Below are 57,020 nucleotides of genomic sequence, written 5' to 3'. Positions count from 1 at the left end.
CCAGCCCGGCCGCGATGACGGCCGCGACGATTCGTGCGGCCCTGGGTCTTGCTATGCGCATTGATCCACCTCAGAGGTCGGCGGTGGTGAAGGTCTGTCATGAACCAGACGTTCGGTGGACGGCACATTACTGCGCGGGTACATAGCTGTGAACCGCATACCGGACGGCGATATCGACCTGAGACGTGCCCCATGAACACGGAGATAATGCCGTATAACCGGCGCACCGAGCGGCTTTCACGGGCGAAAGGGGAGTGCGGCAACATGCCGCACAACCCGCGGCAACACGCGCGTGACACACCCCCGCGCGGGCCCGTGCGGACCGCCCGGCGGCCCGGGGCCGCGCGGGGCGCGGCGGCGGGCGTTCCCGGCTGCGGCGCGCGTCGCCGGCGGCGCCTCGCGCGGTGCCGCCCCGCCCCGGGAACCACCACGCGCCACCCGCGTCACGGCCGCCTCCGCGCACCGGCCAGGCGGGCCGAGATGGCCGGTGTGGTCGGGAAACCTCAGGAAAGCCTTCAGACATGTACCCGTGACAGTGGGCGCATAGCGTTGGCGCACCCCCCACACGAGTGAACGCGCACCGGAGCGGCCATGCTCGAATCCAGCCACTCAGCAGCGAAGAAGATACAAAGGACAAAGCCCTCCTCCGGGAGGGAAACCCCTCATTTCGAGGAACCAGGTCCGTCCTCAACGCTCTCAGGTGATCCCCAGATGATCGGTCGTATCCCTGTTCTTGACGTCCAGCCGCGCGTTGACTGCGGGCGGCGCCCCGTCAAGGCGGTGCCGGGCGAGACCTTCCAGGTCAGCGCCACCGTCTTCCGGGAGGGCGCGGAGGCGGTCGGGGCCAACGTCGTCCTGCGCGACCCGAACGGGCGCGGCGGCCCCTGGACCCCCATGCGCGAACTCGCCCCCGGCACCGACCGCTGGGGAGCCGAGGTGACCCCCGACAGCGAGGGGCGCTGGACCTTCGCGGTGGAGGCGTGGGGCGACCCCGTCGCCTCCTGGCGCGATGTCGCCCGCGTCAAGATCCCCGCGGGCGTCGACACCGAACTGACCCTGTCGGAAGGCGCGCAGCTGCTCCAGCAGGCGGCCGCGGCCGTGCCCAAGAGCGAGGGCAAGGACGTCGTCCTGGCCGCCGTCGTCGCGCTGGCGGACGCCTCGCTCCCCCCTACCGTGCGGCTCGCGTCCGCCCTGACCCCCGAGGTGACGGCCGTGCTCGCCCGCCACCCGCTGCGCGAACTCCTCACCGCCTCGCGGCCGATGCCGCTGCTCGTGGAGCGCGAACGCGCGCTGTTCGGCTCGTGGTACGAGTTCTTCCCGCGCTCCGAGGGTGCCGTGGCGGGCCGGGGCCGCCGGCCTGCGCACGGCACCTTCAGGACCGCGGCCGAGCGGCTGCCCGCCATCGCGGAGATGGGCTTCGACGTCGTCTACCTGCCGCCGGTCCACCCCATCGGCACCTCGTTCCGCAAGGGCAGGAACGGCGCGCTGACCGCGGGCCGCGACGACGTCGGCTCGCCCTGGGCGATCGGCTCGCCCGACGGCGGCCACGACGCGGTCCACCCCGACCTCGGCACGATGGAGGACTTCGACGCGTTCGTCTCCGCGGCCCGCTCCCTCGGCCTCGAAGTCGCCCTCGATTTCGCACTCCAGTGCAGCCCTGACCACCCGTGGGTGAAATCGCACCCCGAATGGTTCCGCAGGCGCGGCGACGGGAGCATCGCGTTCGCCGAGAACCCGCCGAAGAAGTACCAGGACATCTACCCGATCTCGTTCGAGAACGACTTCCGCGGCCTGGTCACGGAGACGCTGCGCGTCCTGCGGCTGTGGATGGCGCACGGCGTGCGCGTCTTCCGCGTGGACAATCCGCACACCAAGCCCGTGGTCTTCTGGGAGAAGGTCATCGCGGAGATCAACCGCACCGATCCCGATGTCATCTTCCTGGCCGAGGCGTTCACGCGGCCCGCCATGATGCGGACGCTCGCGCAGATCGGCTTCCAGCAGTCGTACACCTACTTCACCTGGCGCAACACCAAGCAGGAGCTGACGGAGTACCTGACGGAGCTGACGCGCGAGACGGCGCCATACATGCGCCCCAACTTCTTCGTCAACACGCCCGACATCCTCCACGCCTACCTCCAGCACGGCGGGCGGGCCGCGTTCGAGACCCGGGCCGTGCTGGCCGCGACGCTGTCGCCGAGCTGGGGCATGTACTCCGGCTACGAGCTGTGCGAGAACACCCCGGCCGCGCCGGGCAGCGAGGAGTACCAGGACTCGGAGAAGTTCCAGCTGCGACCCCGCGACTGGGCCGGGGCGCGGGCGGCGGGCACGTCCATCGCACCGCTGATCACCGTGCTGAACACCTTGCGCCGCAGCCACCCCGCCCTGCGCCAGCTGCGCGATCTGCACTTCCACCGCACGGACAACGACCACATCCTGGCCTACTCGAAGCGCTCGCGGACACCTCACGCCGACTGCGTACTGATCGTGGTCAACCTCGATCCCCACCACACCCACGAAGCAACGGTCTCGTTGGACATGGAGCAACTCAAGGGCTACGGCCTCACACCCGCTCAGGAGACGGGTGCCGAGTCCTTCCCGGTGTGCGACGAGCTCACCGGAGAGACCTACCACTGGGGCAGGGACAACTATGTACGGCTTGAGCCGGGCCGTGCGGATGCGTACGCCTCCTCGGCCCACATCTTGGCCCTGCGACCGTCCTCACAGACCGGAGGGTCACCCACACCATGAGCGTCAATGAGCCGGTCCCCGACACATTCGAGGACACGCCCGACCGCGACCGCGACCCCGAATGGTTCAAGCGCGCGGTGTTCTACGAGGTCCTGGTCCGCTCCTTCCAGGACAGCAACGGCGACGGAATCGGCGACCTGAAGGGCCTCACGGCCCGGCTGGACTACTTGCAGTGGCTCGGCGTCGACTGCCTCTGGCTGCCGCCCTTCTTCAAGTCGCCCATGCGCGACGGCGGGTACGACGTCTCGGACTACACCGACGTGCACCCGCACTTCGGCGACCTCGCGGACTTCGTCGAGTTCGTCGACGCGGCGCACCAGCGGGGCATGCGGGTCATCATCGACTTCGTCATGAACCACACGAGCGACCAGCACCGGTGGTTCCACGAGTCGCGCACGGACCCGGACGGCCCGTACGGCGACTACTACATGTGGGCCGACGACGACAAGCAGTACGCGGACGCGCGCATCATCTTCGTCGACACCGAATCGTCCAACTGGACGTTCGACCCGGTCCGCAAGCAGTACTACTTCCACCGCTTCTTCTCCCACCAGCCGGACCTCAACTACCGCAGCGCCGCCGTGCAGGAGGAGATCCTGTCGGCGCTGCGGTTCTGGCTGGACCTGGGCATCGACGGCTTCCGGCTCGACGCGGTGCCGTACCTGTACGCCGAGGAGGGGACCAACTGCGAAAACCTTCCTGCGTCGCACGCGTTCCTCAAGCGGGTGCGCGCCGAGATCGACGCGCACTACCCCGACACGGTGCTGCTGGCCGAGGCCAACCAGTGGCCCGAGGACGTCGTGGACTACTTCGGGGACTTCGACAAGGGCGGCGACGAGTGCCACATGGCGTTCCACTTCCCGGTGATGCCGCGCATCTTCATGGCGGTGCGCCGGGAGTCCCGCTACCCCGTGTCGGAAATCCTGGCCAAGACCCCGCAGATCCCCTCGGGCTGCCAGTGGGGGATCTTCCTGCGCAACCACGACGAGCTGACCCTGGAGATGGTCACCGACGAGGAGCGCGACTACATGTACGCGGAGTACGCCAAGGACCCGCGCATGCGCGCCAACATCGGCATTCGGCGGCGGCTCGCCCCGCTGCTCGACAACGACCGCAACCAGATCGAGCTGTTCACGGCGCTGCTGCTGTCGCTGCCGGGCTCGCCGATCCTGTACTACGGCGACGAGATCGGCATGGGCGACAACATCTGGCTCGGCGACCGCGACGCGGTCCGCACCCCCATGCAGTGGACACCCGACCGCAACGCCGGCTTCTCCTCGTGCGACCCCGGCCGGCTGTACCTGCCGAACATCATGGACCCGGTGTACGGCTACCAGGTCACCAACGTGGAGGCGGCTATGAGTTCCCCCGCCTCGCTGCTGCACTGGACCCGGCGGATGGTGGAGATCCGCAAGCAGAACCGGGCGTTCGGGCTCGGCACGTACAGCGAGCTGCCCTCGTCCAACCCGGCCGTGCTCGCCTACCTGCGCGAGTACGAGGACGACCTGGTGATGTGCGTCAACAACTTCTCGCGGTTCTCCCAGCCCACGGAGCTGGACCTCCAGCCCTTCGCGGGCCGGGTCCCGGTGGAGCTGATCGGCGGGGTGCGCTTCCCGCCCGTGGGGGAGCTGCCCTACCTGCTGACCCTCGCGGGCCACGGCTTCTACTGGTTCCGGCTGCGTGAAGTCCCGGAGTCGTAGGCCGAAGACCGTACGGGACAGGCTTACCCCCAGCCCTCTGGGGGAAGCCTCCCCGTACGCCAAGCGTTGCCCATAACCCTCCATCTGCGTTACGGGCCTCACCCGCACGGTCGGGTTCCTTCACGACACGTCCCGCACCGCTGGGCAACCCACGTCTCAATCCGGGACACTTCGTCACATAATCCGTGCCCCGGGGAAAGGACGCCATGTCGGAAAGCTCCCCGCCCCGGACGGCTCCGGCCCGGACCCCGCTCGCCGACGCGCCGCAGGGCGGCGCCCTGCTCCGCTCCCTGACCGGTCTGCTCGCGCGCTGGCTCCCCGGGCAGCGCTGGTTCGCCGGCAAGGGCCGCCCGATGGGCGGGCTCACCCTGGTCGCCGCGACCGAACTGCTGCCCTGCACCGCCCAGGGCACCGCGCCCGGGCTGCTGCACCTGCTGATCCGCACCCGCGCGGAGGAGGGCGACCCGGCGCAGGCCCCGCCCTCGGGCGACTGCTACCAGGTGCTGCTCGGCGTCAGACCCGCGCTGCCGCCCGCGCTCGGCCCCGCCCTCGTGGGGCGCCCGACCGAGGGGCCGCTGCGCGGCCGGGCCGTGTACGAGGCCCTGCACGACCCCCGGCTCGCCGGCCTGCTGCTGGAACGGCTGCGCACGCCGGGCCGCATCGGCGCCCTCCGCTTCACGCCGGCCCCCGGCGCCTCGGTGCCCGCCGGGCTGCCGCCCCGCGTCCTCACCGGCGAGCAGTCCAACTCCTCGGTGGTGTACGGCGACGCGCACATCCTGAAGCTGTTCCGCCGCGTCAGCCCCGGCGTCAACCCCGACCTCGAACTGCCGCTCGCGCTGGCCGAGGCGGGCTCCGACCGGGTGCCGGCCCCCGCCGCCTGGTTCGAGGCGCACGTCCAGGAACCGCCGCCCGACGGCGACCGCTCCCCGGCGGAGCGGGCGCCCGAGCCGCTGACGCTCGGGGTGCTCACGCCGTTCCTCGGCGGCTCGGTCGACGGCTGGCAGCTGGCGCTCCAGTCCCTGGGCCACCGCACCGACTTCACCTCCGCGTCCCACTCACTCGGCCGCGCGACGGCCGAGGTGCACACCGCGCTCGCCGGCGCGCTGCCCACGGACGTCCTGCGCCGCCCGCAGCTCGAACAGACCGCGACCGGCATGGTCGAACGGCTCACCGAGGCCACCGCGGCCGTGCCCGCGCTGCGCCCCTACGGCTCGGGGCTGCGGCGCGCCTACGAGGCGCTCGGCGCCTTCGCGCGGCGCGGCGGCACCTGCCCCGTCCAACGCCTGCACGGCGACCTGCACCTCGGCCAGGTGCTCCTCACACCCGACCCCAGGGGCCGCGGCTCCCACTGGTCGGTGATCGACTTCGAGGGCGAGCCCGCCAGGCCGCTGACCGACCGGCGCCGCCCCGGGCCGCCCGTGCGGGACGTCGCGGGGATGCTGCGGTCGTTCGACTACGCGGCCTGCCAGCACCGCACCGGCGGCCCGTGGGTCGAGGAGTGGTCCCGGGCCAACCGGGCCGCCTACTGCCGCGGCTACGCCGAGGCGTCGGGCAACGACCCGCTGGCGCAGCGCGAACTGCTGCTCGCCTACGAGACGGACAAGGCCGTCTACGAGGTGCTGTACGAGGCCAGGCACCGCCCGGCGTGGCTGCACGTCCCGATGGCGGCGATCCGCCGCCTGGCCCAGGGCGCCGACTGACATCCGCGGCGGCGTCCGCGAGGACGCGGCCTCCGGCGGCAAGGAGCCGCCCGCCGGGCCCGCCCGGGTCCCGCGGGCGAGGAAAGGAACGCATTCGCTGTGCACGCGACGCTGTCCCAGGCGGACCGGACCCGGCTGCTCGCCGGCGAGCACCACGACCCGCACGCGCTGCTCGGCGCCCACCCCGCGCCCGGCGGCACCCTGGTGCGCGTGCTGCGCCCGCTGGCCCGCAGGGTCACGGTCCGGGGCGCCGAGCTGGCCCCCGAGGGCGACGGGCTCTTCTCCGCCGTCCTCCCCCCAGGACCCGCGGCCGACCCGCGCCCGCAGGTGACGTGGCCGGACGGCACCCGCAGCCGCGCCCACGACCCGTACCGCTTCCTGCCCGCCCTGGGCGAGGTCGACCTGCACCTGATCTCCGAGGGCCGGCACGAACGCCTGTGGGAGGCGCTCGGCGCCCGGCCGATGACGCACCAGGGCGTGACGGGCACCCGGTTCACCGTGTGGGCGCCGAACGCGCGCGGCGTGCGCGTCGCCGCCGACTTCAACGGCTGGGACGGCACCGGCTTCCCGATGCGCTCGCTGGGCGCGTCGGGCGTGTGGGAGCTGTTCGTGCCGGGCGTCGGCCCCGGCACCCGCTACAAGTACGACGTCTGCCGGGCCGACGGCACCCACGCGCTGCGCGCCGACCCGCTCGCCCTGGCCACCGAGTGCCCGCCCGCGACCGCGTCCGTGGTCCACCGCAGCGACTACGCGTGGGGCGACGCCGAGTGGCTGGACCGCCGCGCCGAGCGGCCCGCGCACGCCGCGCCGATGTCCGTGTACGAACTGCACCTGCCCTCCTGGCGGCCCGGGCTGGACTACCGGGGGCTCGCGGAGCAGCTGCCCGCCTACGTCCGCGACCTCGGCTTCACCCACGTCGAGCTGATGCCGCCGGCCGAGCACCCGTTCGGCGGCTCCTGGGGCTACCAGGTGACCGGCTACTACGCGCCGACGGCGCGCCTCGGCACGCCCGACGACTTCAAGTTCCTCGTCGACTCCCTGCACCGAGCCGGCATCGGCGTGCTGATGGACTGGGTCCCCGCGCACTTCCCGAAGGACGAGTGGGCGCTGGCCGCGTTCGACGGCACGCCCTGCTACGAGCACCCCGACCCGCGCCGCGCCGAGCACCCCGACTGGGGCACGCTCGAATTCGACTTCGGACGCCGCGAGGTGCGCAACTTCCTCGTCGCCAACGCCGTGTTCTGGTGCGAGGAGTACCACATCGACGGCCTGCGCGTGGACGCGGTCGCCTCGATGCTCTACCTCGACTACTCGCGCGCGGAGGGCGAGTGGCTGCCCAACGCCGAGGGCGGCCGGGAGAACTGGGACGCGGTGGCGTTCCTCCAGGAGATGAACGCCACCGTGTACCGCCGCTGCCCCGGCGTGCTGACCGTGGCCGAGGAGTCCACCGCGTGGGACGGCGTCACCCGCGCCACGGAGCACGGGGGCCTCGGCTTCGGCTTCAAGTGGAACATGGGCTGGATGCACGACTCGCTGCGGTACATGTCCAAGGACCCCGTGCACCGCGGGTGGCACCACGGCGACATGACGTTCTCCATGGTGTACGCCTACTCGGAGAACTACGTCCTGCCGATCTCGCACGACGAGGTGGTGCACGGCAAGCGGGCCCTGGTGTCGAAGATGCCGGGCGACTGGTGGCGGCAACGCGCCGACCTGCGCGCCTACCTGGCGTTCATGTGGGCGCACCCGGGCAAGCAGCTCCTCTTCATGGGGCAGGAGTTCGCCCAGGGGGCCGAGTGGTCGGAGGAGACGGGCCCGCAGTGGTGGGTGCTCGACCCCGGCTACGTGGCGGCCGGCGACCACGCCGGGGTGCAGCGCCTGGTCCGCGACCTGAACACCGGCTACCGCGCCACCCCGGCGCTGTGGGAACGCGACACCGACCCCGGCGGCTTCTCGTGGGTCGAGGCGGACGCGGCGCGGGACAACCTGTTCGCCTTCCTCCGCTTCGCCTCCGACGGCTCCCCGCTCCTGGTCGTCTGCCACTTCTCCCCCGTGGCGCGGCACGGCTACCGCGTCGGCGTGCCGCCGGTGGCCGGTGCCTGGCGGGAGGCGCTGAACACCGACGCCGCCGCGTACGGCGGCAGCGGCGTCACCACGGCCGCGCCCGTGCCGGCGTCCCCCACGCCGAGCCACGGCCACGGGGCCAGCCTCGTGCTCACGCTCCCGCCCCTGGCCACCGTCTGGCTGCGCCCGGTGTGACCCGGCGGGGCGCGCGGGCGCGTCAGGCGACCGGCTCCCGGTACCAGGGGTCGGCCACGGTCCCGGTGCGGGTGCCCTCGTCCCACGTGTAGACCTCGCGCCCCCGGATGAAGACGCGCAGCGCGCGGCTCATCACGTTCAGCGGGTCGCCCGACCAGATGACGACGTCGCCGTCCAGGCCGGTGCGCAGGCTGCCGACGCGGTCGTCGAGGCCCATGATCTCGGCCGGGTGGGTGGTGATGGTGCGCAGCGCGGTGGCGGGGTCGAGTCCCTCCTTCACGCACAGCGTGACCTGGTGCACCAGGAAGTTGATGGGCACCACGGGGTGGTCGGTGGTGATGGCGACCTTGACCCCGGCGCGCTCCAGGATGCCGGGGTTGGCCAGGGTGCGCCCGCGCGTCTCCACCTTGGTCCGCGTGGTGAACAGCGGCCCCGAGACCACCGGGATGCCGCGGCGGGCGATCTCGTCGGCGAGCAGGTGCGCCTCGGTGCCGTGGTTGAGGATGACGCGGTAGCCGAACTCGTCGGCGAGCCGCAGCGCGGTGGCGATGTCGTCGGCGCGGTGGGTGTGCTGGCTCCACGGCAGCTCGCGGTCGAGGACGCGGACCAGGGTCTCCAGGGTGGGGTCGTGGTCGAACGGCTTGCCCTCGGCCGCGGCGTGCTCGCGCCTGGCCCGGTAGTCGCGAGCGCGGCCGAACGCGTCGCGGATGACGGCCGCCACGCCCTGCCGCGTCGAGGGCAGCCGCTGCTTGTCGCCGTAGACCCGCTTGGGGTTCTCGCCCAGGGCGCTCTTGACGCTGACCGGCTCCCGGATCAGCATCTCGTCGACGCTGCGGCCCCAGCACTTGACGGCGACGGTCCTGCCGCCGATGGGGTTGCCCGAGCCCGGCTTGATGACCGCGCTCGTCACGCCGCCGGCGAGGGCGTCGGCGAACCCGGTGTCCGCGGGGTTGAGGGCGTCGAGCGCGCGCATCCTGGCCCCGTTGGGGTCGGTCATCTCGTTCGTGTCCTGCCCGGCCCAGCCCTCGGCCTCCTCGTGCACGCCGAGGTGGCCGTGCGCCTCGACGAAGCCGGGCAGCACCCAGGCCCCCGCCGCGTCGACGACGGGCGTCCCGGCCGGGACCTCCACCTCGCGGCCGGGTCCGACGGCGGCGATCCGGCCGCCGCGGATCAGCACGGTGCCGCCCTCGACCGGCGGGCCCGAGACGGGGACGACGTAACCCGAGGTGATGGCGACGTCGAGGCCGGGAACGGTGTGCGGTGTCTGGTGCGTACCGGTGCTCATGGACGCCGAACCTATCCCACGCCTCCGACAGCGGAACGCGGTCGGCCCGGGCCCGCCCGGCTACGGTGGGAGACGTGATCACTGACGAGGATGTGCGGGCGGCGGCGGAGCGGATCGCGGGGCAGGTGCGGCCGGTGGCGCTGGCGCCCGCGGGGGAACGGGTGTGGTTCGCGCTTGAGTTCCTCCAGCACACGGGCACGTTCAAGGCACGCGGCGCGCTGAACTTCACGGCGGCGCGCGCCGAGGCCGCGGACGTGCCTGCGGCCGGTGTCGCGATCGCCTCGGGCGGGAACGCGGGCCTCGCCTGCGCCTGGGCGGCGCGCCGGCTCGGCGTGGCGGCGACGGTGTTCGTGCCCCGCACGGCCCCGGCCGTGAAGGTGGCGCGGCTGCGGGACCTGGGGGCCGACGTGCGCCAGGTCGGCGCCGAGTATGCGGAGGCCGCCGACGCCTGCGCCGAGTTCGTCTCGGTCAGCGGCGCGCTGGCCTCGCACGCCTACGACCACCCGTTGATCGCCGCGGGCGCGGGCACGCTGCTGCACGAGATCCTGGCCGCGAGGCCGGGCGTGTCCACGGTGGTCGTGGCGGTGGGGGGCGGCGGCCTGTTCGCGGGCATGGCCGCGGCGGCGGAACGGCGCGGGGTGCGGGTGGTGGCCGTGGAGCCGGAGGGCAGCCGCGCGTTGCACGCGGCGCTCGCGGCGGGCGCGCCGGTGGACGTGGTGGTGGACTCGCTCGCGGCCGACTCGCTCGGGGCCCGCCGGGTCTCGGCCGACGCGCTGCACTGGGCGCTCAGGCCGCACGCGCGTTCTGTCCTGGTGGCGGACCCCGACATCGCCGCCGCCCGGCGGCGGTTGTGGGGCGAGCACAGGATCGCGGTGGAGGCGGGGGCGGCCGCGGCACCGGCCGCGCTGTGGTCGGGGGCGTACGCGCCGGGCGCGGACGAGGAGGTGTGCGTGGTGCTGTGCGGCGCGAACACCGACCCGTCCGACCTCGCCTCGCTCCCCGAGGCCGGATAAGGCCGGTCGGCGGGCGGATCTCCGGGGCAGGGGCCGCGCCGGCCCGAAGGCAGCAGGTACCCCGCCCAGCGGCGTACGGCATCCCGCGACGCGCCATCGGCAGTGTTGCGGAGCCGGTCGTACCGTTGGGGCTCCGGGGGCGGGGCCGTGCCCGCCGCTCGCCGCGATGCGTGCCGCGGCGCCCGTACCCGCCGGGGCCCCTGCCGAACGCCGCGTGGCGCGCGGTCCGTTCGCCCGCGCGCCACCCGTACGGCGGTGGGCTCGAACCCACCGCCACCCCCGCTACGGCACGAGTGCCGGCTGGTCCGCGACCCACAGCCACGATCCGTCCGGCTGCCGACGGGCGATCTCGACGGTCACGTCACCGTTGGTCTGCGTCACGGCCGTCAGCGCCAGGTCGCCGACCACCAGTGCGGGGTGCTCCTTGCCGGGCTCGAGGACCGGCGCCGCCGCGACGAACTGCTCGTAGACCGCGCGGATCTCCGCGTGCCCGGTCGCGACGCTGCCCGGCGGGAAGGCCAGCACGGCGTCCGGCTCGTACAAAGCCACCAGCCCCTCGACATCGCCCGCGTTCGCGCGCTCGATGAAGTACTTGCCCAGGTCGTTCGGCTGAGTGGCCGCTTTCTTGTGTGTCATGGCGGTAAGCCTCCCAACCAATACACGACACCCTGTGTCACGTATTCCTGTTAGGTTTTCCGGGTGCGCGCCGACCGGTTGGTGTCGTTGGTTCTGCTGCTGCGGCAGCACGGTCGGCTGTCCGCGACCGCGCTGGCCCGCGAGCTCGAGGTGTCGACCCGCACCGTGCTGCGCGACATCGAGGCGCTGTCCGCCGCCGGCGTCCCTGTCTACGCCGAACGCGGTCGGAACGGCGGTTTCGCGTTGCTGCCCGGCTTCCGGACCGAGCTGACCGGCCTGAACCACGACGAGGCTCTCGCCCTCCTGATCGCCGGATCGCGGCGCGGCGCGCAAACGTTCGGTCTCGGTCCAGCCCTCGCCTCGGCGATGCGCAAGGTGATCGACGCGCTGCCGGAAAGCTATCGGGCCACCGCTGCCGGAGCGGCTCAGCGCTTGCTCATCGACCCGGAGACGGACCTCCTCTCGCGGCGGCTGACCGCCGAGGACGTGCCCGACAGCATCGTGGGGGAGGTCCGGCGCGCGGTGTTCGCCGGACACAAGCTGCGCATCCACTACGCGGCTGTGGACCGGCCTCCCGCGTGGCGCACGGTGGACCCGATCGGTCTGGTGACCGTGCGCGACCAGGGCTACCTGCTGGCCACGAGGTCGGGCGAGGAGCGCACCTACCGGCTGTCCCGGCTCATGGCCGCCGAGGAACTCGCCGAACCCGCGCGGCGACCGGAGCGGGTCGATCTGAACCGGGCCTGGCAGGAGCGCAGCACGCGGTTCCGGACCGGCGGCGACCAGGTCACCGTGGTGCTGCGGATGGACCCGGCGCGGCGGGAGGACCTGGTGGGCACCGCGCTGGCCGTGCTCACCGAGAGGAACGACGCCGACGGCTGGCTGCGGCTGAAGGTGACGTTCCAGGACACGAGGCACGCGGAATGGGCGCTGTGGCAGCTCGGCGCGAGCGGGGAGGTCCTGGCTCCGCGGCAGTTGCGCGACACCCTGCGCGAGCGGGCCGCCGCGATGGCCGCCCGCTACGAGCGGCCGTCCTGAGCGGGGCCGCCGCGCGCGGGACACCGCGCCCCGCCGCGTGCCGGGCCGCCGTTCGCGCCGGGCCGCCGGCGGGCCCGTACCGGGCCCGCCGGACGCCGCTCCCCCCACCCCCCGGTGGGCGTGCGCCGCCTCCGCTCGGGGACGATCATGGCCAAGGACTCGCGGCGGTGTCCCGTTTCCCGTGCAAACCCGGTCACCCCGGGTAGGGACAGTTCCGGCCGCGCGTGGCGGCGGTGTGGAGGGACACGTACATGAGGGATGCCGAGGGCGTACGCGGCCCGGCGGGACCGCCGGACCCGGGCAGCGCCCGGAGCATGGACGAACTGGTCGCGTGCCTGCGCGCGTTGCGCGGCTGGGCCGGCGCGTCGGAACGCGAGGTGCACCGGCGCGTGACGCGTGCGCGCAGGGCGCGCGGCGTCCCTGAGGTGCCCAGCTACGACACAGTGCACCGGTGCTTCCAGCCGGGCAGGGCACGGCTGAACGTCGACCTGGTCGAGGACATCGTCCGCGCGCTCGTGGGCGGCGACGCGGCCGGGCGGTGGCGCGGCGCGCACGCCCGGATCGTCGGCGCGGTCACCGGCGCCGGAGTGGTGACGGTGGCCGACGTGCCGCCCACCGACCTGCCGTCGTTCAGCGGGCGGCGCACCGAACTGGACCTGCTGCTCGGCGACGGTCCCCCCGCGGGCGGCGCCGGAGCCCGGCTGCGCGTCGTGGAGGGCATGGCCGGCGTCGGAAAGACGGCGCTGGTGGCGCGCGCGGCACACGTGCTGCGGCGGAGCGGCCGGTTCGACCTGACGCTGTGGGCCGACCTCAACGGCTACGCGCCCGACCTGCCGCCCGCCGACCCGTTCGCCGTGCTCGACGCCGCCCTGCGCCGCCTCGGCATGTCGGCCGACCGGGTCCGGCTACTCAACGGGCCCGAGCGGTCACGGGAGTTCCGCAGGCGACTGGCGGGCCGCCGGGCCCTGGTGGTCCTGGACAACGCGGGCGACGAGGAGCAGGTGCGCCCGCTGCTCCCTGAGGGGCCCGGCTGCCTCACGCTGGTGACGAGCCGGCACAGCCTGGCGGGTCTTCCGGGGGCGCGGCGGCTGCGCCTCGACGTGTTCTCGCCCTCGGACGCGATGGAGTTGCTGCGCCGCACCGCGGGACCGGAACGCGTGTCCGCCGACCCCGGCACGGCGGCCCGGATCGCGGAGGCGGTGGGCCATCTGCCGCTCGCGCTCGGCGTGGTGGCCGGGCGGATCGCGGGGCGCTCCGGCTGGACGCTCGCCGACCACCTGGAGCAGTTGCACGACCGCAGGGACCGGCTGCGCTGCGAGGACGGCGTCGAACTGGCGCTGCGCCTGTCGTACGACAGCCTGGGCCCCGCGTGCCGGCGCGCGTTCCGGCTGCTGGCCCTCGGGCCGAGGCCCGACCTGGACGCGTTCGCCGCCGCCGCACTCATCGGTGAACCACCTTCCGAGGTAGGGCCGTTGCTGCGGACGCTGCTGGCGGCGAACCTGCTGCGGGAGCCGGCCCCCGGCCGGTTCGCGTTCCACGACCTGGTACGGGTCTACGCGGCGGCGCAGGCGCACGAGCACGATCCGGCGCACGCGCGGCGCGCGGCGCTCGCGCGGTTGTACGACTACGACCGGCACGCCGCGTCGTTGGCCATGGACCGCTTCGCGCCCTACGAACGCCACCACCGGCCGCCACCGGGCCCACCGGCGGCAGCCGTTCCCGCGGTGCCCGACCGCGGCGCGGCGACGCGGTGGCTGGACACGGAACGGGCCGGGCTGGTCGCGACGGCGCTGTTCGCGGCCGATCACGGCCGCCCCGACCACACGGGCAAGATGTCGGCGCTCCTGTTCCGCTACCTGGACGTCGGCGGCCACTACCAGGACGCGGAGGCGCTGCACACGCGCGCCGAGGAGACCCCCGACCCGCACGACCGCGCGCAGGCGCTGGCCCGGCTTGGCGCGGTGCGCTGGCGGCTGGGCCGCGACCTGGAGGCGATCGAGGACTTCGGGCGGGCGCTCGCCGCCTTCCGGGAGATCGGTGACCGGGTCGGCGCGGGCTGGGTGCTGGGGAACACCGGCGAGATCCACCAGTACCTGGGCAACACCGCCGAGGCGCGCGAGCACTTCGGACAGGCCCTCGCCATCGCGCTCGAACTGCGCGAGCGGCACGAGGAGGACGACAAGCTCGGCGACCGGGGCGTGATGTACGAGCCGCTGGGCCGGTACCCGAAGCGGTACGCGCACCCGCGCGAGGCACTGGAGATGGGGCGGGAACTCCTGGGCGTCGCGCGGCGGATCGGGGACCGCGTCAGCGAGGGCCAGGTGCTGGGCAGCATGGGCTCGATCCTGCGGCAGGACGGCCGCCCGGCCGAAGCGCTCGATCACCTGCGGCAGGCGCTGACCATCGCGCGCGGCATCGGCCACCACGTCGCGGAGGTCGCGTTGCTGAACGAACTGGGCGCCACCTGGCGGGCGTTGGACGGCGACGAAACGGCCGGCCGCGCGCTGGACAGCTACCGGGACGCGGCGGCGCGCGCGCACGAACTCGGTGACCGCTACGAGCGGGCCCGCGCCCACGACGGGCTCGGGCACTGCCTGCTGGCGGCGGGCGACGAACGGGCGGCGCGCGGGGAGTGGGCGCGGGCGCACGCGCTGTTCACGGAACTCGGCACCCCCGAGGCCGACGCGGTGGCACAGCGGCTCGGACCGCTCGGCGGCACGCAGGCGTGAGACGGCACGCACCGTGGGGCGGCGGGCGCGCGTGGGACGGCACGCACCGTGGCGCGTGGGACGGCACGCACCGTGGGACGGCGGGCGCGCGTCGGACGCCGGGCGCGTTCACCAGCTCGGTCTGCGCACCTCCCCGTACCCCCCGCCGTGCGGCCGGTCCTCCAGGTGCAGGTGCGGCCCGGTGGTGCTGCCGCTCTCCCCCACCTCCCCGATCCGCTGGCCCGCGCTGACGCGGGCCCCTGCGGCGACGGAACGCGCCGAGAGGTGGCAGTACACGTAGTCGCGGCCGTTGTCGGCGCGCAGCCCGATCCACTGCCCGTAGGCGCCGCCCTCGTCGTCGGACCACGCGATCGTCCCCCCGCGCACCGCCACCACCGGGGTCCCGGCGGGAGCGGCGTAGTCGTCCCCGGTGTGGAACCCGGCCGCGTACCGGCCGTTGCGCACCCCGAACGGGTGGCTCACCTCGCGGCCCGGCACGGGCGAGGCCACCCGCCCCGCCGCGCGGCCGGGCCGGGCGCTGCCCGAGAACCCGAGCCGGGCGAACGTCTTCGCGCCCGGCGCGCCGTCGGCCCCGGCACCGCGCCAGCCCTGCGCACGCTGGAACGCGGCGCACGCGTCCCTCGTGTGCTCGCCGAAGTACCCGGTGGCACCGCCGGAAATCTCGAACCCCCGCTCTATCAACGCGCGTTGGAACGCCGCGACACAGTCGTCCCGCCGCCCGAACCTGACGTGCGCGAACGTGATGACCGCCATGGCCGGCCCCGCCTCCCCACCTGCCGGGTGCTCACCCGGGCGTGCCGGGATTCTGGCAGTCGTGACCTCCCCGGCTGAATAGCCCGGCAACCGGCAGTTGCCTGCGTCAGTTGACGCACGTCCGGTCCACCGGAAGCACGATCCGGAGCACACGACGCCCGGCCCGAACGGGCGCGCGTCCCACCCCGCGCGCCTCCCAACGCGCGCCGGTGGCGCGGTCATCCGCGGTCGAGCAGGCCCTCGGTGTACACGGCCAGCCGCCTGGCTGCCGCCGGGTCGAGGGTCGGCAGGTCCGGCGGAACGGGGCGCCCGCGGTCGTTCGCCGTCAGGGCCGCCGTCGGCGGCTCGTCGATCCACGCGAGCACCGGCCGCACCGCCTCCTCGACCGGCCGGGCGAAGAAGCGGCCGAGCACGCGGATCGCCCCGCGCACCGCCGGATTGGACACGCTGTCCAGACCGCTGCGGGTGAACCCCGGGTGGTACAGCACGTACCGCGCGCGCCCCGCGGCGCTCTCGGCGAACGCCACGCCCAGCAGGTCGTTCGCCCGGCCCGCCTGGAGCTGGGCGCGCACCTGCCCGTACCGGCGCGTGAGCTGCGGGTCGTCCCAGTGGACGCGGCCCGCGGTGTTGCCGACCCCTGCCACGTTGACGATCACCGGGCGCGGCGCGGCGTCGAGCAGGGGCCGCAGCCGTCGGCCCAGCAGGTAGCGGCTCAGGTAGTAGAGAGAAAAGGTGTATTCGAGCCCTTCGGGCGTCTCGCGGCGGCGCGGGCTGTGCCGGTTGGCGAACAGCGCCAGCGCGTCGACGGAACGATGGTGCTCCGCGATGCGCGCGGCGACCCGTTCCACCTCGGCGGTGGAGGACAGGTCGGCGCGCAGGAACCGCAGGCCGGGGGCGTGCCCCGCGTCGGCCAGCAACGCCTCGCCCTTCGCCGCGCTGCTCCCCACGACGGTCACCGCGTCGCCGCGCGCCAGGCGGGCCAGGGCCACGGCCCGGCCCATGCCGTCGGTCCCGCCGGCGATCACCACCGTCTTCCGCACGGGGCCCGCTGGCCGCTTCCCCCGCTCGTCGCGTGGCTGCTCGGGCGATTGGTCGGGCGATTGGTCGGGTGACTGCTCGGACATGGCGAACCCCGGTGCGTTCTAGGCTTTCCCTGGCGAGCCCCATCCTGGGTCGGCCGGCGCGGCGGCGAAAGAAGGCACTTTCATGTCCGATACGCACACCGATGTTCGCTCCCCGGACGCGGGCCGGACGGCCCCTGCCGAGCCGTCCGTGCTCGCGCACCGGCTGCCACGACCGGTCCCCGCCGCCGAGTTGGCCGCATGCCCCGTCGGGGACGTCTTCCGCCGGGTCGGGGACAAGTGGAGCCTGCTCCTGGTGGTTCTGCTCGGCAGCCGCCCGCACCGGTACAACGAACTGCACCGGTCGATCGAGGGCATCAGCCAGCGCATGCTGACGCGCACCCTGCGCGCCCTGGAGACGGACGGCCTCGTCCACCGCGAGGTGCACCCGACGGTGCCGCCGACCGTCGAGTACCGGCTGACGCCGCTGGGGCGCAGCCTGCTCGAACCGCTGTCGGCCCTCGCCGACTGGGCGGTTCTGCACGCGGAGGACATGGCCGCCGCGCGGGCCGCCGCGTCCTGAGCCCGTTGCGGTCACGGGTCAGGGCAACTCCATGAGGACGCAGGCGACGGTCTTCGGCCGCACCGGGTGGAGCCGCCCGTCGGCCGGGACGTGCTCGTGCGAGCCCGTGCAGTGCTTCTGCTTCTTGTCCCACCCGGTGTAGAGGTGGACGACGTAGCCGGTGTTGTTGCGTGCCGACTCGGTGTGGAACGGCGGGCTCAGCAGCGTGTAGCCGAGCACCCCGTCGACGGGGTGGTGACTGCCGTGGCCTTTCGCACGGGAATGGAGGTGCAATTGCCGGTCGCCCGCGGGTTCGGTCGCGGGTCCCGGCGTGGTGGCCGGAACGTGCGTTCCCGCGGCGCCCGCCGCGGGAACGGTCAGCAGTCCGGCGAGAAGAATGGCAGGGGCGAGGAACGCGGACAAATGCTTGGGCATGGGTGACTCCCGACATCCGGTGGGCGGTGCTTCACGTGGCGCCGCGTCGTCGCCCTCGATATCGGCTCCGCACGCCCCGGATAAACCCGGCTGTTTCCCGATTTCCCCAAGTGTGCCGACCGGGTCACGTGCTGACCGGAACGCGCTCCCGTAGTTCCGGACCGTACCCGTTACCCATGTCCCGATGATATGAACTTCCCGGGCGCACCCCACACCCCCACATGACCCCGCGCGACGGTTTCCTCAATGGCCCGCTCCACAATGCGCGTCGCCTCGGCCGGGGAACTGCTTTTGACGAGGGCGCTCAACCGCTGGGCCTCTTCCGTGCTCGGCAGAAAACCGATCAGCACGAGCGGCAGCATCAGCCGCCGGGCGAGGGCTTCCCGGTCCGACGTGGCATGCGGTCGGCGGACGACCGAGACGTTGACCCGGACCGCGTGCTCGTTGCCCGGGGGAACGCCGGGCCGGTCCGTCTCGATCGCCGCGTAGCGGAAGCCGTGCGCCAGGTCGCACGCGGAGCAGCCGACGGGACCACGGCCGAGCCGTTCACCGCACGACGAGCAGCCCAGCCGGTCCAGCGCGGCGTCCACCACGCGCCAGTCGTGGCGGTCGGGTTCGCTCACCACCATGGCGGCGAGAGCGGCCTCCTGGTCGCGGTCGGCGTCCCACTCGCGCAGGAACGCCGACCACTCCGACTCCACGATGCCGTCGACCAGCTCCCGGCAGACGGAACAGGCGGCCCCGCCGCTGTACTCGTACCCACCGCACTCCGCACAGCGGCGCAGCGCCGCCCCGACCGCCGGTCTCGTCATGGCGTCAACGAGGCGGGAGGCCGGCCTGCTTGACCGTCGAGACGAACGACTTCCAGCCCGCGAACGGCATCACCAACGCCGGACCGCCCGGAACCTTGCTGTCCCGCACCGGCACACCGGCGGCGAAGCCGTCAACGACCTCGACACAGGCACCTGCGCCGTTCTCGCTATGGCTGGAGCTCCGCCAGCCACCGAGCCGGGAGGCATCAGCAATCGCCTTCATCGTCATACTCTTTCAGGTAGCCACGGATCACTTCTCGGGATTCTTTCTCCGGCAGGGCCATCGCCCGCACTACGTCGAAACGCTGAACATAGGTGGCGAGCCTCCGCGGGGATTGTACTGTCTCGCCTGAATCGAAGCTCTCGACGTTGGCGACCGAGCTGCCGTCGCGAAGCGACATGAGCGTCAGACTGCCGCCCATCATCGGGTACATGGCCTGCTCGAAGGGCAGCACCTGGATGACAGTGTGCTCCGACTTCCCAACGGTCAGTATGTGGCTGATCTGCTCCCGCATGGTTCGGCGGCTGGCCGCAGGACGCCTCAGGGCCGCCTCATCCATGATCGCCCAGTAGAACGGTGGCTGCTGCTTCGCGAGCAACTGCTGCCTCTTCAGCCGGAACTCGACTCGCGCCTCCGCCTCATCGGCGGTCTCCCAGGGCAGTGACGTCCGGAACAGCTCCCGCGCGTAGTCCCGGGTCTGGAGCAGCCCGGGGACCAGGCTGCTGGTGAACACCTCGATGCGCAGCGCCTCCCGCTCACTGCGCAGGAAGTCACGGCCGTAGGCGGGGATGGCCAGTTCCTGCGCCATCAACAACAGCTCGGCGAATAGATTGTCCGTTCGGAAGAACTCGTCCAGCGCCTTCACCAACGCCTCGGTGGCGCGCTGTTCGCCGCGTTCCACGCGGCCGATGAAGCCGTAGGGGAAACGGATCTGTTGGGACAGTCCCCGTAGGGACAGGCCCGCGCCCTCGCGGGCACGCCGCATTCTGCGGCTGAGCATCACGCTCGGAGTGGTCCTGTCATCGTCGAACAACTCCATCGAACACCTGCTTTCGAAACGCCGAGTCCCGGGCACCACTGGGCCCGGTCCGGGTGTGTACGGAATGCCGTGGGACGGCAATAGTGGTACTCACGCGGTCGGTTCACGGCTCACACGGCGAATCGGCTTCGTGCGCCCCGCGGGTGGTGGCCCCCACCCCGGGGCATGGCCATCAACAACGAGGAAGTCGACGACATGACCCAACTTACCCCGCCCGCCCTCTCCTGCGGGAGGGTACGAGCGAAATGACCGAGGAAGAGGCCCAGGAGAAGCCGACGACGGAGGTGCGGAGGAACCCCGTTCTTGAGGAACTGGCGCGCGAACTCGCCCAACTCAACCGCGAGATCGACGAGCACCTCAACCGGGAGTCCGAATGACCGCAGCGGACACCACGGAGTGGGTGCTCCGTGAGGGGCGCGCGGAAGGCATAGGCGGCGTCGTCTGCCTCGGTTGCGCCGAGACCTCCGGCTGGGCCGACTACGACCCCAGGCCCGCCGGCGCCTGGGCGATCGAGCACACCAGGCGGAACGGCCCTGCGCACGGAAGGTTCGTGGTCACCGCGCACAAGGCGTGGCGGGTCGATCGTGCCGCTTCGGCCGGCCGACCGGTCGCCGTGGCGGAGGTGGCGGCCCAGGTCCTCGTCGGCTGCGCCCTGGTGCTCGCGGTCGCGGTAGCGGTGGTGGCCCGGTGACCGGGGTTCTCGTCGCGGTGGAGATCAGCGCCGCGAACGTCCGCCGTGGCGATCAAGTCATGGTCGGGGGGCAGGCGTTCACCGTCCGGGACATGATCGCGGTCACCGGCGGCGGCAAGCGGCTCGAATTCACCAGCGGCGAGTTCCTGACCCTGCGGTCGACCACCGTGTTGTGGGCCGCCCGCCGCGTCTCCCCGCGCCTCGCCCGCCCGCCCCGGCCGACCTTCCGGTGATACGGCCCGCGCCACAGGGCCACGCACGGAACGCCCCGCGCCCCCGGTCACGGACGGAGACCCGTTCCGGTCCGGGGGCGCTCGGGCAGCCGCCGATCACGCGGGGGCGGACATCGGCGCCGTGCGCGTCAGCCAGGCCCGCATGTCGTCCGGCAGGCCGCTGACCGCCGCCTCGAACAGCGCCCGGGCCTCCGGGTCTTCGCAGACGTCGTGCCACTGGCCGTTCCTGCCCCGGTGGAAGAACTCGAAGCGCGCCGCCATGTCCGCCGTGAGCCCGCCGGCCAGGATGCGTTTCCACTCGGCCTTCATCGCGGGGAACCGGCAGGCGGCCACCAGCTCCGGCCAGCGCGACTCGTCGACCGGGATACCGAGGAACGCGCTGACCCGCCGCATCTGCCCGTCGAGGTCGTCGAGCAGGTCCTGGTAGTGCAGGACCAGAACGTTCGGCCGGTCGCGCAGGTGCCACCACGAAGCGAGGTGGCGGGTGGGCGAGTTGAACGGCCAGCCGTTCGGCTCCCACGGGAACGCGCTGCGGGTGAAGTACGCGCGCCAGAACGACGCGAGGTCGCGGGGGATCTCCGGCAGGCGGGGCGTGTGCACGTCGTCGCCCGCCGGGGGCGGCGGCAGTTCGTCTGCGCTCCGATGCATCCCGTAGGCGTGGTTGTGCGCGGACACCGCCGTGTCGCGCGGATCGCGCGCGACGACGAGGTAGGAGGTCTCGGGGTCGAGCGGCAGGCCGTCGGCCGGTAGGTGGCTCTTGATGAACCGCCGGTGCCGTTGGGCTTCGAGCGTGCGCACCATGGTGTCGCGCGGGACGAACGCACCGTCGAGCCATGGGCTGATGTCCATCAACGGCCCGGGGAGTCGCGGGCTCTGGAACACGAGCACGGACACGATGCGCTGCGTCCACGTGGTCCCCACCTTGGGCGGGGTCGAGATGACGATGTCGCCCGGGCGCCGCGTGAACCCGTCCCAGTTGGTGCTGTCCATGGCGAAACTGCGGTACGTGCGCGCGGCAGGAGCATCCATGTGCCGATGTTGTACCGCCCGCCCGGTATTCATGCGGCTCGTCCCGCCAGATCCCCCGTCGCACAGGTGCGCAGGGGTGCCGGACCACTCTCTCACCCGACAACAATGCCCCGCCGAACGGCACGAAGATCGAGGAAAAACCATCGGATTAATCTTCAACTACCTGTTGTCGGAGTGCTGTTGCGCGCGGGACACTCGTGGACGACCTCCCCACCGGAGGAGCTGCTCCACAGCAGCCTCTGGCGCAGTGCATCCCCCTGCATCCCCCCATCAGGAGGTTGTGATGAAGGCAACCCGCCGTGTGGCGGGATTGGTCTCCGGACTGATCGCCGCCTGCATGCTGACCCTGGTCGGCGCGACGCCCGCCTCGGCGGCCACGTGGAAACTGACCTGGTACCCGGGTCACGAGCAACGACTATGCCTGCCCCCGGGTGGTTCGTGGCCCAACGCCTACTTCCTCGCGTCGGTGGAAGGAGTCTGGACCACCGACATCAACCTCGGAATCCGGGACCTGCCTCCCGGCTCCTACAGCGACGGCGGCAAGATTTTCGCCTCGGACTGGCGTGAAGACCGCAACGCCTTCGTCGGATTCGTCCATGTGTCAATCGCGCCGGCACCGGCCGGCGAATACGTCGCAGAACTCTGGGCCGACGACGGATCGGAAGTCCAGACCGAGCCTGTGATCGTTTCTTTCTCCCACGACTGCTGAACAACCCGCGGACGACTGAACGAAACGGTCGCTGACCGACCCGGCCGGGCACCACCCGACCAGCGGAGGGCGCGGCGCCACCCCCCATGCGTCACCCCACAGGAGGTAGTGATGAAGACAACCCGCCGTGCGGCCGGATTACTCTCCGGACTGATCGCCGCCGGCACGCTCACCCTGGCCGGCGCGACGCCCGCCTCGGCAGCCACCTGGACACTGATGCACCACCCGGGTCACGAGCAGCGCGTATGCCTGTGGCCGAACACTTCATGGCACGGCACTTATCTGCATGCGCCGTTCCAGGGAGTCTGGACGACCGACATCGACCTTTCCATGCGGAACCTGCCTCCCGGCTCCTACAGCAACGGCGGCCTCATGCAAGGCCCGGGCTCAAGCGTGGACGGCACCTCCGCCGTCGGGTTCGTCCACGTGGAGATCGTGGGCGCGCCGGCGGGCGAATACATCGCAGAGATCGTGGCCGACGACGGGACAGAGACCCAGTCCATCCCCGTGATCATCACCTTCTCGGAAAACTGCTGAGGAACGAACGTCTGCACACGAAGGTGCCCGCCCACCCCGACCGGGCGCCTTCCGGCGCCCCCCTCTCCGGACAGCCCCCAGGCTCCCCACAGGAGGTTCTGATGAAGACGACGCGCCGTGCGGCCGGATTGCTCTCCGGCCTGATCGCCGCCTGCACGCTCGCTCTGGCCGGTGCGACACCGGCCTCGGCAGCCACGTGGACACTGGTGCACCACCCGGGTCACGAACAGCGGATCTGCCTCCCCCCGGAGAGGTCGATGCCCAACACCTACTTCCTCGCCGCGGTGAAGGGGACCTGGGACACCAAGATCACGACCGGGGTCAGGAACCTGCCCCCCGGCTCGTACAGCAATGGTGGCGCGATACACCCCTCGGAGTGAAACGAGCGCTACAACGGCTTCACCGGATACGTGCACGTGTCGATCGCGGCGGCTCCCGCCGGGGATTACATCGCGGAACTCTGGGCCGACGACGGAACGGACGTCCAGACCGCTCCGGTAGTGATCTCCTTCTCGGACAACTGCTACGGCGACTGAGCATCATCGGGGACGCCGGACCCATTCGCGCCCGGCGTCCCCCGACGCTCCATCTCCCGCGGATCAGCATCGGTCAACCCCGACTCCTCCAGACACCCCAGCCCCTCGGCAACAGAGCGGGACAGGGAGTTGAGCAACGCCATCCGATCATCCGGCTCAGCCCCGGGCTTCATGTGCAGCCGCGCAGTCAGCAGGTGCCCTTCCCTGCCTGCCACGTCGCAGGAAAAATAAAGAAAAGCATCATTCTCGCCCAACGTGAGCGCTTTTTCCCCGCGCTCGTAGAAGACGTTCGCCGGATCATCCCGGAGTTCACTGTCGTCTTCAGCGACGACGAGACCCGATGGCTCCCAGCGGAAATAAAACCGCAGGTTGGGCACGCCCAGGTCCACGGACGCCGCGTGGATGCGACAGAAGCCTTCCTCGTATCCGTCAAGATTCCGGATCGCCTCCAGCAAAGAGGGCAGCTCGTTTACATACCCCGGCGCCTGGGTCGTGAAGAACTCCACCGCCCCGGTCGCCCTCTCCAGCTGTTCCGCAGCAGCTCCGGAAAACGCCCCTTCGCACACGTCCCCCGCCCCAACCCACTGTTCCTCCGCACTTCCGGCGGCGCCTCCCTCTTCGCCCCCTTCCACGCACCCCACGGCAACCAGGAGCGATGCGGCAACGGCAAGGCATCCGAGAGCCTTCCGCACCACGCGATGCCTCGGTTCTGATATGCACATGCCCGGTGCCCGCCGACTCATCCCAGCGAACGCGGCAGCGGCTGCGGCACAGCCTCGGTCAACCCCGACTCCTCCACACAGCCCAACCCTTCGGCAACGGTGCGTGCAACAGCGTTGAGCAAACCGATCCGATCATCGGGGTGGGCTTCAGGGTGGACGTGAAGACGCGAGCTGAGCATATGCCCCTCACGCCCCTCGACCGAGCACTTGAATACGAGAAATGCTCCACTCGGCCCAAGCGTCACCGCCAGTTCTCCAATATCGTAGACAACCGCTTCCGGGTCCTCCCAAAACCTACTGTCCTCTGGGCGCTCTTCGGGTTCAGTGCCCGCCCACCGGAAATAGAACTGCACTGCCGGCATGCCGTCACCCGATGCAGGATTACGAATGCGACAGAACTGCTCCTCGTACTCCTGCGTCTCGCGGAGCACCCCGAGTAGGGACTCAAGGTCAGTGGGATCTCCAGGAAGGAACGAGGTACTGAACTCGGTTGCTCTCGACGCTCGCTCAAGATGCTGGACGGCCGTTGCAGAGAGCACACCGCCACACACCTCTTCGGCCGATATGAATCGCTCTTCGGGCGACGGCGCACTTTCCTCGCCGCCTCCCAAGGAACAGGAAACAAGGGAAGCCGCAACCAATGCAATACTCATGGATAACAAGCCAGATTTCCTGGGCCCGGAGCGCGTAAACGCCATTCCCCCCCCTCTCCGCTGCCAAGCGCAGCAGCTCAAACACTCAGTCGCATCCGCGCCTGGAAGGCCCGCCATGCGCTCAATCTTCTCCCCCGCCAACTAAGAGAGACGGAGTCACCAGGCCGCCCGCGGCTAGCGCTCCAGTCTTTGCGGCACTCCGTCGGTCAACGCCGACTCCTCCAGACACCCCAGCCTTTCGGCCACAGACCGGGCCAACGAATTGAGCAGCGTTATCCGGTCATCCGGCTCACCTGCGTCTTGGATGCCAACCCCCAAACGGACACTCACTGACTCCTCTGCCCTGCCCTCAACCGAGCATGGAAAGTAGATCGCCGCACCGCGTCCAAGCGTGACCGCTTCCTCACCCGTGTCATAGAAAAGGTTCACCGGGTCGTCCCGCAAGGCGGAATCATTCGAATCAACCGACTGGCGTTCCACCCAACCGAAGAAAAATTCCAGAAAGCGGTGAGGCTGGGATGCTGGAGTGAGAAGCCGGCAGAACCCCAATTCGCGACTATCCGTAACCTGTAACGCATCTACGAGTGCTGGCACATCGGACGGTTCGCCCGCCAGCAAGAGATGCTCAAAATCTTCCGAACGGGTGATACTAATCAGCTCTTCCGTCGCGCCGGACAAAGCACCCCCACAGACCTCGCCGGCTGCGACGTATACCTCCGACCTTGATCGCTCGCCCGTCACGTCGCCACTACCTTCTGCACAGGCCACACCAACGAGCGAAAATGGCATGACAGAGGCAGCAAGCCCTCTCATGAAGGAGCGACGGCCGGACCGATGCACTTCATACTCCCTTGTTTCGCGCTGGAGCTGTTTTGGATGGCGGGAATCAACGCGGCAGCGGCTGCGGCGCAGCCTCGGTCAATCCCGACTCCTCCACACAGCCCAGCCCCCCGGCAACGGTGCGTGAAACAGCCTGGAGCAAACCGATCCGATCATCGGGGTGGGCCTCGGGGTGGACGTGCAGACGCGAGCTGAGCATATGCACCTCACGCCCCTCAACTGAGCACTCGAAAACGAGCAGCGCACCGCTCGGCCCGAGCGTCGTAGCCAGTTCTCCGACATCATAAGGAACCGCTCGCGGGTTGTCCCACAAGCTGCTTTCCTCTACGGGTTCGACAAGTTCGGCGGGTTCCCATCCAAAGTAGAAATTGACCGTCGGAATGGCAGGGTCTGACGCTGGCGTATAGATGCGACAGAACTGCTCCTCGTACTTTTCCGTCTCATGTAGCACCCTGAGCAGAGACTCAAGATCATTGGGGTCGCCGGGGTGAAACAAGGCAAGAAACTCATCGCTTCTTGCTGCTTCTTCCAAATGTCGTGCCGCCACGTCAGAAAGCACGCCGCCACACACCTCACGGGCATGCGTGAACTGCTCATCGGGCGAAGTCACAGTTTCCTCATCGCGCCCCACGGAACAGGAAACTAGGATAGCTGCGACCAAGGTAACGACTATAGATAACAGACCAACTTTGCTGGGGCCGGAGCACATTAGCATCACAGAGGCAGCACTCTTCCTCGTCAAAGCGGACGGTCATATCGGCGCATTCACTACCCCCTCATGCCGTGATCGAAAGCCGCGTGCTGCGGCGCCCCTCAACGCGATAGCGGCGGTGGCGCATCCTCGGGCAACTGCGATTCCTCCAAACACCCGAACCCCTCGGCAACCGTTCGCGAGACCGCGTTGAGCAAGCCGATCCTGTCGTTGGGCTCGGCGCCTGGGTAGACATGCAGACGGGAGCTGAGTAGATGCCCCTCACGCCCTTCCAGTGGGCAGTCGAAAACGAGCCACGCGCCCCCTTCTCGCAGTGCGACTGCCTCTACACCGAGGGGATAAATGGCCGCTTCGGGATCTTGCCGAAAGGTACTATTTTCCGTGCCATCAACGAGTTCAGCAGGCTCCCAACGAAAGTAAAATTGCACTGCCGGCATAGCAGGATTCGATTCCGGAGTGCGAATCCGACAGAACTGCTCTTCATATTCTTGCGTCTCACGCAGTACACTGAGCAGACTTTCCAGATCGGTAGGTTCACCTGGCAGGAAAGAGGTGTAGAACTCAGTCCCTCCGGTCGCCGTTTCCAGATATCGAACTGCCGTAGGCGACAGCACGCCACCGCATACCTCTTCGGCCGACACAAATAACTCGTCACGCCCTTCAGTTTCCCCGCCTTCGCCCCCTCCTGACGAGCAGGATGCGGTAGTGAACAGCACCGCACAGAGGGCAGCGCCCAGCAGTACATGCATCCGGCGGGTCAATCGAACTTGTCTCATTTCCTTCCTTCTGTCATTGTCAAAAACGCTCAAGAATCAAGGCAATTGGGTTGGCTTCAGTTGCCGTGCGCCTCTCCGAGGCCCACACCGTGAAGATAGACGTGCTCCATTGACTCCAATGCATCGTAGCGGTCACGTGCCCTCATATCAGATTCATCCACCGAAGCGAGATATTCCGCTTTGAGCGCCGCGACTTCGCGTGCTCCGAAGTCGTGGTAATTCGCCGTGGTTACGGCAACTTCTTGGCGTGACGCTCCCTCTGCCTGGAATGCCTGGTCGTAGCCTTGGTTGAAGAACTCTGTGAGAAATCCGCCGCCGACCCCGGCGACCACGGGCACAATGACTACGGCGGGTCCTGAGAGTGATGCGGCCGCTAGGCCCGCCCCTGCTCCAATACTTCCCGTGATGAGCGAGCCCGTTCCGGACTTCGCCCAGCCGGCCATCTGCGACACGTGCTGCTGGGCCGCGGCCGATTCCTCGCCGTACTCAGTGACGATTGCGTCCACCCGCCCGAAGTCCAGGATGCCGCGTACGGTGGCGGCCGTTCTGAGGCTGTCGATGCCCTTGGTGGTGCTGTCCTCGTCCACCGGCGGGAAACGGTCCAGGTTATCCAAGGTGTACAACTGCTGAGCCTTTGTCATGGCCTCATGTGCTTCGGCGTTCTGCCCGAGAGTGGTCAGGAAGCGGATCGTGCTTTCGCGGCCGTTGCCGAGCCATTCGCCACGGGGCGTCTCGTACGTGTCGGGATAGGTGTCCCTTTGCAGCTGGTTGTCCGCCGCCGCCCAGTAGTTGATGTCGGGCATGTACATCCCGGCCATGATGCCCAGGTTCGCGCCCAGCTCGGGGCTTTGTTGGAGCAGTGTCGGGTCGAGGGTGCCGTAGAGGTGCATGACCTGTTCCATGACGGCGGCGCTCTCGGCCGACGTGCTCGTCTGTGCCATGGCGTGCTGCGGGTCGGCGCCGGCCTGGTAGCCGGTGCCCGCCGCGAGCAGGGCCTCGCTGAGCGAGGCGTCGACCGGGGCGTCCGAGGGGGCACCCGGCTCGCGGCTCCACCACTCGCGTTCGGAGGCGAGGTAGAACAGGTTGTCGTTGAGCATCTCCCGGTGCTCCCGCAGCGACTCCTCCTCGCCTTCGCCCCGGACGATCGCGGCCGTCGGGTCGAAGTCGTCCGGTGCGGCGAAGAACACGGTGGCCGCGTCCGGGGACTGGCCGAGGGCCTGGAGGAACCCGACCACGGGGTCGAGCCCCGCGTCGTCCTTGCTCGGGAAGTTGAGCATGGTGCCGTCCACCATGTGCCACACGTCGGAGGGGTCGCGGCCGGTCCCCTGCTCGAACGCCAGCAGGTTCTCGCCGTAGTCGAGGAGCAGATCGCTGTCCCACTCCCCCGACCGCATCAGCGCGCTGGTGACCTGGAACCCGTACGGCCCGGTCACCTCGCCGATCCGCTGGTCGCCGAGGGCGACGAGGTCGCGTTCCCAGCGTTCCATGGCGGCCGTCTCCGACAGCGTCGCCGTGCCCAGGGTCGCGCCCAGGCCGGTCTGGAGCGCGGCGGCGGCCGTCTCCCACTCCTCGCGCTCCGCCCCGAGGGGCCGGTTCGCGGCCGTGGCCGCCCAGAACTCGGCCACGCCCTCGGGCCCGAGTTCCAGAGCGAGGCGTTCGGCGAACACCGGGTCGTCCTTGTACTGGTCGAGCAGGTAGGCCGCGTACGTCATGTCGCCGGCGTCCAGATCCGTGCGGCGCAGCAGGTCCGCGACCGTCGCGACGTCCTGGCGGGCCAGCTCCGCCTCGTTGACCGTCTCGTAGCGGACCGGGCTGAAGCGGTCCGGATCGGTGCCCATCGCGGAACGCAGCGCACGCGCGATCTCGGCGTCGGCGTCGGCCGCCCGGTTCAGGACGCGCCGGATGCGCTCCGAGACGGCCATGACCGCGTCCTGCCGCTCGCGGCGCGTGTCACCGTCGAGGCCGTCGAGGTCGGCGGTCACCTCGCCGGAGGCCCGCACGTGCACGCCCAGTTCGCGGGCGGTGACCTCGACGAGTTCGATGAGTTCGTCCTTGTGGTGCTTCAGGATGCGGTGCCCGTCCCGGCACAGGTCGCGGAATGTGCGGGCCTGCGTCTGGGCCGCGTCGAACTGCTCCGCCTGGTCCCTGACGAACGGCACGGTCACGTTCGCGTTCTCGCCCGCCCAGTTGGCGCGCTGCGTGTGCTGGCGCATGCCGTCGGCCGCGGTCTTCATGTCGCCGAGCCGCCGCACCTGCGTGTCCCACTCGGCGGCGGCCTCGTCCAGCGGGCCGAGCGGCAGGTGGAGCAGTTCCTCGAAGGTCAGGGCGCCGCGTTCCATCAGGCACCGCCGCCCAACGCGTCCAGGCGCGGGTTCGACGCCGGAACGGCCCCGGCGCGCTGGAGCGCGGCGACCGTCTCCAGTTCGTGCGCCGCGTGGCTGTGGACCGTCTCACCGATGTGCCCGGCGATCCGCAGGCACGCGTCGCGCAGCGCGTCGGCCTGGGACTGCCAGCGCCCGGCGACGTCGGCCAGCGCGGAACCGGTGTCGAGGCCGGGGGCGCGCAACGCCGCGCCGGCGGCCTCCGTGGGGGCCTGGGCCACATGCCCGTCGCGGTCGAGATCGTCGGCCAGCGACCCGGCGGCCTCCTGAACGGGCGTCAGCTCCTGCCCGTGGACTTCGAGGTCGCCGCCGCCCCCCGCCCCGGAGTTGAGCCGGGTGCGGGTCAACTCGTCGCGGGCCGAAGCCTGTAACCCGCGCCACTCCTCGTCGAACGACATCGTCTGCCCCCCTCGCCCCGCGCCGGGGCGTGCGCCTGATGCTGAGGTGCACATGATTGCCCACGCTCAGCGACGGCGCAACTACCGTTCGGTGCAAGTTCGGTGGAAGGGGGGAACAGCGGAGAACGGGGGCGAACGGCTCAGAAGACGGCTTCGGTCTCGTCCATGCGGTTCTGCGGGACGCGCTTCAGCTCGGCCGTCGCGTTGGCCAGCGGGGCCATCACGATGTCGGTGCCGCGCAGCGCCGTCATCATGCCGAACTCGCCGCGGTGCGCGGCCTCCACGGCGTGCCAGCCGAAGCGCGTGGCCAGCACCCGGTCGTAGGCCGTGGGCGTGCCGCCGCGCTGGATGTGGCCGAGGATCATGGCGCGGGCCTCCTTGCCGAGCCGGTGTTCCAGCTCGTTCGCGAGGCGCTGGCCGATGCCCGTGAACCGCTCGTGCCCGTACGGGTCGATCTCGCCGCGTTCGTACGGCATGGAGCCCTCGGCGGGGCGGGCGCCCTCGGCGACGCAGATCACGGCGAACTTCTTGCCGCGCGCGAAGCGCTCCTCGACCATCTTGCACAGGTCGTCGATCTGGAACGGCCGCTCGGGGATGCAGATGCCGTGCGCGCCGCCGGCCATGCCGGCCTCAAGGGCGATCCAGCCCGCGTGCCGGCCCATGACCTCGACGACCATGACGCGCTGGTGCGACTCGGCGGTGGTCTTCAGCCGGTCGATGGCCTCCGTCGCGACGCCGACGGCCGTGTCGAAGCCGAAGGTGCGGTCGGTGGCCGAGATGTCGTTGTCGATGGTCTTGGGCACGCCGACCACGGGGATGCCGGCCGCGGAGAGCATGCTGGCCGCCGTGAGGGTGCCCTCGCCGCCGATGGGGATCAGCGCGTCGAGGCTGAGCTTGCGCCGGAACGCCTCCGCGTTGTCGCACGCCTCGGCCAGCCGGTGCCGCTCCAGGCGGCTCGACCCGAGGATGGTCCCGCCGCGCGCGAGGATGCCGCTGACCTCGTTGATGTCGAGCGGCCTGTAGCGCCCTTCGAGCAGCCCTTTGAAGCCGTCCTCGAACCCGATCACCTGGTCTCCGCGGTCCACGACGGCACGATGCACGACCGAGCGGATCACAGCGTTGAGGCCGGGGCAGTCACCGCCGGCGGTGAGGACTCCGATGCGCATGGGGAACGTTCTCCTGCTCGCTTGGGAGGGGTCGGAAGACGGGTGAGCGGCTGTGGTAATGGCGACCGCTCCCTTGCGGCCGTCGGAATTGTGTCACGACACCATGGCTCCTTCGAACGGCCTGCGTCGACCCGGCGCGCGCCCGTGACCCCCTCGCGGGTACGGTCGGAAGAGGGATATCGGAGAGATGCTGCCCAGATCCCCTCAAGGCAGGCTTGCGACGGGACGACCGGGACGGGACGGGAAAGTGACGCGCAGCGTGTACGTGGCGGGCATCGGCCGCGGGGACGGCCGGCAGGCGATCGAGCTGGGGGTCATGGAGCTGCTGACCCGGCAGGCGGGCCCGGTGGGGGTGTTCAGACCGCTGGCCCACGCGGGGCCCGATCCGGTGTTCGACCTGTTGCGTGCGCGCTACCGGCTGGCGCAGTCGCCGGAGTCCGCGCGGGGCATGGAGTACGCGCAGGCGGCGGAGCTGCTGGCGGAACGCGGCACGGACGAGTTGGTGGGCCGGCTGCTGGAGCGTTTCCGCGCGGTCGCGCGCGCCTACGACGTGGTGCTGGTGCTCGGCACCGACTACGCCGACACGCAGTTGCCCGCGGAGTTGACGCTCAACGGGCGGCTGGCGAACGAGTTCGGCGCGGCGGTGCTGCCCGTCGTCTCGGGTCTCGGGCAGGGCGCGGACTCGATCGTGGCGGAGGTGCGCAACGCGCACCACGCGTTCGCCTCGCTCGGCTGCGAGGTCCTGGCGATGATCGCCAACCGGGTGCGGGACAGCGACGCGGTGCGCGCCGCGCGCGAGCTGGCCGGGCACCTGCCCGTTCCGGTGTGGGTGCTGCCCGAGGAGCCCGCGCTCGCGGCGCCGACGGTGGCGCAGGTGGTGGAGGCGCTGGGCGCCGAGGTGCTGCTCGGGGACGCGACGGGGCTCGCGCGCGACGTGCGGGACTTCGTGTTCGGCGGCGCGACGCTGCCCGTCTTCCTGCCGGCGCTGACGGAGAGCTGCCTGGTGCTGACGCCGGGCGACCGCGCGGACCTGGTGGTGGGGGCGCTCGCGGCGCACTCGGCCGGGTCCCCGCCCATCGCGGGCCTGCTGCTGACGCTGGGCGCGCGCCCGGGTCCCGAGACGATGGCGCTGGCCGAGCGGCTCGCGCCGGGCACGCCGGTGCTTTCGGTGCCGGGCGGCTCGTTCGGGACGGCCACGGCCCTGTCGGGGCTTGAGGGCAAGTTGACGGCGGCCACGCCGAGGAAGGCGGAGATCGCGCTCGGCCTGTTCGAGACGCACGTGGCGACCGGGGTGCTCACGGAACGGATATCGCTGTCGGGCGGCGACCGGGTCACGCCGATGATGTTCGAGCACCGGCTGATCGAGCGGGCGCGGGCGGACCTCAAGCACGTGGTGCTGCCCGAGGGCACGGACGAGCGGGTGCTGCGGGCGGCCGAGGTGCTGCTGCGCCGGAACGTGTGCGAGCTGACGCTGCTGGGCGACGAGGCGGCGGTGCGCAAGCGGGCCGCCGACCTGGGGGTGGACCTCGGCGGCGGTGAGTCGCCCGTCCAGATCGTCGACCCGGTGACGTCGCCGCTGCGGGAGCGGTTCGCCGAGGTGTACGCGGGGCTGCGGGCGCACCGGGGCGTGACGTACGAGCTGGCGTACGACGTGGTCGCGGACGTGTCGTACTTCGGAACGCTGATGGTGCGCGAGGGCCTGGCCGACGGCATGGTGTCGGGCGCGGCGCACTCGACGGCGGCGACGATCAGGCCGGCGTTCGAGGTGATCAGGACGAAGCCCGAGGCGTCGATCGTGTCGTCGGTGTTCTTCATGTGCCTGGCGGACAAGGTGCTGGCCTACGGGGACTGCGCGGTCAACCCCGATCCGGACGCGGCGCAGCTGGCGGACATCGCGATCCAGTCGGCGGCGACGGCGGCGCAGTTCGGGGTCGAGCCGCGGATCGCGATGCTGTCGTACTCCACGGGCACGTCGGGTTCCGGCGCGGACGTGGACAAGGTGCGCGAGGCGACGGAGCTGGTGCGGCGGCAGCGGCCGGACCTGAAGGTGGAGGGCCCGATCCAGTACGACGCGGCGGTCGAGCCCTCGGTGGCGGCGACGAAGCTGCCGGGCTCCGAGGTGGCGGGGCAGGCGACGGTGCTGGTCTTCCCGGACCTGAACACCGGCAACAACACGTACAAGGCCGTGCAGCGGTCCGCGGGCGCGGTGGCCGTCGGCCCCGTGCTCCAGGGGCTGCGCAAGCCGGTGAACGACCTGTCGCGCGGCGCGTTGGTGCAGGACATCGTGAACACGGTCGCGATCACCGCGATCCAGGCGCAGCAGGGCACGCGGGAGCGGGATGAGCGCCCGGCGCGGCCGGGGCGCGAGGGACGAACGGAAGCGGAAATGAAGGGGAACGCGTAGTGGCGCACGGGCGGCGGAGTGGGGGCGGCCGGGTGCTGGTGCTCAACTCCGGTTCCTCATCGGTGAAGTACCAGTTGCTCGACATGGCGGACCACTCCCGTCTGGCGTCCGGCCTCGTGGAGCGCATCGGGGAGGGCGCGGGGCGCCTGGTGCACACCCCCGCGGGCGGCGAACGGCGCGAGCGCGAGGCGGACCTGCCCGACCACCGGGCGGCGCTGCGGGCGGCGGCCGGTGAGCTGGCGGCGGACGGCCTCGGCCTTGACGCGCCGGAGCTGGTGGCGGTGGGGCACCGGGTGGTGCACGGCGGGCGGGCGTTCACCGAGCCGACGGTGGTCGACGAGCGGGTGCTCGCCGAGATCGAACGTCTGGTGCCGCTGGCGCCGCTGCACAACCCGGCCAACCTGGCGGGGATCAGGACGGCGATGGACCTGAACCCGGACGTTCCGCAGGTGGCGGTGTTCGACACGGCGTTCCACACGACGCTGCCCGAGCACGCGGCGCGCTACGCGATCGACACGGCGACGGCCGACGAGCACCTGATCCGCAAGTACGGCTTCCACGGCACGTCGCACGCGTACGTGTCGCGGCGCACGGCCGCGCTGCTCGGCCGCGACCCGGCCGAGGTGAACGTGATCGTGCTGCACCTGGGGAACGGCGCGTCGGCCTCGGCGGTGGCGGGCGGGCGGTGCGTGGACACCTCGATGGGCCTGACCCCGTTGGAAGGGCTCGTGATGGGTACCCGCTCCGGGGACACCGACCCGGCGGTGGTCTTCCACCTGGCCCGGGTCGCGGGCATGGACGTGGCGGACATCGACGCGCTGCTGAACCAGCGCTCCGGGCTCGTGGGTCTGTGCGGTGACAACGACATGCGGGAGGTGCTGCGGCGCCGGGCGGAGGGCGACGCGGAGGCGGGACTGGCCTTCGACGTCTACATCCACCGGCTGCGCAAGTACATCGGCGCGTACTGCGCCGTGCTCGGCCGGGTCGACGCGGTGGCGTTCACCGCGGGGGTCGGGGAGAACGCGGCGCCGGTGCGGGCCGCGGCGGTGGCGGGCCTCGAAGGGCTCGGCATCGAGGTCGACGGGGCGGCCAACACCGCGCCCGGCGGCGGGCCGCGGCTGATTTCGCCGGAGCACGCCAGGGTCGCGGTCGCCGTGGTGCCCACGGACGAGGAGCTGGAGATCGCGACCCAGGCGTTCGCGCTGGTCGGTTCGTGAGGCGCGCCGGTGCGCTCGGATAGCCTGATCCCGCCGAAAATTCAGCTACGGAACAAAACGATAGGATCGCCATCATGCGCCGTTCCAAAATCGTCTGCACCCTGGGCCCTGCCGTCGATTCCTTCGAGCAGCTCAAGGCCCTGATCGACGCGGGGATGAACGTGGCCCGCTTCAACTTCAGCCACGGTTCGCACCAGGAGCACGAGGAGCGGTACCACCGCCTGCGCAAGGCCAGTGAGGACACGGGCCGGCCGATCGGCGTGCTCGCCGACCTCCAGGGCCCCAAGATCCGCCTTGAGACGTTCGCGAACGGCCCGGTGGAGCTCCAGCGCGGCGACGAGTTCACGATCACGACCGAGGACGTGCCGGGCGACCGGTCGATCTGCGGCACCACCTACAAGGGGCTGCCGGGCGACGTCGCCAAGGGCGAGACGATCCTCATCAACGACGGCAACGTGTCCCTCCAGGTGACGGAGGTCGACGGTCCGCGGGTGCGGACGATCGTGATCGAGGGCGGGGTGATCTCCGACCACAAGGGGATCAACCTGCCGGGCGTCGCGGTGAACGTCCCGGCGCTGTCCGACAAGGACGTGGAGGACCTGGAGTTCGCGCTGCGGCTCGGCGCGGACATGGTGGCGCTGTCGTTCGTGCGCAACGCGGACGACGTGCGGGACGTGCACCGCGTGATGGACCGGGTGGGGCGCCGGGTCCCGGTCATCGCGAAGGTGGAGAAGCCGCAGGCGGTGGACAACATGGAGGAGGTCGTCCTCGCCTTCGACGGTGTGATGGTGGCGCGCGGCGACCTGGCCGTGGAGTACCCGCTCGAACGGGTGCCGATGGTGCAAAAGCGGCTGGTCGACCTGTGCCGCAGGAACGCCAAGCCGGTGATCGTGGCGACCCAGATGATGGAGTCCATGATCACCAACTCCCGCCCGACGCGCGCCGAGGCGTCCGACGTGGCGAACGCGATCCTGGACGGCGCGGACGCGGTGATGCTGTCGGCCGAGTCCTCGGTGGGCCGCTATCCGATCGAGACCGTCAAGACGATGTCGAAGATCGTGGTCGCGGCGGAGACCGAGCTGCTCTCGCGCGGCCTGCTGCCGCTCGTGCCGGGCAAGAAGCCGCGCACGCAGGGCGGTTCCGTGGCGCGCGCCGCCGCCGAGATGGCCGACTTCCTCGACGCGAAGGCGCTGGTGGCGTTCACCCAGTCGGGGGACACCGCGCGGCGGCTGTCGCGGTACCGGGCGGTGCAGCCGATCCTGGCGTTCACGTCCGAGGTGGAGACCCGCAACCAGCTGACGCTGAGCTGGGGCGTGGAGACGTTCGTCGTGCGGCACGCGAACCACACCGACGAGATGGTCGAGTTGTGCGACGCGGAGCTGTCGCGGCTGAACCGCTTCTCGCCCGGCGACACGATGATCATCACGGCCGGTTCGCCCCCCGGCGTGCCCGGCACCACGAACATGGTCCGCGTCCACCACCTCGGCGGGCACGGCGGCGTCTAGCAGCCCTGTGCCGCGGCGGGCCCGGGCGCCTCGTCCCGCGCCCGCCGGGCGATGGGCCGCCCGCCCGCTCAGGCGGGCGGGGGGACGGTCGGGCCGTCCTCCGTGTGGTACATGCTCATGCCCTGCATGGTCAGCGTTCCGCCGAACTGGCCGGCCTGGGTGACGAACACGTCGGTGAAGTGCACCAGCGGCAGGTCGAGCGGCGGCTGGTGCTCGGGGTCGAACACGATGGGGATGACGCCGAACAGCTTGCCCTGGAGCCGTTCGGTGTACATGGTCACGGTGCCGTCGCGGAACGTCGAGTTGGAGCCGGCCGCCGTGGCCACGTGGGTGCGGACGCCCCCGCCGATGTCGACGATCTGGTGCAGGTCCCCGATGTCGACCTTCTCCGCGGTGAACTTGAGCACCTGCTTGGTCGTGCCGTCCTGGGTGGTGACGTTGACGACGCCGTGGTACCGCAGGCCCGCGAGCGTCAGGTAGCTCGCCTCCAGGTACCAGGGGTCGTTCGGCAGGGTGACCGGGGTCTGCTCGGCCGTGCCGGGCACGGCCCCCTCGATGGGGCAGGGGAACGCCTCGCGGCCCTGCGCGTCGGGGGCGAACGGGTCGTCCGCCGCGTCCCCGGCGCCGTCCCCCTCGGCTTCCCGCTCGGTTTCCTCCTCGGTTTCCCGCTCGTCCGGCGCGGCATCGTCGTCCGGGTCGTCCGGGGCGTTTGGGTCGTCCGGCGCGGTGTCCGACCCGTCCTCGGGACCGGTGTCCGCCTCGCCGTCCGCCGCTCCTGGAGCCGGCTCCCGCGCGGGCTCGCCCGGGTCCTCCTCCGCGCCGCCCCCGTCGCTCCCGCCGTCGCCGGGGGCCGGGGGCGCCGCGGGAGGCTCCTCCGGGTCGCGCGGCGGCTGCGGGGCCGTGGGCTCCTCGGGCGGCCGGTCCTCGTCCCTGCGGCCCGGGGCCAGCAGGTCGCCGAGCCCCTTGCCCAGGTCCCCGAGCCCCCGGCCGAGCCCCAGCGGGTCCCACGGGTCGAACTCCCGTTCCGCGCCGGGCTCCTCGGGCTCGGCCCCGTCCTCGCCGCCCTCCGGTTCCCCGGCCGCCCCGGGCTCCCGCGCTGACGGCTCCGGCTCCTCCGCCAGCCCAGCCGCGCCAACGGAGCCCGCCGACCGCTCCCGCTCCCCTCCCGACGACCCGCCCGCGTCCTCTCCGGCGGCCTCCTCCCCGGCCGCGTCCCCTCCGGCGGCGCTCCCTTCGGCCGCTTCGATCGCTCCCGCGGCCTCCTCGCGGTCGCTCTCCCCGGCGCCGGGCCCGGACTCCGCGGCGTCCTCCGCGGGCTCCTCAGCGGCGTCCTGGGGGTCCTCCCCGGCCGGCTCCCCGTCCTCGCCCGGCTCCGGGGCGTCGGCGCCCTGCTCCGGTCCGTCCTCGCCCGGCTCGCCGTCCTCGACCGAGACGCACGACTCGCCGCGGAACGGGTTCTCCGGCTGCGGGTCGGCCTTGGCCAACGGTGAGGTGAAGCCCATCCCCATCAGCGCCGCCGATGGCATCGCCGCGAGGGCGATCGCCTTCCCCACCGGCATGTGCAGACGCTGGAGCAGCGTCTTGCGGGGAACGGCGTGCCGCGGTCCTCCCTCGGCCGCGACAGCCGGTGCTATGTCGTCAGTCGGCACGGTCTTTCCCCTTCCCCGGGTCCCTCTCGCGCTCGGGCGCGACCGCGTCGAAGCCCGCGAGCGCGCTGCCCGTACCGGAGGCCCTGGCCGGCGGCTCCCGGTCCCCCGCGTCCCGCCCCTCCGCCGCGGTCTGCTCGCCCGGCAGCCACGCGACGCTCATCGCCCCGCCGATCATCCCGAAGAGGAAACCGACGAAGAATCCGCCGAAATTGGAGACGATCAGCGACACCAGTGCGAGGAGAATCGCCGCCACGCCCGCGAATATCCGGACGTGCGGCTGGAACCATATGGTCAGCCCGAGCAGCACCAGCAGAATGCCGATCACCAGCGAGCCCGCACCCGCCGTGGTGGCCATGCGGACGGTGAGGTCCCCGAACGTCACGTTGCGGTAGGGGAAGTAGGCGATCGGCAGCCCGGCGGTCAGGACGAAGAGCCCCGCCCAGAAGGGCCGCCCCCAGCGGAAGTGCCGGAACGCCAGGCGTCCTCGGGAGAAAAAGGAAACAACGGGCTGACCCTTGGTATCGGTGCTCACGGCACGTACTCCCTGATGGCGCGTGATTCTGTGGCGGGACGCACGATACGGCGTTTTTCCTGGGGCAGAGACGGGCGACCGCTCTGCCCCAGGGACGGCTCATGCCGTCAGAAGCACTCGTTCGCGCCCCGGTGCAGACTCAGGTTCAAGTCGGTGAGCGTGAACGTCCCCGCGGACGTGGCCCACGCGGTCTGCTCGACATCGGTGAGCACCACCGACTCGGCCTGCTGGGCGAACGACCCCGCTGCGGGGCCGCCGTCGGGACCGTCCGGGCCGCGGGGGCCGCGCGTCTGCTCGTCGACGTTGACGCCGATGTCGATGTTCCTGAACTCCGCCTGCGCGTCCAGCTGGGACAGGTCGATGAACAGGTTGTCGGCCTCGACCGGGCGGTCGGGATCGCTTCCGGCCCCGATCCGCAGCGTGACATCCCCGATGAAGGGCACCGGAACGACAACCGACTGGCAGAGGTTGTCGATCTCCGCGTACTCGAACGCGGAGACCGCGACGGGCTGCGGCCGCTCGCCTGCCGGCCGTACCGTCTGGCTGTACTGCACGAAACCCTCGCCGTACAGCCGGTCGACGCTGACCTTGAACTCCTGGCCCGACACACTGAACGAAGCGGCCAGCGCCCCCTGCGCGAGGGCCACGCCTATGACTGCGGTAGCGGCCACGCTCGGCACCATCACCAGGCCGAATCGTCGCCATCTGGTGCCGCCGCGAGCCTGTGACTCCATGACTTTCCTCCTTCACGGACGACCATCTCCCGGCAACCCGGCCAACTGCGGTCAGCAGGCGCCCGACGCCTGGAGAGGAGAAGCGCGTTGTCCCCGGACTGCACCCCGGTGACAGCCACTGACCGCCGTGCTGCACGGCTCACTGCGGAACAGGTCCCATCCGCGAAGGGCGGGAACCCCCCTGCCCCGAGGCCGACACGTGGCTCCATCGACGAGCCGATCGTGGTGCATCCCACGGCATGACACAAGGGGTTCTTTACTTGCGAGTAAGATAGAAGGGGGAAAACGGCGGGGAACGCCGCACCTCCGGCACACACGGTGCGCGCGACAGGCCACCGCACAGGCGCATCAAATCGGACGTAACCCACCCCGGACGCCGGGCCGATGTGACAGAACGTGACAGCGATCGCGTTTTACCAAAACTTGGTAAAACGCGATCGCTGTGGGCGCCTGAGACGGGCTCGACTCAAAAGAGCACGCGCGCGAGCGCGCTGCGCGCCGCGACCACGCGCGGGTCGTCGGGACCGACGACCTCGAAGAGTTCGAGCAAACGTACCCGCACGGTGTCGCGGTCCTCTCCGTACGTGCGCTGCACGGTGCCGACGAGCCTGCCGAACGCGTCCTCGACGTGGCCGCCGACCAGGTCGAGATCGGCCACCGCGAGCTGCGCGGCGACGTCCTCGGGGCGCTCCGCGGCCTCCTTGCGCACCCGCTCGGCGTTCACGTCCTGCACCCGGGAGAGCAACTGGGCCTGCGCCAGCCCGAGTTTGGCCTCCACGTTGGCCGGCTCACCCGCGAGCACGTTCTGGTACGCCTGGATCGCGCCGCCGAGGTCGCCGGCGTCGAGCGCGGCGTGGGCCGCGGTGAGCGCCGGGTCGGCGGGCGGCTCGGGCGCGACGGGCTCCTGGGCCTGCTGGGCCGCGGCCTGAGCCGGGTCGACCGGGGTGCCGACGATGCCGAAGCGCGCCTCCGCGGCCTGGATCAGCTGGTCGAGCACCTGGCGTACCTGCGGCTCCGGCGCCGCGCCCTGGAACAGCGGCAGCGCCTGCCCGGCGATCACCGCGAACACCGCGGGGATGCCCTGCACGCCGAACTGCTGGAACAGCATCTGGTTGGTATCGACATCGATCTTGGCAAGGACGAACTGGCCCGCGTACTCGGCGGCCAGCCGTTCGAGGATGGGGCTGAGCTGCTTGCACGGCCCGCACCATTCGGCCCAGAAGTCGATGACGACGGGAACCTCGGTGCTGCGCTGGAGCACCTCCTGCTCGAAAGTCGCCTCGTCGACATCGATGACGAGCCGGACCGGGGCCTCCGCCTGCTGCCCGCCCGCCTGGGCCTCGGCCCGCTGAGCGCGGGCCTGCTCCGCCTTCTGCTTGGCCTCTGCGGCCGCCTTCACCGCGGAGAGGTCGACGGCTCCGCTCATGGACACATTGCGTGGCTGCATGGGACCAGTCTCCCCCCTTCCGCGCGCGTTCGGGTACGGGCCCCGCGGTCGCGGCGCCCGTGCGGGTCACGGGACCGGCCTCAGAAGCCGATGGGCTCGGTCCAGGTGCCCCATTCCTCCCGCAGCGCGCCGCAGATCTCGCCGAGCGTCGCCTCGGCGCGGGCGGCGCGGAGCATCGGTTCGATCATGTTCCGCCCGGAACGCGCCGCGTCGAGCAGGTCCCCGAGCGCGGCGCCGACGGCGGCGTCGTCGCGGGCGGCGCGGCGCGCGCCGAGGGCGCGCACCTGCTCGCGTTCCACCTCGTGGCTCACGCGCAGGATCTCCAGGTCGCCGGTCACCGAGCCGGTGTGGCGGTTGACGCCGACGACGCGCTTGTCGCCCTTCTCCAGCGCCTGCTGGTAGCGGAACGCGGCCTCCGCGATCTGCCCGGTGAACCAGCCGCTCTCGATCCCGGCCAGCAGCCCCGAGGTGACGGGCCCGATGGGGTGCCGGCCGTCGGGCACCGCGCGCCGGCCGCGTTCCAGGATCTCCTCGAAGATCCGCTCGGCGTCGGCCTCGATCCGGTCGGTCAGCTGCTCGATGTACCAGGCGCCGCCGAGCGGGTCGGCCACGTTGGTGACGCCGGTCTCCTCCATCAGCACCTGCTGGGTGCGCAGCGCGATCTCGGCGGCCCGCTCGCTCGGCAGGGCCAGGGTCTCGTCCAGCGCGTTGGTGTGCAGCGAGTTCGTGCCGCCGAGCACGGCGGCCAGGGCCTCGACGGCGGTGCGCACCACGTTGTTGTACGGCTGCTGCGCGGTCAGCGACACCCCGGCGGTCTGGGTGTGGAAGCGCAGCCACTGGGCGCGCGCGCTGGTCGCGCCGTACACGTCGCGCAGCCAGCGGGCCCAGATGCGGCGGGCCGCGCGGAACTTCGCGATCTCCTCGAAGAAGTCGATGTGCGCGTCGAAGAAGAACGACAGGCCGGGCGCGAACGTGTCGATGTCGAGGCCGCGGCTGAGGCCGAGCTCGACGTAGCCGAAGCCGTCGGCGAGCGTGTAGGCCAGCTCCTGCGCGGCCGTGGCCCCGGCCTCCCTGATGTGGTACCCGGAGACCGACAGCGGCTTGTAGGCCGGGACGCGCTCGGCGCAGTACTCCATCAGGTCGCCGATGAGCCGCAGGTGCGGCTCGGGCCCGAACAGCCACTCCTTCTGGGCGATGTACTCCTTGAAGATGTCGGTCTGGAGCGTCCCGTTGAGCGTGCCGGGGTCCACGCCCTGCCGCTCGGCGGCGACGACGTACATGCAGAAGACCGGGACGGCGGGGCCGCTGATGGTCATCGAGGTGGTGACCTCGCCCAGCGGGATGCCGCGGAAGAGGATGTCCATGTCCGCCGCCGAGTCGATGGCGACGCCGCAGTGGCCGACCTCACCGAGCGAGCGGGCGTCGTCGGAGTCCCGGCCCATCAGCGTGGGCATGTCGAACGCCACGGAGAGGCCGCCGCCCCCGGCGTCGAGGATCATGCGGTAGCGCTCGTTGGTCTGCTCGGCGTTGCCGAAGCCGGCGAACTGGCGGATGGTCCACGTCCTGCCCCGGTACCCGGTGGGGTACAGGCCGCGGGTGAACGGGAACTCGCCGGGCCAGCCGATGCGCTCGAAGCCCTCGTAGCTGTCGGTCGGGCGCGGTCCGTACACGGGCTCGACGGGGTCGCCGGAGAGCGTCGTGAAGTCGGCGTCCCGGGTGCGGGACGCGTCGAAGCGGGCCTGCCAGCGTCGGCGGCCCGCGGTGATGGCTTCGGAGTCCATGCCACCAATTTACTTGGACGTCCTAGTAAATGTCGAGGGAAACGAGCCCGCACGAGGCCGCCCCGGGCGGCTGCCGCCCGGGGCGCCGCGCCGGACCGCTCAGGCCCCGACGGGCTCGGCCTGCTCCTCCGCCTCGATCAGGGGCTCCACCTCGGCCCTGATCCCGCGCTCGACGAAGAACGCCGCGAACGGGATCGTGCCCGACAGCAGGACCCACAGCAGCTTGCCGAACGGCCAGCGGGCCTTGTGGCCGAGGTCGAACGCGAACACCAGGTAGAGCATGAACAGCAGGCCGTGGGCCTGCGAGACCATCAGGGTCAGCTCCTCGCCGGTGTCGAAGCCGTACTTGAACACCATGCAGGTGCAGAGGACCAGCAGCATCACGGCGGTGATGTAGGCCATGACGCGGTACCGCGTGAGCACACTCCGCTTCATACCGGCGAGCCTATCCGGTCATTCGGGGCGATCTCCCCCGGCCCCCTCCTCGGCTCCCCCGGCGCCCCGAACGGCCCCGGCGCCCCGAACGGCCCCCACGGCCCCGCCCGCCCCGACCTCCGGGAAGTCCTCGAAGTCCCCGGCGGCCACGCGCAGCGGACGCAGCAGCGCGAAGATCTCCCCGCACTCCTCGTCGTCGTAGGCGCCGAGCCCGAAGTCGATCGCCATCAGGTCGCGGGTCGCCGCGTCGCACACGGCCCTGCCCTCGTCGGTGATGGAGGCGAGCGTGCCGCGGCCGTCGTTCGGGTTGGGGCGCTTGGTGACCAGCCCCGAGCGCACGAGGCGGTCCACGGTGTTGGTCACGGAGGTGGGGTGCACCATCAGCCGTTCGCCGATCTTGGACATCGGCAGCTCACCCGCTTTGCTGAAGGTGAGCAGGACCAGCGCCTCGTAGCGGGCGAACGTCAGCCCGTAGGGCTTGACCACGGCGTCCACCTCGGCGAGCAGGATCTGCTGCGCCCGCATGATCGAGGTGATCGCGGCCATCGAGGGGGAAGGGCCCCAGCGGCGCTTCCACAGGTCGTCGGCGCGGGCGATCGGATCGAAGGGGAGACTGAGCGGTTTGGCCACGCCGCGACCCTATCGGCACGCCCGCGGCGCCCGTCCCGGCGGCCGGTGGCGCTGCCGCGCGGACACGTTCCGTCATGACACGATGACGCCATGTACGCACGCCCCCGCACCCGTCGCGTCGCCACCACACTGGTCTGCGCGCTGCTCGCCCTCGGCTGCACCTCGGGCTCCTCGGGCGGGGCCGGCGAGCCGGCGCCCGAGGACCCGTCGCGTGCGGCGGAGTCCGCCGGCGAGTTCTGGGTGGACCCGGACAGCCCCGCCGCGCGCCAGGTGCGCGCGTGGGAGGCCGAGGGCAGGACCGAGGACGCGAAGGTCCTGCGGCGCATCGCCGACCGGCCGATGGCCACGTGGCCGCCGGGCGAGGAGGACCCGGCGCCTGTGGTGCGGGCCGTGACCGGCGCGGCCACGGCGCAGGGCCGCACGGCGCTGCTCGTCGCCTACAACATCCCGCACCGGGACTGCGGCCAGTACTCGCAGGGCGGCGCGGCGGACGGGGCCGCCTACGAGGAGTGGATCGACGCGTTCGCCGGCGCCATCGGGGACGCGCGCGCCATCGTGGTGCTTGAGCCGGACGCCGTTCCGCACACCGCGGACGGCTGCACCGACGCCGGGTACGTGCCCGAGCGGTTCCGGCTCCTGTCGGCCGCGATCGACCGGCTCGCGCGGCAGCCGCACACCCGCGTCTACCTCGACGCGGGCAACGCCAGCTGGATCACGGACCCCGCGCGCATCTCCGACCCGCTGCTGCGCGCCGGGGTGGCGCGGGCGGACGGCTTCGCCGTCAACGTCGCGAACTTCCAGACCCTGGAGGACAGCGCCGCGTACGGGCGCAGGCTGTCGGAGCTGCTGGACGGCGCGCACTTCGTGATCGACACCAGCCGCAACGGCAACGGGCCGTACGAGGGCGGCGAGGAGGCGTGGTGCAACCCGCCGGGCCGGGCGCTGGGCGCGCCGCCGACGAGCGAGACCGAGGACCCGCTGATCGACGCCTACCTGTGGATCAAGCGGCCGGGCGAGTCCGACGGCGAGTGCCGGGGCGGCCCCCCGGCGGGCCGGTGGTGGGCGGACTACGCGCTCGGCCTGGCCCGCGAGGCCGGGGCAGGGACCGGCTGACCGGCGCGCGGCCCGCCCGCGACGCGCCGGGTCACTCGACGACGTGCAGCCACTTCGCCTCCGACGGCGTGCCCGCCTCGTCGGTCACGAACAGCATGTACCAGCCGGGCGGCACCAGCGAGGTGTCGTCGGGGATGGTGAACGACGCCTCGCCCTCGCCGCGCTCGATGTCGAGCTGGATGGAGCGCTGCTCCACGTCCGTGGTGTGCGTGACGGCGCTGGGCCGCATCAGCCTGGCGGTGGCGATCCGGTCGGCCGCCCCGGTCGCGAAGGTGACGGTGTCGCCGGGGGCCGCGCGCCGCGGCCCCTCGTCCAGCACCGGGCGCGACTCCTCCCTGCCGTCGTGGAGGTAGGGCGGCGTGTAGACCTCGATGCGCTTCTCGAACGTGCCCATGCGCGTGTTGTCGGCGTCGCCGAACAGCGGGTCGGAGCCGAACGTCGCGACCCGGCCGTCGGGGAGCAGCAGCGCCTCGGAGTGGTAGTTGCGCCCCACCGTCGGGTCGGCGGCCCGGCGGAACTCGTTGGTGGCCGGATCGAAGAACTGCGCCCGCAGGATGTCGCTCTTGCCGCGCCCGCGGTAGTCCTCGGAGCCGCCCGAGGTGAAGACGGTGTCGTCGGGCAGGATCACGCTGTTGAGGTAGCGCGTGCCCTTCGGCAGCGAGGGCCCGTCGCGGTAGCGCGGGTCGTCCTCGGTCAGGTCGACGATCGCGGTCCGCTCCGTCGACTTCTCCGACTCGCCCACTCCCCCGCCGCCCAGCACCATGAACCGCTGGTCCTGGGCCGGCGGCAGCAGCAGGGACGCGGAGGTCTCCAGCTGGTCGGCGTCGCGCAGGCCGCCGATCTCGGTGAAGGTGTTGTCCTCCAGGTTCCACAGGCCCGGGTCGCGGCCCTCGTCCGCGGGGCCGTAGCCGGCGTTCGACCCGGTGTAGAAGATCTCGCCGCCCTGGGTGAGGAAGAGGGCCGGGTAGGTGGGGAAGTACCGCTCGGGGCCCTCGGACCAGGTCTTGGTCTCCGGGTCGTAGATCTCGTTGATGCCGGGCACGACCTCGCCGACCTCGTCGAGTCCCGAGACGGTCAGCACCCGGCCGTCGGGGAGGGCGGTCAGCGTCGGGTACCAGCGGGCCTCGCGCATGCTGGGCACCGGCACGTACCGTTCCGCCCCGGGGTCGAACTCGTAGGCCGCGTCGATGCCCTGGAAGTCCTGGTCGTCCAGGGTGATGTCCTCGGCCAGGCCGTAGAGGTTGTCCGCGTCGCGGCCCTTGAGGCCCAGGATCTCGTACTGGGCGGGGTCCTCGGCGACGCCGTCCTCGCCCTCCTCGACGGCCAGGACGAAGACGCGCACCTCGCCGGCGGTGATCTCCACCTCGTCGTCGACGACCTTCTTGGTGGCGCGCGGCACGGTCACGGTGGCCTCGGTGACGTACTCCTGGCCCGAGGGGGCGCGCAGCCGGGTGCCCTTCTTGAACGTGCGCTCGCGGTCGGGGTCCTCGTTCTTGAGCAGCATCGGGCCGCCGGCGTGCGTGACGTCGTCGCCCAGCACCTCGTACCTCGCGGTGCCGCCCGCGACCAGGAGCCGGCCGTCGGGCAGTTGGGCGTGCCCGGCGCAGAACAGGTCCTCGGGCGTGGGCACCTCGGAGAACTCGTTCGTCTCGGGGTCCCACAGGACCGTCTGGAAGGTGCCCGCGTCGAACTCGTCCTCGACGTTGCCCGAGCCGGCGATCAGCAGCACCTTGCCGGTGCGCAGCAGGGCGGCGTGGATGGCGTTGGTGCGGAACTCCTCCGGCACGTCCACGACGTCCCACGAGCCGAACTCCGCCTTGTACTCCGGCCTGGATATCCGGTACTCGTGCATGCGGTCCTGCGCGAAGCTCAGCGCGGCCGGCACGTTGAAGGCCGCGAGCAGCAGGGTCGCGCCGGTGCCGACGGCGGTCTTCTTCATGCGGTCACTCGGTCGGTACCTCATGCCTCAACTCCCACGGGGCTTCCTGGTCGCGGTGCGACGGGGCGGTCGGTGTCGGTGCGGTCGGTGTCATCGGTGCGGTCGGGCCGCTCCCCCGGTCCGCCGGGCGGCGGGGCGGGCGCGTCGGGCCCGCCGGCCGCGCCGGTGGCGCGGCGCCGCGCCAGCCACCAGACGGTGACGGGGGCCAGGCAGATCACGAGGGCGAGCAGCGCCCAGGTGCGCATCGCGGCGTGGGTGTGGCCCTCGGCGACGGAGACGAGGAACGCGCAGCAGATGAGGCCGGCCCAGAAGAAGTGCAGCCGGAACGTGGCGGGCCGGTCGCGGCTCGCCTCGCCGCCCTTGGGCGTGACGACGAACGCCGAGCGGCGGCGCAGCACGGCGTCGAGCAGGGACCTGGCGTAGACGGGCGCGGACAGCGCCGACATGATCATGCCCGCCGCGCCCGAGGAGCCGGCCGGTTCGTGCGGGGAGACGTTGTGCCGCCGGTTCCACAGGTAGAGGCCGATCTGGAGCGCGGCCACGTCGCTGTAGAGCATCATCCACACCGACGACGCGACCTGCGTTCCCGAGGCGCCGATGGTCAGGTACAGGGTGCAGCCGAGGGCGCCGAGCACCCAGGTGATCGCGGCCATCGGGTAGAACGCGAGCATGAGCGAGTAGTTGAACGTGGCGCCCATGCTGTGGCGGCGGGGGCCGCGGCCGTACTGGCGCAGGATCGTCTCGTAGGTGCCGCGGGACCAGCGCAGTTGCTGCGAGAAGAAGTCGGTCCAGGTCGAGGGTCCCTCGCCGACGGCGAGCACGTCGGGCGTGTAGACCGAGCGCCAGCGCCTGCCGGTGTCGGGGTTGACGGCGCGGTGCAGTTCGAAGCCCGTGGCCATGTCCTCGGTGACGGAGTCGACCAGGCCGCCGATGCCGCGGACCGCGGAGACCCGCACGGCGTTGTTGGTGCCGACGAACATCGCGGAGCCGTAGCGGTTGCCCGCCCGCTGGATCAGGGCGTGGAAGAGGAACTGCTGGCTCTCGGCCGCCTTGGTGACCGGCGTGGTGTAGTTGCCGTACACCTGCGGGCCGACGACGAAGGCGACGTCCGGGTCGCGGAAGTAGCCGAGCATCCGTTCCAGGTAGTCGGGCAGCGGCACGTGGTCGGTGTCGACGGCCGCGAAGTAGTCGTACTCGTCGCCGTGGGCGGCGAGCCACGCGTTGTAGTTGCCGTGCTTGGTGCGGGCCCGGTGCGGGCCCGCGGGCTGGTTCCACTCGGGCACCCCGCGGCGCGTGAAGTGCCGCACGCCCAGGCGGGCGCACAGCTCGCGCGCGGCCGGGTCGTCGCCCTCGTCGAGCAGCCAGACGTCCAGCGGGCCGGGGTGCCTGAGGCGCACGGCGCCCTCCAGGGTCGCCCGCACCATTGCGAGCGGCTCCTTGCCGGGCACGTAGGTGGTGAGGAACGCGACGCGGGTGCCGGTCTCGGGGACGACGGGGACCGGGTCGCGGGCCACCATCGTGGCGTGCGCGATGGAGACGACGTTGGCGAGGCGGAAGACCTCGATGAGCCCGATGCAGCCGAGCATGACGGCGTCGGCCGCCAGCAGCCACCAGGGCGCGTGGTCGCGGTCGGTCCAGTGGCCCGGCCAGACCAGCCAGATCAGCAGCACCGCGGAGAGCAGCGGCGCAAGCGTCATCAGCAGGACGGCGCGTATTCGGTGCGGCTCGCGGGAGATCAGCGTCCGGTAGCGGACCCGGTAGCCGGGCTCGGGTTCGGCGAGGGGCCCGGCCAGGCAGCTGAACGTCTCGTAGTCGTACCCCGCAAGCCGCACGGCACCCTCCTTCGGACGAAAGCCTCAAAGCCGACGTATCAACAACACGTCAGGCCGCAGGCCCTGTCGACCCGGGGAGGTCCGAGCGAGCGAAGGGCGCCCCGGCGGATGTCAGGCGTTGACCACGCCCTCGCGCCGGGCGCGCGCCGCGATGGCCGCGTCGTCCTGCTCGCGGCGCAGCCGGCGCTCGGCGAAGAAGCCGCCGGCGGGCAGCACGGACATCAGGAAGTAGAAGGCCGCCGTCTTCAGCGGCCACTTGGCGCGGTTCCAGGCGTCCGCCCAGAACAGCACGTAGACGACGAAGAGGAAGCCGTGCACCGCGCCCATCACCGGGACGGCGTTGAAGTCGGTGGTCCGCTTCAGCACCGAGCAGACCAGGAGCAGCAGGAAGGAGACCGCTTCGGGGGCGGACACCAGCCGGAGTCGGCGCAGGGCGGAGACGGTCTTGAGGTCCATGGGAAGTACGCCTTCGTGAGCAGGGACGCGGGGCAGCGCATGTGAACGCATGCACAAGCAGCTCCATTGTCGCAAGCCCCGCGACGATCACTCCGGCCGGGTGGCGGCCGTTGGCTACAGTTCAGGACATGGACACCGACACCGGGACCCGCTGGCTCAGTGACGCCGAGCAACGCGCCTGGCGCACGCACCTGGAGGTCAGCAAGCTCCTCACGCACCAGCTGGAGCGGGACCTCCAGCCGTTCGGCCTGACCATGAACGACTACGAGATCCTGGTGAACCTGTCGGAGTCGGACGAGCACCGCATGCGGATGAGCGACCTGGCGGCGGCCACGCTCCAGTCCAAGAGCAGGCTCTCGCACCAGATCACCCGCATGGAGAAGGCCGGGCTCGTGCGGCGCGAGCACTGCGACTCCGACAAGCGGGGCCTGTTCGCGGTGCTCACGGAACACGGCTGGACCACCATGCGGGAGGTCGCGCCGCACCACGTCGCCTCCGTACGGCGGCACCTGCTCGACCTGCTGAGCCCGGAGGACCTCGCGGCCCTGCACCGCTCGCTCGCCCCCGTCGCCGAGCACCTGCACGCGCGGCGCGGCCGGTAGCCCGGCCGGGCGCGGGCCGGTCCGCGAACGGTGGCCGGCCCGCGAGCGGTCAAGCGCCGGCGAGCACGGGCAGCCGCAGGACGAACAGCGCCCCGCCCTCAGGGGCCGCCCCGACCGTCAGCGAACCGCCGTGCCGCGAGGCCACGTCCCGCGCGATGGCCAGGCCGAGGCCCGCGCCGCCGTCGTCGCGGCTGCGGGCGTCGTCCAGCCGCACGAACCGCTGGAAGATCCGCTCCCGGTCCTCCTCGGGCACCCCGGACCCGTCGTCCGCGACCTCGACGACCGCGTCGTCCCCCTCGCGGCGCACCGACACCCGCACCCCCGTGACCGCGTGCCGCTGCGCGTTGTCCACCAGGTTCCCCAGCACCCGCGACAGCTGCCCGCGCGAGCCGCTGACCGCCACGTCGGCCAGCTCCGCCGGGCGCACCGGGTGCGGGTCGGCGGCGGGCCGCTGCTCCAGCTCCTCCGTGACCAGCTCGGCGAGGGCGACCTCGCCGGCCTGCGGGCGCTCCCCCGCGTCGAGCCGGGCGAGCAGCAGCAGGTCGGCCGCCAGCGCCTGGAGGCGCACCGTGTCCTTCACCGCGCCCGGCACGTCGAGCAGTTCCGGGTGCGCCTCGCCGACTTCGAGCTGGGTGCGCAGCGACGCGATCGGGCTGCGCAGCTCGTGGGAGGCGTCGGCGACGAACCGCCGCTGCCGTTCCACGGCCGTCTCCAGGGCCGCGAGCGTCTCGTTCGTGGTGACCGCGAGCCGGCCGATCTCGTCCTGCGTCGCCGGCTCGGGAACGCGGCGGGACAGGTCGGCGGACCGGGTGATCGCCGCCATCTCCCGGCGGATGCCCTCGACCGGGCCGAGCGCCCTGCGGGTCACCAGCCACGTCACGCCGCCGACGACCGCGAGCAGCAGCGGCGCCGCGACCAGCATCGAGGTGCGGACGCTGTCCAGCGCGGCCTGCTCGACGTCCAGCGGGACACCGGCGTAGGCGACGGCCTCCTCGCCGTCCGGCGTGGTGACCTCGACCTCGGCGAACAGGTAGTCGCCGCGCTCGCCGTCCACCACGGCCCAGCCGTTGCCGACCTCGACCTGGTCGTCGACCTCGCCCGGGCTCAGCCCGTCCCCGTCCTCCTCCTCGGTCTGCCCGGCCTCGTCGTCGTCATCGTCGTCATCGTCGTCGTCATCGTCATCGCCGTCATCGCCGTCGCCGTCGGCCCCGGGCTGCCGGGCGGGCTCCTCGGAGGCCGGGGGCGGGGGCGAGGGCTCCGGGTGCGACTCCTCGACGCGGTCGCTTCCGGTGCCGTGGATCTCCTCGACCCCGTCGGTGATGGCGCGGGTCCTGGCGCCCTCCCGGTCGACGACCTGCACGAGTCCTGAGGTGCCGAGGTCGAGTTCGTGGAACGTGGTGCCCGTGGCCAGCTGCTCGGCCACCCTGCGGCCGGCCAGCTCGGCGTCGACGGCCACCTGCTCGTCCAGGTTCTCGCGCAGCAGCGTGAGCATCATGAGCCCCGCGGCCACCAGGGCGACAGCCACGACCGCGGTGGCGCCGAACGCCGCCTTCGACCGGACGCTAGCCACGGGGAGCCACCAGCCGGTAGCCCGCGCCGCGCACGGTGGTGATCAGCCCGGGGCCGATCTTCCTGCGCAGCGCGCTGATGTACACCTCGACGATGTTGGGGTCGCCGTCGTAGGCGAAGTCCCAGCCGTGGTCCAGGATCTCGGCCTTGGAGACCACCTCGCCGGCCCGGCCGGCCAGGTATTCGAGCACGGTGAACTCCTTCGCTGTCAGCGCCACTTCGAGCCCGGCCCGGGACACCCGGCGAGCCGCCCGGTCCACGACCAGGTCGCCCACGCGCAGTTCGGGCGAGGCCCCGCGTCCGCCGCGCCGGCGCAGCAGCGCCCGGACGCGGGCCACGAGCACCACGTAGGAGAACGGCTTGGTCAGGTAGTCGTCGGCGCCGGTGTCCAGCCCCTCGGCCTCGTCGTACTCGCCGTCCTTCGCGGTGAGCATGAGGATGGGCGTCTCGTCGCCCGCGGCGCGCAGGGCGGCGCAGACGCGGTAGCCGTTCATGCCCGGCAGCATGATGTCGAGGATCAGCAGGTCGTAGGACCCCTCGGTGGCCCGGTGCAGCCCGTCCGTACCGGTATGGGCCACATCAACGGCGAACCCCTCGGCCGTCAGGCCCTGGGCGAGCGACCGGGCCAGCCGCTTCTCGTCCTCCACAATCAGCACGCGCATGGAGCAAGCTTGGCAAACCGTTCCTGAAGAAGTCTTCAGGTGCCTTCAGGGTCCCTTCAGCAACGATCCGGCATGGTCTTACTCGTCACCAGGCAGAAGCCGACAACGGGGAGGAACCCTCATGAAGCGCAACATCATCATCGCGATCGTCGCCGCCGGTGCCGTGGTGGGCGGCGGCACCCTGGCCGGCGCCACGATGGGCTCGGGCGGGGACAGCGAGCAGGCTTCGAACACGCTGGAGCAGATCTCGGTCGCCGAGGCCGGCGGCAGCGGGAGCGGCGGGAACGACGACCGCGACGACCGGAACGAGCAGGGCGCGGGCGGGGGCTCGGCCGCCGAGCGCGCGGTGAACTCGGCCCTGACCGCACGCCCCGGCGTGGTCACCGAGATCGAGCTGGACGACGACGATGACGACGGCGACCGGCACCGCGCCTGGGAGGTCGAGATCTTCGGTGACGACGACCGGTGGTACGAGGTCCACGTCAGCGAGGACGGCCGCGAGGTGCTCGACAGCCACGACAAGGACGACGACGATGACGACCGCGGGGTGGCCGTGAGCCTGCGCTCGGGCAACGCCGAGGTCGACGTGCTGGGCGCGATCCGCCTCGCCGAGCAGCAGACCTCCGCCACGCTGCGCGAGGCGGACGTGGACGACGGCCACTGGGAGCTTGAGCTGCGCGGCGGCGACGGCGCCGAGCACGAGCTGTCGATCAACCTGGGCACGGGCAACGTCACCGACCGCGAGCAGGACGACGATGACGACCGGGACGACCGCGACGACGACCGGGGCGACGACGACTGGGACGACCGGGACGACCGCGGTGACCGGGGCGACGACGACGCGGACGACCGGGACGACGACCGGGACGACCGGGACGACCGGGACGACGATGACGACGACGACCGGGACGACAACGACGACGACGACCGGGACGACAACGACGACGACCGCGACGACGACCGCGACGACCGCTGAGCCCCGCACCGACTCGCCGTGAGCACCGCCGCCCGGCGGCACCGGCTCCGCCCCTTCCGGCTCCGCCCCTTCCGGCCCCGGCCCGGAAGGGGCGGTGCGCTTTCCCGGGCCGCGGCGCGCCGGGCGCGCCCGGCTCAGGCGCCGCCGGTCAGGCCCGCGACCAGCTCGTCGGCCGCCGCGTAGGGGTCGAGCGTTCCGGCGGCGATGCGTTCCGCCAGCGCGACCAGCCTGCGGTCGCCGCGCAGGTCGGCGATGCGCGCGCGGAGCGCGGTCACCGCGATGGCCTCGACCTCGCGCGCGGCGCGGCGGGTGCGGCGTTCGGCGAGGCGGCCGTGCGCGGCCAGCCACGCCCGGTGCCCCTCAAGCGCCTCGACCACGTCGTCCAGGCCCTCACCGCGCGCGGCGACCGTGCGCACGATCGTGGGCCGCCAGTCCCCTGGGGCCCGGGCCTCCCCGAGGCCCAGCATGTGGTTCAGCTCGCGGACGGTCGCGTCGGCGCCGTCCCGGTCCGCCTTGTTGACCACGAAGACGTCACCGACCTCCAGGATGCCGGCCTTCGCCGCTTGGACCCCGTCGCCCATGCCCGGCGCCACGAGCACCGCCGTCGTGTCGGCCTGGGCGGCGATCTCCACCTCCGACTGCCCCACCCCCACCGTCTCCACCAGCACCACGTCGCACCCGGCCGCGTCCAGCACGCGGACGGCCTGCGGCGCCGCCCAGGCCAGCCCGCCCAGGTGGCCGCGCGTGGCCATCGACCTGATGTAGACGCCGGGGTCGCAGGCGTGCTCCGACATCCGGATGCGGTCGCCGAGCAGGGCGCCGCCGGAGAACGGCGACGAGGGGTCGACCGCGAGCACCCCGACCCGCCTGCCCGCCCTGCGGTACGCGGTCACGAGCGCGGACGTCGAGGTGGACTTGCCGACCCCGGGCGCGCCCGTGATGCCCACGACGTAGGCGTGGCCGGTGTGCGGCGCGAGCGCCGCCATGACCTCGCGCAGCTGCGGCGCCGCGTTCTCGACCAGCGAGATCAGCCGGGCCACGGCCCGGGGGGCGCCCGCGCGCGCCCGCTCCACCAGCTCGCCCACGTCGGCGGTCCTCGCCCTGCCCACCGTGCTCCCTCCTGCACCGCTCGCCCCGCGGTGCGTTCCGCCGCGCCCGCGCGCCGGTCCCGGCCCGACCGTCAGACCGCGGGTACCCGCAGGATCAGCGCGTCGCCCTGGCCGCCGCCGCCGCACAGCGCCGCGGCGCCGGTGCCGCCGCCGCGCCGGCGCAGTTCGAGCGCGAGGTGCAGCGCCAGCCGGGCCCCCGACATGCCGATCGGGTGACCCAGGGCGATGGCCCCGCCGTTGACGTTCACCCTTTCGTGGGTTACCCCGAGGTCCTTCATCGACTGCACGGCGACCGCGGCGAACGCCTCGTTGATCTCGATCAGGTCGAGGTCGTCCACGGTGAGCCCGGCCCGGTCGAGCGCGTGGCCGATCGCGCGGGACGGCTGGGAGAGCAGCGAGTTGTCCGGGCCCGCGACGTTCCCGTGCGGACCGATCTCGGCCAGCCACGGCAGGCCGAGCCGTTCCGCCGTCGCCCGGGACATCACCACGACGGCCGCCGCGCCGTCGGAGATCTGGGACGAGGAGCCGGCGGTGACCGTGCCGTCGGCGGCGAACGCCGGGCGCAGCCGGGCCAGCGACTCCACGGTGGTGTCGGGCCTGATGCCCTCGTCCTGTGCGACCATCAGCGGTTCGCCCCTGCGCTGCTCGACCGCCACGGGGGTGATCTCGGCGTCGAAGAGGCCGTTCTTCCGCGCGGCGGCGGCGCGCTGGTGGGACAGGGCCGCGACCGCGTCCTGCTCCTCGCGCGTGACGCCCATGAGCCCGGCGAAGTGCTCGGTCGACTCACCCATGGCGACGCCGTCGAACGCGTCGGTCAGCCCGTCGTGCGCCATCGCGTCGAGCAGTTCCATGGCGCCGTACTTGCGGCCGGCGCGCGCCCCCGGCAGCAGGTGCGGCGCGTTCGACATGGACTCCTGGCCGCCGGCGACGACCACGTCGAACTCGCCCGCCCGGATGAGCTGGTCGGCCAGCGCGATGGCGTCGAGGCCGGAGAGGCAGACCTTGTTGACGGTCAGGGCCGGCACGGTCATGGGAATGCCCGCGCGCACGGCGGCCTGCCGCGCCGGGATCTGCCCCGCGCCCGCCTGGAGCACCTGGCCCATGATCACGTACTGCACCCGGTCGGCGGCGACGCCGGCCCGTTCCAGGGCGGCGCGGATGGCGAAGCCGCCCAGTTCCGCGCCGGAGAAGGACGACAGCGAGCCGAGCAGGCGGCCCATCGGCGTCCTCGCTCCGGCGACGATCACGGATGTGGCGCCCGTGCCGCTGCTTGATGTCATGGCGCGCTCCTCACAACCTCGGGAGTGAACGATGGTTCACTGACAATGTACAGAGCGTGACGCCGCCGGTCATCGGGACGTTCCTGTGACAGTGCGCACGTTGCACGGCTCACGTCAAAGGCGGTGGGATGGCAGCATGTTGACGCGCATCGATCACATCGGGATCGCCTGCCACGACCTCGACGCCACCGTCGAGTTCTACCGTGCCACCTACGGCTTCGAGGTCTTCCACAGCGAGATCAACGAGGAGCAGGGGGTCCGCGAGGCCATGCTCCGGATCAACGGCACCGACGACGGCGGCTCGTCCTACCTGCAACTGCTCGAACCGATCCGCGAGGACTCGGCGGTCGGCAAATGGCTGAAGAAGAACGGCGAGGGCGTGCACCACATCGCCTTCGGCACCGCCGACGTGGACGGCGACTCCGAGGCGATCCGCGGCAAGGGCGTCCGGGTCCTGTACGACGAGCCGCGCCGCGGCTCGATGGACTCGCGGATCACGTTCCTCCACCCCAAGGACTGCCACGGAGTCCTCACCGAACTCGTCACCTCCGCGGTCCCCGGGCCGCCCGGAGGGGCCCAGGGCCACTGACGCACGCTGCCCCGGCCGGTAGAGTGGCCGAGCCGGGGCTGTGGGCTTTCCTCTCGTCCCGCGTTCGGCCGATGACCGGATCTTGCAGTGCCACGACCAGGGGACGGATGGGACCGCGCAGTGCGGGGCTACGACGCCTACCAGGCTTCAGACCACCTCTCGCGATTCGAAGCCGAGATGGAGCGGCTGAAGAAGGAGCGGCAACGGGCGGTCGACCACGCCGACGACCTCGGCTACCAGGTCGAGGTGTTGCGCGCGAAGCTGCACGAGGTGCGCCGCGCGCTCTCCCTGCGTCCCTACGGTGACCCGAGCGGGCACGCCGAGCAGATCCTGCGGTCCGCCCAGCACCAGGCCGACCAGATGCGGGTCGAGGCCGAACGCGAACTGCGCGACGCGCGCGCCAGGTCCCAGCGGGCGCTCCAGGAGCAGTCGGAGCAGCGCGCCCGCATGGAGGCGGAGCTGCACGCGGAGGCCGTCGGCCGCCGCCGGCGCCTCGACGAGGAGCTGGCGCAGCGCCGTTCCACCGTCGAGGCCCACGTCAACGAGAACGTCGCCTGGGCCGAGCAGGTCCGCGCCCGCAGCGAGTCCCAGGCCCGCCGGCTGATCGAGGAGACGCGCGCCGAGGCCGAGCGGACCATCGGCCAGGCGCGGGCCGAGGCGCTGCGCCTGACCGAGGACGCGCGGCAGCGCGCCGCCGCCGAGGCGGAGGCCGCGCGCGCCGAGGCGGACGAGGTGCTGCGCCGCGCCAGGGCGGACGCCGAACGCCTGCTCGACGCGGCCTCCACGCAGGCGCAGGAGTCCACCGAGCACGCGGAGCGGCTGCGCAGTTCCGCGGTCCAGGACACCGAGGCCGGGCGGCGCGAGGCCGCCGCGCTGGTCCGCAGGGCGGAGGAGCGGGCCGCGGAGGCGCAGACCGCGCTGCGGACGGCCCGCGAGGAGGCCGAGCGCCTGGTCGCCGAGGCGACGGCGGAGGTCGAGAAGCAGCGCGCCGCGGCCGAGTCGGTGTACGAGCAGCGCACCGCGACCGCCAAGGCCGAGGTCGCCCGCATGGTCGGCGAGGCCAACCGGGACGCGGAACGCCGCAGGGCGGAGGCGCAGAACGCGCTCGACGAGGCGCGCGCCGAGGCCGAGCGCCTGGTCGCGGAGGCCGCCGAGGAGGCCCGTTCCAAGTCGGCCGAGGAGTACGCCGCGCAGCTGGCCGAGGCGGCGAGGACGGCCGAGGACGTGCTGACCAAGGCCGCCGAGGAGGCCAAGGACACCAAGAAGGCCGCGGCCGAGGAGGCGGAACGCCTGCGCGCCGAGGCGGAGGCCGAGGCGGACCGGCTGCGCGCCGAGGCGCACGAGGTCGCGGAGCAGCTGAGGGGCGCGGCGCAGGACGACACCGAGCAGTACCGCGCCAAGACGG

At 71.9% G+C, this 57,020-nt stretch carries 52 protein-coding genes and 2 pseudogenes (2 of these 54 running past the window's edge); 22 read left to right on the top strand and 32 right to left on the bottom strand.

Annotation, left to right across the window (positions count from 1 at the left end; all coding sequences use genetic code 11):
• A protein-coding gene (locus LC193_RS23150; protein WP_226077131.1) for an ABC transporter substrate-binding protein crosses the window boundary here: on the bottom strand, positions 1-61 show its 5' end (the start). 1,610 nt of this gene lie to the left of the window's left edge; the window shows 61 of its 1,671 coding nt (coding positions 1-61); its start codon is at positions 59-61; its stop codon lies beyond the left edge, outside the window.
• Positions 62-711: 650 nt separating this feature from the next.
• On the opposite strand from LC193_RS23150, the gene LC193_RS23145 reads away from it, so the two are divergent.
• From LC193_RS23145 to glgB, 4 genes are all read left to right on the top strand, one after another.
• Positions 712-2,748, top strand: a complete 2,037-nt coding sequence (locus LC193_RS23145) for an alpha-1,4-glucan--maltose-1-phosphate maltosyltransferase (RefSeq protein WP_226077130.1) — start codon at positions 712-714, stop codon at positions 2,746-2,748.
• Entirely contained in the window at positions 2,745-4,448 is a 1,704-nt protein-coding gene (gene treS / locus LC193_RS23140) for a maltose alpha-D-glucosyltransferase (RefSeq protein WP_226077129.1), read from the top strand. Before LC193_RS23145 ends, treS begins: the two co-directional genes overlap by 4 nt.
• A gap of 206 nt (positions 4,449-4,654) precedes the next feature.
• A complete protein-coding gene (locus tag LC193_RS23135; protein ID WP_226077127.1) occupies positions 4,655-6,148 on the top strand; it encodes a maltokinase N-terminal cap-like domain-containing protein in 1,494 nt (497 codons plus the stop codon).
• Between the two features lie 99 nt (positions 6,149-6,247).
• The gene (gene glgB / locus LC193_RS23130) at positions 6,248-8,407 is read left to right on the top strand and encodes a 1,4-alpha-glucan branching enzyme (RefSeq protein WP_226077125.1); all 2,160 of its coding nucleotides are present in this window, start codon (positions 6,248-6,250) and stop codon (positions 8,405-8,407) included.
• A gap of 22 nt (positions 8,408-8,429) precedes the next feature.
• Here the strand turns inward: glgB and LC193_RS23125 are convergent, their stop codons facing one another.
• Positions 8,430-9,692, bottom strand: a complete 1,263-nt coding sequence (locus LC193_RS23125; RefSeq protein ID WP_226077123.1) for an amidohydrolase — start codon at positions 9,690-9,692, stop codon at positions 8,430-8,432.
• A 74-nt stretch (positions 9,693-9,766) separates the two neighbouring features.
• Here LC193_RS23125 and LC193_RS23120 point away from each other — a divergent pair, with 74 nt between their 5' ends.
• On the top strand, positions 9,767-10,705 hold the full coding sequence (locus tag LC193_RS23120) for a serine/threonine dehydratase (protein ID WP_226077121.1): 939 nt from the start codon (positions 9,767-9,769) through the stop codon (positions 10,703-10,705).
• A 282-nt stretch (positions 10,706-10,987) separates the two neighbouring features.
• Here LC193_RS23120 and LC193_RS23115 read toward each other — a convergent pair whose 3' ends face one another.
• On the bottom strand, positions 10,988-11,341 hold the full coding sequence (locus tag LC193_RS23115) for a YybH family protein (RefSeq protein WP_226077119.1): 354 nt from the start codon (positions 11,339-11,341) through the stop codon (positions 10,988-10,990).
• A 63-nt stretch (positions 11,342-11,404) separates the two neighbouring features.
• On the opposite strand from LC193_RS23115, the gene LC193_RS23110 reads away from it, so the two are divergent.
• Complete coding sequence (locus LC193_RS23110; protein WP_226077117.1) at positions 11,405-12,379, top strand: helix-turn-helix transcriptional regulator; 975 nt, start codon at positions 11,405-11,407, stop codon at positions 12,377-12,379.
• Between the two features lie 251 nt (positions 12,380-12,630).
• Entirely contained in the window at positions 12,631-15,108 is a 2,478-nt protein-coding gene (locus LC193_RS23105; protein ID WP_226077115.1) for a tetratricopeptide repeat protein, read from the top strand.
• Positions 15,109-15,216: 108 nt separating this feature from the next.
• Here LC193_RS23105 and LC193_RS23100 read toward each other — a convergent pair whose 3' ends face one another.
• Together LC193_RS23100 and LC193_RS23095 are read right to left on the bottom strand one after the other, a co-directional pair.
• A complete protein-coding gene (locus LC193_RS23100) occupies positions 15,217-15,861 on the bottom strand; it encodes a peptidoglycan DD-metalloendopeptidase family protein (protein WP_226077113.1) in 645 nt (214 codons plus the stop codon).
• A 218-nt stretch (positions 15,862-16,079) separates the two neighbouring features.
• Positions 16,080-16,985 (bottom strand): SDR family NAD(P)-dependent oxidoreductase, encoded by a 906-nt coding sequence (locus LC193_RS23095; RefSeq protein WP_226077111.1) that lies wholly within the window; start codon positions 16,983-16,985, stop codon positions 16,080-16,082.
• 82 nt (positions 16,986-17,067) lie between these two features.
• Here LC193_RS23095 and LC193_RS23090 point away from each other — a divergent pair, with 82 nt between their 5' ends.
• Positions 17,068-17,505, top strand: a complete 438-nt coding sequence (locus LC193_RS23090) for a winged helix-turn-helix transcriptional regulator (RefSeq protein ID WP_226077109.1) — start codon at positions 17,068-17,070, stop codon at positions 17,503-17,505.
• Between the two features lie 18 nt (positions 17,506-17,523).
• Here LC193_RS23090 and LC193_RS23085 read toward each other — a convergent pair whose 3' ends face one another.
• From LC193_RS23085 to LC193_RS23070, 4 genes are all read right to left on the bottom strand, one after another.
• Positions 17,524-17,919 carry a hypothetical protein gene (locus tag LC193_RS23085; protein WP_226077107.1) on the bottom strand — a complete coding sequence of 132 codons (396 nt, stop codon included), beginning with the start codon at positions 17,917-17,919 and terminating at the stop codon, positions 17,524-17,526.
• 170 nt (positions 17,920-18,089) lie between these two features.
• On the bottom strand, positions 18,090-18,731 hold the full coding sequence (locus tag LC193_RS23080; protein ID WP_226077106.1) for a hypothetical protein: 642 nt from the start codon (positions 18,729-18,731) through the stop codon (positions 18,090-18,092).
• A 4-nt stretch (positions 18,732-18,735) separates the two neighbouring features.
• A complete protein-coding gene (locus LC193_RS23075; protein ID WP_404819476.1) occupies positions 18,736-18,954 on the bottom strand; it encodes a DUF397 domain-containing protein in 219 nt (72 codons plus the stop codon).
• Positions 18,938-19,771, bottom strand: a complete 834-nt coding sequence (locus LC193_RS23070; RefSeq protein ID WP_226077104.1) for a helix-turn-helix domain-containing protein — start codon at positions 19,769-19,771, stop codon at positions 18,938-18,940. Before LC193_RS23070 ends, LC193_RS23075 begins: the two co-directional genes overlap by 17 nt.
• 245 nt (positions 19,772-20,016) lie before the next feature.
• On the opposite strand from LC193_RS23070, the gene LC193_RS29020 reads away from it, so the two are divergent.
• From LC193_RS29020 to LC193_RS23060, 3 genes are read left to right on the top strand one after another with little or no spacing between them, the layout of a single operon-like run.
• A complete protein-coding gene (locus LC193_RS29020; protein WP_264086279.1) occupies positions 20,017-20,148 on the top strand; it encodes a hypothetical protein in 132 nt (43 codons plus the stop codon).
• Positions 20,145-20,462 carry a DUF7848 domain-containing protein gene (locus tag LC193_RS23065; protein WP_226077103.1) on the top strand — a complete coding sequence of 106 codons (318 nt, stop codon included), beginning with the start codon at positions 20,145-20,147 and terminating at the stop codon, positions 20,460-20,462. Before LC193_RS29020 ends, LC193_RS23065 begins: the two co-directional genes overlap by 4 nt.
• Positions 20,459-20,695, top strand: coding sequence for a hypothetical protein (locus LC193_RS23060; protein ID WP_226077102.1), 237 nt, complete (start codon positions 20,459-20,461; stop codon positions 20,693-20,695). The genes LC193_RS23065 and LC193_RS23060 overlap by 4 nt, the downstream gene beginning before the upstream one ends.
• A gap of 96 nt (positions 20,696-20,791) precedes the next feature.
• Here the strand turns inward: LC193_RS23060 and LC193_RS23055 are convergent, their stop codons facing one another.
• Positions 20,792-21,724: a sulfotransferase domain-containing protein gene (locus tag LC193_RS23055; protein ID WP_226077101.1), complete on the bottom strand. Its 933-nt coding sequence runs from the start codon at positions 21,722-21,724 to the stop codon at positions 20,792-20,794.
• A gap of 283 nt (positions 21,725-22,007) precedes the next feature.
• On the opposite strand from LC193_RS23055, the gene LC193_RS23050 reads away from it, so the two are divergent.
• The 3 genes and pseudogenes from LC193_RS23050 to LC193_RS23040 all read left to right on the top strand — a co-directional run bounded on the left by LC193_RS23050 (position 22,008) and on the right by LC193_RS23040 (position 23,506).
• Positions 22,008-22,433 (top strand): DUF5980 family protein, encoded by a 426-nt coding sequence (locus tag LC193_RS23050; RefSeq protein ID WP_226077099.1) that lies wholly within the window; start codon positions 22,008-22,010, stop codon positions 22,431-22,433.
• Between the two features lie 111 nt (positions 22,434-22,544).
• Complete coding sequence (locus tag LC193_RS23045; protein WP_226077097.1) at positions 22,545-22,970, top strand: DUF5980 family protein; 426 nt, start codon at positions 22,545-22,547, stop codon at positions 22,968-22,970.
• 101 nt (positions 22,971-23,071) lie between these two features.
• Positions 23,072-23,506: pseudogene (locus tag LC193_RS23040) on the top strand (DUF5980 family protein).
• Here the strand turns inward: LC193_RS23040 and LC193_RS23035 are convergent.
• From LC193_RS23035 to LC193_RS23000, 8 genes are all read right to left on the bottom strand, one after another.
• Complete coding sequence (locus LC193_RS23035) at positions 23,494-24,012, bottom strand: hypothetical protein (protein ID WP_226077095.1); 519 nt, start codon at positions 24,010-24,012, stop codon at positions 23,494-23,496. The pseudogene LC193_RS23040 and the gene LC193_RS23035 overlap by 13 nt on opposite strands.
• A gap of 233 nt (positions 24,013-24,245) precedes the next feature.
• A complete protein-coding gene (locus LC193_RS23030) occupies positions 24,246-24,881 on the bottom strand; it encodes a hypothetical protein (RefSeq protein ID WP_226077093.1) in 636 nt (211 codons plus the stop codon).
• Positions 24,882-25,055: 174 nt separating this feature from the next.
• Positions 25,056-25,622: a hypothetical protein gene (locus LC193_RS23025; RefSeq protein WP_226077091.1), complete on the bottom strand. Its 567-nt coding sequence runs from the start codon at positions 25,620-25,622 to the stop codon at positions 25,056-25,058.
• 145 nt (positions 25,623-25,767) lie between these two features.
• Positions 25,768-26,352 (bottom strand): hypothetical protein, encoded by a 585-nt coding sequence (locus LC193_RS23020; RefSeq protein ID WP_226077089.1) that lies wholly within the window; start codon positions 26,350-26,352, stop codon positions 25,768-25,770.
• A gap of 182 nt (positions 26,353-26,534) precedes the next feature.
• Complete coding sequence (locus LC193_RS23015; protein ID WP_226077087.1) at positions 26,535-27,242, bottom strand: hypothetical protein; 708 nt, start codon at positions 27,240-27,242, stop codon at positions 26,535-26,537.
• A gap of 23 nt (positions 27,243-27,265) precedes the next feature.
• Positions 27,266-29,548 (bottom strand): hypothetical protein, encoded by a 2,283-nt coding sequence (locus LC193_RS23010; protein ID WP_226077085.1) that lies wholly within the window; start codon positions 29,546-29,548, stop codon positions 27,266-27,268.
• Positions 29,548-29,988, bottom strand: a complete 441-nt coding sequence (locus LC193_RS23005; RefSeq protein ID WP_086157896.1) for a hypothetical protein — start codon at positions 29,986-29,988, stop codon at positions 29,548-29,550. Before LC193_RS23005 ends, LC193_RS23010 begins: the two co-directional genes overlap by 1 nt.
• A gap of 140 nt (positions 29,989-30,128) precedes the next feature.
• Positions 30,129-31,154, bottom strand: a complete 1,026-nt coding sequence (locus tag LC193_RS23000; protein WP_226077083.1) for an ATP-dependent 6-phosphofructokinase — start codon at positions 31,152-31,154, stop codon at positions 30,129-30,131.
• 247 nt (positions 31,155-31,401) lie between these two features.
• Here LC193_RS23000 and pta point away from each other — a divergent pair, with 247 nt between their 5' ends.
• The 3 genes from pta to pyk all read left to right on the top strand — a co-directional run bounded on the left by pta (position 31,402) and on the right by pyk (position 36,280).
• The gene (pta, locus tag LC193_RS22995) at positions 31,402-33,558 is read left to right on the top strand and encodes a phosphate acetyltransferase (RefSeq protein WP_226077081.1); all 2,157 of its coding nucleotides are present in this window, start codon (positions 31,402-31,404) and stop codon (positions 33,556-33,558) included.
• Positions 33,558-34,775, top strand: coding sequence for an acetate kinase (locus LC193_RS22990; RefSeq protein WP_226077079.1), 1,218 nt, complete (start codon positions 33,558-33,560; stop codon positions 34,773-34,775). The genes pta and LC193_RS22990 overlap by 1 nt, the downstream gene beginning before the upstream one ends.
• A 74-nt stretch (positions 34,776-34,849) precedes the next feature.
• Complete coding sequence (pyk, locus tag LC193_RS22985) at positions 34,850-36,280, top strand: pyruvate kinase (protein ID WP_226077077.1); 1,431 nt, start codon at positions 34,850-34,852, stop codon at positions 36,278-36,280.
• A gap of 68 nt (positions 36,281-36,348) precedes the next feature.
• On the opposite strand, the gene LC193_RS22980 is transcribed toward pyk, so the two are convergent.
• The 7 genes and pseudogenes from LC193_RS22980 to LC193_RS22950 all read right to left on the bottom strand — a co-directional run.
• The gene (locus tag LC193_RS22980; protein WP_226077075.1) at positions 36,349-37,929 is read right to left on the bottom strand and encodes a hypothetical protein; all 1,581 of its coding nucleotides are present in this window, start codon (positions 37,927-37,929) and stop codon (positions 36,349-36,351) included.
• Positions 37,919-38,461, bottom strand: coding sequence for a DUF6114 domain-containing protein (locus tag LC193_RS22975; protein WP_226077072.1), 543 nt, complete (start codon positions 38,459-38,461; stop codon positions 37,919-37,921). The genes LC193_RS22980 and LC193_RS22975 overlap by 11 nt, the downstream gene beginning before the upstream one ends.
• Positions 38,462-38,568: 107 nt before the next feature.
• A complete protein-coding gene (locus LC193_RS22970) occupies positions 38,569-39,195 on the bottom strand; it encodes a DUF6230 family protein (protein WP_226077070.1) in 627 nt (208 codons plus the stop codon).
• Between the two features lie 466 nt (positions 39,196-39,661).
• Positions 39,662-40,642: a tetratricopeptide repeat protein gene (locus LC193_RS22965; RefSeq protein WP_226077068.1), complete on the bottom strand. Its 981-nt coding sequence runs from the start codon at positions 40,640-40,642 to the stop codon at positions 39,662-39,664.
• 80 nt (positions 40,643-40,722) lie between these two features.
• The gene (locus tag LC193_RS22960) at positions 40,723-42,423 is read right to left on the bottom strand and encodes an acyl-CoA mutase large subunit family protein (protein WP_226077066.1); all 1,701 of its coding nucleotides are present in this window, start codon (positions 42,421-42,423) and stop codon (positions 40,723-40,725) included.
• Positions 42,424-42,522: 99 nt separating this feature from the next.
• Complete coding sequence (locus LC193_RS22955; protein ID WP_226077064.1) at positions 42,523-42,858, bottom strand: DUF3817 domain-containing protein; 336 nt, start codon at positions 42,856-42,858, stop codon at positions 42,523-42,525.
• 123 nt (positions 42,859-42,981) lie between these two features.
• Positions 42,982-43,488: pseudogene (locus tag LC193_RS22950) on the bottom strand (MarR family winged helix-turn-helix transcriptional regulator); the annotation flags it as partial.
• A gap of 90 nt (positions 43,489-43,578) precedes the next feature.
• On the opposite strand from LC193_RS22950, the gene LC193_RS22945 reads away from it, so the two are divergent.
• Positions 43,579-44,601, top strand: coding sequence for a glycoside hydrolase family 6 protein (locus LC193_RS22945; RefSeq protein WP_226077062.1), 1,023 nt, complete (start codon positions 43,579-43,581; stop codon positions 44,599-44,601).
• 31 nt (positions 44,602-44,632) lie between these two features.
• On the opposite strand, the gene LC193_RS22940 is transcribed toward LC193_RS22945, so the two are convergent.
• The 3 genes from LC193_RS22940 to LC193_RS22930 all read right to left on the bottom strand — a co-directional run bounded on the left by LC193_RS22940 (position 44,633) and on the right by LC193_RS22930 (position 48,828).
• Entirely contained in the window at positions 44,633-46,564 is a 1,932-nt protein-coding gene (locus LC193_RS22940) for a radical copper oxidase GlxA (RefSeq protein WP_226077060.1), read from the bottom strand.
• A complete protein-coding gene (locus tag LC193_RS22935) occupies positions 46,561-48,372 on the bottom strand; it encodes a glycosyltransferase family 2 protein (protein ID WP_226077058.1) in 1,812 nt (603 codons plus the stop codon). Before LC193_RS22935 ends, LC193_RS22940 begins: the two co-directional genes overlap by 4 nt.
• 111 nt (positions 48,373-48,483) lie before the next feature.
• Positions 48,484-48,828: a DUF3817 domain-containing protein gene (locus tag LC193_RS22930; protein WP_086157910.1), complete on the bottom strand. Its 345-nt coding sequence runs from the start codon at positions 48,826-48,828 to the stop codon at positions 48,484-48,486.
• A gap of 128 nt (positions 48,829-48,956) precedes the next feature.
• Between LC193_RS22930 and LC193_RS22925 the strand changes: the two genes are divergently transcribed.
• The gene (locus LC193_RS22925; protein ID WP_226077056.1) at positions 48,957-49,430 is read left to right on the top strand and encodes a MarR family winged helix-turn-helix transcriptional regulator; all 474 of its coding nucleotides are present in this window, start codon (positions 48,957-48,959) and stop codon (positions 49,428-49,430) included.
• Between the two features lie 49 nt (positions 49,431-49,479).
• Here LC193_RS22925 and LC193_RS22920 read toward each other — a convergent pair whose 3' ends face one another.
• Both LC193_RS22920 and LC193_RS22915 read right to left on the bottom strand, forming a co-directional pair.
• Positions 49,480-51,000: a sensor histidine kinase gene (locus LC193_RS22920; RefSeq protein ID WP_226077054.1), complete on the bottom strand. Its 1,521-nt coding sequence runs from the start codon at positions 50,998-51,000 to the stop codon at positions 49,480-49,482.
• The gene (locus LC193_RS22915; RefSeq protein ID WP_226077053.1) at positions 50,993-51,661 is read right to left on the bottom strand and encodes a response regulator transcription factor; all 669 of its coding nucleotides are present in this window, start codon (positions 51,659-51,661) and stop codon (positions 50,993-50,995) included. The genes LC193_RS22920 and LC193_RS22915 overlap by 8 nt, the downstream gene beginning before the upstream one ends.
• 121 nt (positions 51,662-51,782) lie before the next feature.
• Between LC193_RS22915 and LC193_RS22910 the strand changes: the two genes are divergently transcribed.
• Positions 51,783-52,637 (top strand): PepSY domain-containing protein, encoded by an 855-nt coding sequence (locus LC193_RS22910; RefSeq protein WP_226077052.1) that lies wholly within the window; start codon positions 51,783-51,785, stop codon positions 52,635-52,637.
• 134 nt (positions 52,638-52,771) lie between these two features.
• Here the strand turns inward: LC193_RS22910 and meaB are convergent, their stop codons facing one another.
• Entirely contained in the window at positions 52,772-53,746 is a 975-nt protein-coding gene (gene meaB, locus LC193_RS22905) for a methylmalonyl Co-A mutase-associated GTPase MeaB (RefSeq protein ID WP_226077051.1), read from the bottom strand.
• Positions 53,747-53,817: 71 nt separating this feature from the next.
• Complete coding sequence (locus LC193_RS22900) at positions 53,818-55,026, bottom strand: acetyl-CoA C-acetyltransferase (RefSeq protein ID WP_226077050.1); 1,209 nt, start codon at positions 55,024-55,026, stop codon at positions 53,818-53,820.
• Positions 55,027-55,162: 136 nt separating this feature from the next.
• Between LC193_RS22900 and mce the strand changes: the two genes are divergently transcribed.
• The gene (gene mce / locus LC193_RS22895) at positions 55,163-55,615 is read left to right on the top strand and encodes a methylmalonyl-CoA epimerase (RefSeq protein ID WP_086157916.1); all 453 of its coding nucleotides are present in this window, start codon (positions 55,163-55,165) and stop codon (positions 55,613-55,615) included.
• A gap of 120 nt (positions 55,616-55,735) precedes the next feature.
• A protein-coding gene (locus LC193_RS22890; protein ID WP_318842181.1) for a hypothetical protein crosses the window boundary here: on the top strand, positions 55,736-57,020 show its beginning. Its footprint extends 2,024 nt past the window's final position; the window shows 1,285 of its 3,309 coding nt (coding positions 1-1,285); the start codon lies at positions 55,736-55,738; its stop codon lies off the right edge, out of view.

Origin of the sequence: Streptomyces marincola (assembly GCF_020410765.1) — a bacterium.
GTDB classification, from domain to species: Bacteria; Actinomycetota; Actinomycetes; order Streptomycetales; family Streptomycetaceae; genus Streptomyces; species Streptomyces marincola.
Note: the sequence above shows the minus strand (reverse complement) of the source record. Positions and strands in the feature narration are given on the sequence as shown.

Coding starts and splice junctions, on each gene's coding strand:
- LC193_RS22915 (WP_226077053.1), bottom strand. CDS start 51,661: ATGCGCGTGCTGATTGTGGAGGACGAGAAGCGGCTGGCCCGGTCGCTC.
- LC193_RS23095 (WP_226077111.1), bottom strand. CDS start 16,985: ATGTCCGAGCAGTCACCCGACCAATCGCCCGACCAATCGCCCGAGCAG.
- treS (WP_226077129.1), top strand. CDS start 2,745: ATGAGCGTCAATGAGCCGGTCCCCGACACATTCGAGGACACGCCCGAC.
- LC193_RS23005 (WP_086157896.1), bottom strand. CDS start 29,988: ATGTCGTTCGACGAGGAGTGGCGCGGGTTACAGGCTTCGGCCCGCGAC.
- LC193_RS23080 (WP_226077106.1), bottom strand. CDS start 18,731: ATGACGAGACCGGCGGTCGGGGCGGCGCTGCGCCGCTGTGCGGAGTGC.
- LC193_RS23090 (WP_226077109.1), top strand. CDS start 17,068: ATGTCCGATACGCACACCGATGTTCGCTCCCCGGACGCGGGCCGGACG.
- LC193_RS22930 (WP_086157910.1), bottom strand. CDS start 48,828: ATGGACCTCAAGACCGTCTCCGCCCTGCGCCGACTCCGGCTGGTGTCC.
- LC193_RS22955 (WP_226077064.1), bottom strand. CDS start 42,858: ATGAAGCGGAGTGTGCTCACGCGGTACCGCGTCATGGCCTACATCACC.
- pyk (WP_226077077.1), top strand. CDS start 34,850: ATGCGCCGTTCCAAAATCGTCTGCACCCTGGGCCCTGCCGTCGATTCC.
- LC193_RS23065 (WP_226077103.1), top strand. CDS start 20,145: ATGACCGCAGCGGACACCACGGAGTGGGTGCTCCGTGAGGGGCGCGCG.
- LC193_RS23100 (WP_226077113.1), bottom strand. CDS start 15,861: ATGGCGGTCATCACGTTCGCGCACGTCAGGTTCGGGCGGCGGGACGAC.
- LC193_RS22925 (WP_226077056.1), top strand. CDS start 48,957: ATGGACACCGACACCGGGACCCGCTGGCTCAGTGACGCCGAGCAACGC.
- LC193_RS22970 (WP_226077070.1), bottom strand. CDS start 39,195: ATGGAGTCACAGGCTCGCGGCGGCACCAGATGGCGACGATTCGGCCTG.
- LC193_RS22945 (WP_226077062.1), top strand. CDS start 43,579: ATGTACGCACGCCCCCGCACCCGTCGCGTCGCCACCACACTGGTCTGC.
- mce (WP_086157916.1), top strand. CDS start 55,163: ATGTTGACGCGCATCGATCACATCGGGATCGCCTGCCACGACCTCGAC.
- LC193_RS23135 (WP_226077127.1), top strand. CDS start 4,655: ATGTCGGAAAGCTCCCCGCCCCGGACGGCTCCGGCCCGGACCCCGCTC.
- LC193_RS22960 (WP_226077066.1), bottom strand. CDS start 42,423: ATGGACTCCGAAGCCATCACCGCGGGCCGCCGACGCTGGCAGGCCCGC.
- LC193_RS22965 (WP_226077068.1), bottom strand. CDS start 40,642: ATGCAGCCACGCAATGTGTCCATGAGCGGAGCCGTCGACCTCTCCGCG.
- LC193_RS23055 (WP_226077101.1), bottom strand. CDS start 21,724: ATGGATGCTCCTGCCGCGCGCACGTACCGCAGTTTCGCCATGGACAGC.
- LC193_RS23070 (WP_226077104.1), bottom strand. CDS start 19,771: ATGGAGTTGTTCGACGATGACAGGACCACTCCGAGCGTGATGCTCAGC.
- LC193_RS29020 (WP_264086279.1), top strand. CDS start 20,017: ATGACCGAGGAAGAGGCCCAGGAGAAGCCGACGACGGAGGTGCGGAGG.
- LC193_RS23105 (WP_226077115.1), top strand. CDS start 12,631: ATGAGGGATGCCGAGGGCGTACGCGGCCCGGCGGGACCGCCGGACCCG.
- LC193_RS23010 (WP_226077085.1), bottom strand. CDS start 29,548: ATGGAACGCGGCGCCCTGACCTTCGAGGAACTGCTCCACCTGCCGCTC.
- LC193_RS23115 (WP_226077119.1), bottom strand. CDS start 11,341: ATGACACACAAGAAAGCGGCCACTCAGCCGAACGACCTGGGCAAGTAC.
- LC193_RS23030 (WP_226077093.1), bottom strand. CDS start 24,881: ATGAGTATTGCATTGGTTGCGGCTTCCCTTGTTTCCTGTTCCTTGGGA.
- LC193_RS23125 (WP_226077123.1), bottom strand. CDS start 9,692: ATGAGCACCGGTACGCACCAGACACCGCACACCGTTCCCGGCCTCGAC.
- LC193_RS23085 (WP_226077107.1), bottom strand. CDS start 17,919: ATGCCCAAGCATTTGTCCGCGTTCCTCGCCCCTGCCATTCTTCTCGCC.
- LC193_RS23050 (WP_226077099.1), top strand. CDS start 22,008: ATGAAGGCAACCCGCCGTGTGGCGGGATTGGTCTCCGGACTGATCGCC.
- LC193_RS23075 (WP_404819476.1), bottom strand. CDS start 18,954: ATGAAGGCGATTGCTGATGCCTCCCGGCTCGGTGGCTGGCGGAGCTCC.
- LC193_RS23000 (WP_226077083.1), bottom strand. CDS start 31,154: ATGCGCATCGGAGTCCTCACCGCCGGCGGTGACTGCCCCGGCCTCAAC.
- LC193_RS22910 (WP_226077052.1), top strand. CDS start 51,783: ATGAAGCGCAACATCATCATCGCGATCGTCGCCGCCGGTGCCGTGGTG.
- LC193_RS23145 (WP_226077130.1), top strand. CDS start 712: ATGATCGGTCGTATCCCTGTTCTTGACGTCCAGCCGCGCGTTGACTGC.
- LC193_RS23045 (WP_226077097.1), top strand. CDS start 22,545: ATGAAGACAACCCGCCGTGCGGCCGGATTACTCTCCGGACTGATCGCC.
- LC193_RS22900 (WP_226077050.1), bottom strand. CDS start 55,026: ATGACATCAAGCAGCGGCACGGGCGCCACATCCGTGATCGTCGCCGGA.
- LC193_RS22940 (WP_226077060.1), bottom strand. CDS start 46,564: ATGAGGTACCGACCGAGTGACCGCATGAAGAAGACCGCCGTCGGCACC.